52 protein-coding genes and 1 tRNA gene (2 of these 53 only partly in view) are annotated in these 55,429 nt (G+C 69.3%); 30 read left to right on the plus strand and 23 right to left on the minus strand.

Annotated elements, in window-relative coordinates:
• From tkt to ACFFJC_RS11620, 6 genes are all read left to right on the plus strand, one after another.
• Window positions 1–580, plus strand: partial view of a transketolase gene (gene tkt / locus ACFFJC_RS11595; protein ID WP_379487666.1) — the end only. It extends 1,409 nt beyond the left edge of the window; only the last 580 of its 1,989 coding nucleotides appear in the window; its start codon lies off the left edge, out of view; its stop codon occupies window positions 578–580.
• A 13-nt stretch (window positions 581–593) separates the two neighbouring features.
• On the plus strand, window positions 594–1,601 hold the full coding sequence (gene gap / locus ACFFJC_RS11600) for a type I glyceraldehyde-3-phosphate dehydrogenase (RefSeq protein WP_379487667.1): 1,008 nt from the start codon (window positions 594–596) through the stop codon (window positions 1,599–1,601).
• A 63-nt stretch (window positions 1,602–1,664) separates the two neighbouring features.
• Window positions 1,665–2,090, plus strand: a complete 426-nt coding sequence (locus ACFFJC_RS11605; RefSeq protein WP_379487668.1) for an MOSC domain-containing protein — start codon at window positions 1,665–1,667, stop codon at window positions 2,088–2,090.
• Window positions 2,087–3,286, plus strand: coding sequence for a phosphoglycerate kinase (locus ACFFJC_RS11610; protein WP_379487669.1), 1,200 nt, complete (start codon window positions 2,087–2,089; stop codon window positions 3,284–3,286). The genes ACFFJC_RS11605 and ACFFJC_RS11610 overlap by 4 nt, the downstream gene beginning before the upstream one ends.
• 118 nt (window positions 3,287–3,404) lie before the next feature.
• Window positions 3,405–4,484 (plus strand): acyltransferase family protein, encoded by a 1,080-nt coding sequence (locus tag ACFFJC_RS11615; RefSeq protein WP_379487670.1) that lies wholly within the window; start codon window positions 3,405–3,407, stop codon window positions 4,482–4,484.
• 80 nt (window positions 4,485–4,564) lie between these two features.
• Window positions 4,565–5,476 carry a fructose bisphosphate aldolase gene (locus ACFFJC_RS11620; RefSeq protein WP_379487671.1) on the plus strand — a complete coding sequence of 304 codons (912 nt, stop codon included), beginning with the start codon at window positions 4,565–4,567 and terminating at the stop codon, window positions 5,474–5,476.
• A gap of 61 nt (window positions 5,477–5,537) precedes the next feature.
• On the opposite strand, the gene ACFFJC_RS11625 is transcribed toward ACFFJC_RS11620, so the two are convergent.
• Window positions 5,538–5,981 carry a hypothetical protein gene (locus ACFFJC_RS11625; RefSeq protein WP_379487672.1) on the minus strand — a complete coding sequence of 148 codons (444 nt, stop codon included), beginning with the start codon at window positions 5,979–5,981 and terminating at the stop codon, window positions 5,538–5,540.
• Between the two features lie 114 nt (window positions 5,982–6,095).
• On the opposite strand from ACFFJC_RS11625, the gene thiE reads away from it, so the two are divergent.
• Window positions 6,096–6,743: a thiamine phosphate synthase gene (gene thiE, locus ACFFJC_RS11630; RefSeq protein WP_379487673.1), complete on the plus strand. Its 648-nt coding sequence runs from the start codon at window positions 6,096–6,098 to the stop codon at window positions 6,741–6,743.
• A 15-nt stretch (window positions 6,744–6,758) separates the two neighbouring features.
• On the opposite strand, the gene ACFFJC_RS11635 is transcribed toward thiE, so the two are convergent.
• The 5 genes from ACFFJC_RS11635 to npdG are packed head-to-tail and all read right to left on the minus strand — an operon-like array spanning window position 6,759 to window position 11,123.
• Entirely contained in the window at window positions 6,759–8,003 is a 1,245-nt protein-coding gene (locus ACFFJC_RS11635; RefSeq protein ID WP_379487674.1) for an MFS transporter, read from the minus strand.
• A 4-nt stretch (window positions 8,004–8,007) separates the two neighbouring features.
• Window positions 8,008–8,928, minus strand: coding sequence for a TIGR03619 family F420-dependent LLM class oxidoreductase (locus ACFFJC_RS11640; protein ID WP_379487675.1), 921 nt, complete (start codon window positions 8,926–8,928; stop codon window positions 8,008–8,010).
• A gap of 42 nt (window positions 8,929–8,970) precedes the next feature.
• Window positions 8,971–9,828, minus strand: coding sequence for an SDR family NAD(P)-dependent oxidoreductase (locus tag ACFFJC_RS11645; RefSeq protein WP_379487676.1), 858 nt, complete (start codon window positions 9,826–9,828; stop codon window positions 8,971–8,973).
• Between the two features lie 48 nt (window positions 9,829–9,876).
• Window positions 9,877–10,476, minus strand: a complete 600-nt coding sequence (gene cofC, locus ACFFJC_RS11650; RefSeq protein ID WP_379487677.1) for a 2-phospho-L-lactate guanylyltransferase — start codon at window positions 10,474–10,476, stop codon at window positions 9,877–9,879.
• Complete coding sequence (npdG, locus tag ACFFJC_RS11655; protein WP_379487678.1) at window positions 10,473–11,123, minus strand: NADPH-dependent F420 reductase; 651 nt, start codon at window positions 11,121–11,123, stop codon at window positions 10,473–10,475. The genes cofC and npdG overlap by 4 nt, the downstream gene beginning before the upstream one ends.
• A 75-nt stretch (window positions 11,124–11,198) precedes the next feature.
• Between npdG and cofE the strand changes: the two genes are divergently transcribed.
• From cofE to cofH, 3 genes are read left to right on the plus strand one after another with little or no spacing between them, the layout of a single operon-like run.
• Window positions 11,199–11,996 (plus strand): coenzyme F420-0:L-glutamate ligase, encoded by a 798-nt coding sequence (cofE, locus tag ACFFJC_RS11660; protein ID WP_379487679.1) that lies wholly within the window; start codon window positions 11,199–11,201, stop codon window positions 11,994–11,996.
• Entirely contained in the window at window positions 11,993–12,946 is a 954-nt protein-coding gene (gene cofD, locus ACFFJC_RS11665; protein ID WP_379487680.1) for a 2-phospho-L-lactate transferase, read from the plus strand. Before cofE ends, cofD begins: the two co-directional genes overlap by 4 nt.
• 2 nt (window positions 12,947–12,948) lie before the next feature.
• Entirely contained in the window at window positions 12,949–15,273 is a 2,325-nt protein-coding gene (gene cofH / locus ACFFJC_RS11670) for a 5-amino-6-(D-ribitylamino)uracil--L-tyrosine 4-hydroxyphenyl transferase CofH (protein ID WP_379487681.1), read from the plus strand.
• A 113-nt stretch (window positions 15,274–15,386) separates the two neighbouring features.
• On the opposite strand, the gene ACFFJC_RS11675 is transcribed toward cofH, so the two are convergent.
• From ACFFJC_RS11675 to ACFFJC_RS11690, 4 genes are all read right to left on the minus strand, one after another.
• The gene (locus tag ACFFJC_RS11675) at window positions 15,387–16,076 is read right to left on the minus strand and encodes a hypothetical protein (protein ID WP_379487682.1); all 690 of its coding nucleotides are present in this window, start codon (window positions 16,074–16,076) and stop codon (window positions 15,387–15,389) included.
• A 191-nt stretch (window positions 16,077–16,267) separates the two neighbouring features.
• Window positions 16,268–16,744, minus strand: a complete 477-nt coding sequence (locus ACFFJC_RS11680) for a VOC family protein (RefSeq protein WP_379487683.1) — start codon at window positions 16,742–16,744, stop codon at window positions 16,268–16,270.
• Window positions 16,745–16,764: 20 nt separating this feature from the next.
• Window positions 16,765–17,946, minus strand: a complete 1,182-nt coding sequence (locus tag ACFFJC_RS11685; RefSeq protein ID WP_379487684.1) for a sulfotransferase family protein — start codon at window positions 17,944–17,946, stop codon at window positions 16,765–16,767.
• A gap of 173 nt (window positions 17,947–18,119) precedes the next feature.
• Window positions 18,120–18,992, minus strand: coding sequence for a helix-turn-helix transcriptional regulator (locus tag ACFFJC_RS11690; RefSeq protein ID WP_379487685.1), 873 nt, complete (start codon window positions 18,990–18,992; stop codon window positions 18,120–18,122).
• A gap of 156 nt (window positions 18,993–19,148) precedes the next feature.
• On the opposite strand from ACFFJC_RS11690, the gene ACFFJC_RS11695 reads away from it, so the two are divergent.
• From ACFFJC_RS11695 to ACFFJC_RS11705, 3 genes are read left to right on the plus strand one after another with little or no spacing between them, the layout of a single operon-like run.
• Window positions 19,149–19,952, plus strand: coding sequence for an SDR family NAD(P)-dependent oxidoreductase (locus ACFFJC_RS11695; RefSeq protein ID WP_379487686.1), 804 nt, complete (start codon window positions 19,149–19,151; stop codon window positions 19,950–19,952).
• An 11-nt stretch (window positions 19,953–19,963) separates the two neighbouring features.
• Complete coding sequence (locus tag ACFFJC_RS11700) at window positions 19,964–20,971, plus strand: zinc-dependent alcohol dehydrogenase (protein WP_379487687.1); 1,008 nt, start codon at window positions 19,964–19,966, stop codon at window positions 20,969–20,971.
• Window position 20,972: 1 nt separating this feature from the next.
• Complete coding sequence (locus ACFFJC_RS11705; RefSeq protein ID WP_379487688.1) at window positions 20,973–22,226, plus strand: MBL fold metallo-hydrolase; 1,254 nt, start codon at window positions 20,973–20,975, stop codon at window positions 22,224–22,226.
• 6 nt (window positions 22,227–22,232) lie between these two features.
• Here ACFFJC_RS11705 and ACFFJC_RS11710 read toward each other — a convergent pair whose 3' ends face one another.
• Window positions 22,233–23,018, minus strand: coding sequence for an SDR family NAD(P)-dependent oxidoreductase (locus ACFFJC_RS11710; protein ID WP_379487689.1), 786 nt, complete (start codon window positions 23,016–23,018; stop codon window positions 22,233–22,235).
• Window positions 23,019–23,220: 202 nt separating this feature from the next.
• On the opposite strand from ACFFJC_RS11710, the gene ACFFJC_RS11715 reads away from it, so the two are divergent.
• Window positions 23,221–24,024 (plus strand): SDR family NAD(P)-dependent oxidoreductase, encoded by an 804-nt coding sequence (locus tag ACFFJC_RS11715; protein ID WP_379487690.1) that lies wholly within the window; start codon window positions 23,221–23,223, stop codon window positions 24,022–24,024.
• Window positions 24,025–24,027: 3 nt separating this feature from the next.
• Here the strand turns inward: ACFFJC_RS11715 and ACFFJC_RS11720 are convergent, their stop codons facing one another.
• The 4 genes from ACFFJC_RS11720 to ACFFJC_RS11735 form a co-directional block, all read right to left on the minus strand.
• On the minus strand, window positions 24,028–25,095 hold the full coding sequence (locus ACFFJC_RS11720) for an ABC transporter substrate-binding protein (RefSeq protein WP_379487691.1): 1,068 nt from the start codon (window positions 25,093–25,095) through the stop codon (window positions 24,028–24,030).
• A gap of 106 nt (window positions 25,096–25,201) precedes the next feature.
• Window positions 25,202–25,729 carry a nuclear transport factor 2 family protein gene (locus ACFFJC_RS11725; RefSeq protein ID WP_379487692.1) on the minus strand — a complete coding sequence of 176 codons (528 nt, stop codon included), beginning with the start codon at window positions 25,727–25,729 and terminating at the stop codon, window positions 25,202–25,204.
• Between the two features lie 22 nt (window positions 25,730–25,751).
• Window positions 25,752–26,564, minus strand: coding sequence for an SDR family NAD(P)-dependent oxidoreductase (locus tag ACFFJC_RS11730; protein ID WP_379487693.1), 813 nt, complete (start codon window positions 26,562–26,564; stop codon window positions 25,752–25,754).
• A 77-nt stretch (window positions 26,565–26,641) separates the two neighbouring features.
• Entirely contained in the window at window positions 26,642–27,097 is a 456-nt protein-coding gene (locus ACFFJC_RS11735) for a hypothetical protein (protein ID WP_379487694.1), read from the minus strand.
• A 139-nt stretch (window positions 27,098–27,236) separates the two neighbouring features.
• Between ACFFJC_RS11735 and efp the strand changes: the two genes are divergently transcribed.
• The 3 genes from efp (at window position 27,237) to ACFFJC_RS11750 (ending at window position 28,769) form a co-directional block, all read left to right on the plus strand.
• On the plus strand, window positions 27,237–27,800 hold the full coding sequence (efp, locus tag ACFFJC_RS11740; RefSeq protein WP_103095827.1) for an elongation factor P: 564 nt from the start codon (window positions 27,237–27,239) through the stop codon (window positions 27,798–27,800).
• A gap of 24 nt (window positions 27,801–27,824) precedes the next feature.
• Window positions 27,825–28,646, plus strand: coding sequence for an inositol monophosphatase family protein (locus ACFFJC_RS11745; RefSeq protein ID WP_379487695.1), 822 nt, complete (start codon window positions 27,825–27,827; stop codon window positions 28,644–28,646).
• Window positions 28,647–28,685: 39 nt separating this feature from the next.
• Window positions 28,686–28,769, plus strand: a tRNA-Leu gene (locus ACFFJC_RS11750).
• A gap of 63 nt (window positions 28,770–28,832) precedes the next feature.
• Here ACFFJC_RS11750 and ACFFJC_RS11755 read toward each other — a convergent pair.
• Window positions 28,833–29,531, minus strand: coding sequence for a glutamine amidotransferase (locus tag ACFFJC_RS11755; protein WP_379487696.1), 699 nt, complete (start codon window positions 29,529–29,531; stop codon window positions 28,833–28,835).
• Between the two features lie 79 nt (window positions 29,532–29,610).
• Entirely contained in the window at window positions 29,611–29,778 is a 168-nt protein-coding gene (locus ACFFJC_RS11760; protein ID WP_379487697.1) for a hypothetical protein, read from the minus strand.
• Between the two features lie 260 nt (window positions 29,779–30,038).
• On the opposite strand from ACFFJC_RS11760, the gene ACFFJC_RS11765 reads away from it, so the two are divergent.
• The 4 genes from ACFFJC_RS11765 to prsR all read left to right on the plus strand — a co-directional run bounded on the left by ACFFJC_RS11765 (window position 30,039) and on the right by prsR (window position 36,410).
• Window positions 30,039–31,370, plus strand: a complete 1,332-nt coding sequence (locus tag ACFFJC_RS11765; RefSeq protein ID WP_379487698.1) for an amidohydrolase — start codon at window positions 30,039–30,041, stop codon at window positions 31,368–31,370.
• 158 nt (window positions 31,371–31,528) lie between these two features.
• Window positions 31,529–32,914: a TIGR03013 family XrtA/PEP-CTERM system glycosyltransferase gene (locus ACFFJC_RS11770; RefSeq protein ID WP_379487699.1), complete on the plus strand. Its 1,386-nt coding sequence runs from the start codon at window positions 31,529–31,531 to the stop codon at window positions 32,912–32,914.
• Window positions 32,911–35,031 (plus strand): XrtA/PEP-CTERM system histidine kinase PrsK, encoded by a 2,121-nt coding sequence (prsK, locus tag ACFFJC_RS11775; RefSeq protein ID WP_379487700.1) that lies wholly within the window; start codon window positions 32,911–32,913, stop codon window positions 35,029–35,031. Before ACFFJC_RS11770 ends, prsK begins: the two co-directional genes overlap by 4 nt.
• A complete protein-coding gene (gene prsR, locus ACFFJC_RS11780; protein WP_379487701.1) occupies window positions 35,031–36,410 on the plus strand; it encodes a PEP-CTERM-box response regulator transcription factor in 1,380 nt (459 codons plus the stop codon). Before prsK ends, prsR begins: the two co-directional genes overlap by 1 nt.
• A gap of 38 nt (window positions 36,411–36,448) precedes the next feature.
• On the opposite strand, the gene panB is transcribed toward prsR, so the two are convergent.
• Entirely contained in the window at window positions 36,449–37,324 is an 876-nt protein-coding gene (gene panB / locus ACFFJC_RS11785; protein ID WP_379487702.1) for a 3-methyl-2-oxobutanoate hydroxymethyltransferase, read from the minus strand.
• A gap of 184 nt (window positions 37,325–37,508) precedes the next feature.
• Here panB and ACFFJC_RS11790 point away from each other — a divergent pair, with 184 nt between their 5' ends.
• Window positions 37,509–39,071: an amino acid permease gene (locus ACFFJC_RS11790; RefSeq protein WP_379487703.1), complete on the plus strand. Its 1,563-nt coding sequence runs from the start codon at window positions 37,509–37,511 to the stop codon at window positions 39,069–39,071.
• 111 nt (window positions 39,072–39,182) lie between these two features.
• Here ACFFJC_RS11790 and ACFFJC_RS11795 read toward each other — a convergent pair whose 3' ends face one another.
• The gene (locus ACFFJC_RS11795) at window positions 39,183–40,076 is read right to left on the minus strand and encodes an alpha/beta fold hydrolase (RefSeq protein ID WP_379487704.1); all 894 of its coding nucleotides are present in this window, start codon (window positions 40,074–40,076) and stop codon (window positions 39,183–39,185) included.
• A 150-nt stretch (window positions 40,077–40,226) separates the two neighbouring features.
• On the opposite strand from ACFFJC_RS11795, the gene ACFFJC_RS11800 reads away from it, so the two are divergent.
• Window positions 40,227–40,961 (plus strand): extensin-like domain-containing protein, encoded by a 735-nt coding sequence (locus tag ACFFJC_RS11800; RefSeq protein ID WP_379487705.1) that lies wholly within the window; start codon window positions 40,227–40,229, stop codon window positions 40,959–40,961.
• A 12-nt stretch (window positions 40,962–40,973) separates the two neighbouring features.
• Here the strand turns inward: ACFFJC_RS11800 and ACFFJC_RS11805 are convergent, their stop codons facing one another.
• The gene (locus tag ACFFJC_RS11805) at window positions 40,974–42,194 is read right to left on the minus strand and encodes a glycosyltransferase family 4 protein (RefSeq protein ID WP_379487706.1); all 1,221 of its coding nucleotides are present in this window, start codon (window positions 42,192–42,194) and stop codon (window positions 40,974–40,976) included.
• Between the two features lie 65 nt (window positions 42,195–42,259).
• Between ACFFJC_RS11805 and ACFFJC_RS11810 the strand changes: the two genes are divergently transcribed.
• Window positions 42,260–42,967 (plus strand): fatty acid desaturase CarF family protein, encoded by a 708-nt coding sequence (locus ACFFJC_RS11810; RefSeq protein ID WP_379487707.1) that lies wholly within the window; start codon window positions 42,260–42,262, stop codon window positions 42,965–42,967.
• Window positions 42,968–42,988: 21 nt separating this feature from the next.
• Here ACFFJC_RS11810 and ACFFJC_RS11815 read toward each other — a convergent pair whose 3' ends face one another.
• The 3 genes from ACFFJC_RS11815 to ACFFJC_RS11825 form a co-directional block, all read right to left on the minus strand.
• Window positions 42,989–44,263, minus strand: coding sequence for a capsule polysaccharide biogenesis protein (locus tag ACFFJC_RS11815; protein WP_379487708.1), 1,275 nt, complete (start codon window positions 44,261–44,263; stop codon window positions 42,989–42,991).
• Window positions 44,260–45,942 carry a capsular polysaccharide export protein, LipB/KpsS family gene (locus ACFFJC_RS11820; protein ID WP_379487709.1) on the minus strand — a complete coding sequence of 561 codons (1,683 nt, stop codon included), beginning with the start codon at window positions 45,940–45,942 and terminating at the stop codon, window positions 44,260–44,262. Before ACFFJC_RS11820 ends, ACFFJC_RS11815 begins: the two co-directional genes overlap by 4 nt.
• A gap of 64 nt (window positions 45,943–46,006) precedes the next feature.
• Entirely contained in the window at window positions 46,007–47,269 is a 1,263-nt protein-coding gene (locus tag ACFFJC_RS11825) for a DUF2279 domain-containing protein (protein ID WP_379487710.1), read from the minus strand.
• Window positions 47,270–47,567: 298 nt separating this feature from the next.
• Here ACFFJC_RS11825 and lon point away from each other — a divergent pair, with 298 nt between their 5' ends.
• The 6 genes from lon to ACFFJC_RS11855 form a co-directional block, all read left to right on the plus strand.
• Entirely contained in the window at window positions 47,568–49,964 is a 2,397-nt protein-coding gene (gene lon, locus ACFFJC_RS11830) for an endopeptidase La (protein ID WP_379487711.1), read from the plus strand.
• A gap of 1,026 nt (window positions 49,965–50,990) precedes the next feature.
• Window positions 50,991–52,364 (plus strand): DUF418 domain-containing protein, encoded by a 1,374-nt coding sequence (locus ACFFJC_RS11835; RefSeq protein WP_379487712.1) that lies wholly within the window; start codon window positions 50,991–50,993, stop codon window positions 52,362–52,364.
• 242 nt (window positions 52,365–52,606) lie between these two features.
• Window positions 52,607–53,632, plus strand: a complete 1,026-nt coding sequence (locus ACFFJC_RS11840; protein ID WP_379487713.1) for an aspartate-semialdehyde dehydrogenase — start codon at window positions 52,607–52,609, stop codon at window positions 53,630–53,632.
• Between the two features lie 77 nt (window positions 53,633–53,709).
• Entirely contained in the window at window positions 53,710–54,351 is a 642-nt protein-coding gene (locus tag ACFFJC_RS11845) for a hypothetical protein (protein ID WP_379487714.1), read from the plus strand.
• Window positions 54,352–54,402: 51 nt separating this feature from the next.
• The gene (locus tag ACFFJC_RS11850) at window positions 54,403–54,849 is read left to right on the plus strand and encodes a GFA family protein (RefSeq protein ID WP_379487715.1); all 447 of its coding nucleotides are present in this window, start codon (window positions 54,403–54,405) and stop codon (window positions 54,847–54,849) included.
• A gap of 25 nt (window positions 54,850–54,874) precedes the next feature.
• Window positions 54,875–55,429, plus strand: partial view of an alpha/beta fold hydrolase gene (locus ACFFJC_RS11855; RefSeq protein ID WP_379487758.1) — the 5' portion only. The gene runs 204 nt beyond the window's last position; 555 of the gene's 759 nt are visible here — the first part of the coding sequence; its start codon is at window positions 54,875–54,877; its stop codon lies beyond the right edge, outside the window.

A 55,429-nucleotide genomic window follows, 5' to 3' on the forward strand; every position in this document is an offset into this window, starting at 1 on the left:
GGTGGAACAGGTGATGAGCCTGCGCCTGATCCCCAACCTCAACGTCTTCCGCCCCGCCGACGCGGTGGAGACCGCCGAGTGCTGGCAGCTCGCGCTGTCGACGCCCGAGACGCCATCGGTGCTCGCGCTCACCCGGCAGAACCTGCCGCCGCTGCGCACCTCGGGCGACCTGCTGTGCGCCCGCGGCGCCTACGTGCTGCGCCGCGCCGAGGGCGAGCGCAAGGTGATCCTCATCGCCACCGGCTCGGAAGTGGAGCTTGCCGTCAAGGTGCGCGACGCGCTGCAGGCGCAGGGCGTGGGCGCGGACATCGTCTCGATGCCGTGCATGGAGCTGTTCGAGGGGCAGGACGCGGCCTACAAGCACGAGGTCCTGCCGCACGACCCGTCGATCCTGCGCGTCTCGATCGAGGCCGGCACCACCCACGGCTGGGAGCGCCACACTGCCGCCAGCCGCAACGGCGGCCTCAACATCGGCCTCGACCGCTTCGGCGCGTCGGCCCCCGCCAAGGTCCTGTTCGAGCGCTTCGGCTTCACCGTCGAGGCGATCGTGCCCCATATTATGGACAAGCTCAGCAGCTAAGGAGGAGATTACTATGGCGACGAAGGTTGCGATCAACGGTTTCGGACGTATCGGGCGCAATGTCGCCCGCGCCATTCTCGAGCGCCCCGACTGCGGTCTCGAACTGGTCTCGATCAACGACCTCGCGAGCGCCAAGGCGAACGCCCTCCTCTTCAAGCGCGACAGCGTCCACGGCGCCTTCGAGGGCACCGTGGAGGTCGATGGCGAAGACCTCATCATCAACGGCAAGCGCATCAAGGTGACGGCCGAGCGTGATCCGGCGAACCTGCCCCACGCCGAGAACGGCATCGACATCGCGCTCGAGTGCACCGGCTTCTTCACCGACAAGGCGAGCGCCTCCAAGCACCTCGAAGCCGGCGCCAAGCGCGTGCTGATCTCGGCTCCGGCCAAGAACGTCGACCTCACCGTCGTTTACGGCGTCAACCACGACAAGCTGACCGCCGACCACCTGGTGGTCTCGAACGCGTCGTGCACCACCAACTGCCTGGCGCCCTTCGCCAAGGTCCTGCACGAGAAGATCGGCATCGAGCGCGGCCTGATGACCACGATCCACTCGTACACCAACGACCAGAAGATCCTCGACCAGATCCACTCCGACCCGCGCCGTGCCCGCGCCGCCGCGATGAACATGATCCCGACCAGCACCGGCGCCGCCGTCGCCGTCGGCCTCGTGCTCCCGGACCTCAAGGGCAAGCTCGACGGTTCGTCGATCCGCGTGCCGACCCCGAACGTCTCGGTCGTCGACCTGACCTTCGTGCCCAGCCGCGACACGACCGCCGAGGAAGTCAACGCGCTGCTCAAGGAAGCGGCCGAGGGCGAGCTCAAGGGCGTGCTCGGCTACACCGAGGAGCCACTGGTCTCGATCGACTTCAACCACGATTCGCACTCGTCGACCATCGACAGCCTCGAGACCGCCGTGCTCGAGGGCAAGCTGGTGCGCGTGCTGTCGTGGTACGACAACGAGTGGGGCTTCTCCAACCGCATGGTCGACACGGCCGGCGTGATGGGCGGACTGCTCTAAGACTGGATGGCGACGGGGGGGCGCCTCATCGGTATCGCGCGCAGGCCACGCCCGCGCGCGCCGATGGAGGAACTGCGCTCCGTCGCCGTCACTGCCGCCGCGGGGATCCAGGGGGACTTCCGCGGCGCCGTGCGTCCGGGCCGCAAGCCGCGCCGCCAGGTCTCCCTGATGGAGATCGAGAGCTGGCAGGCGGCGCTGGACGACCTCGGCGCGACGGACCTCTTCGGGGAGCGGCCGCCCTGGCATGCGCGGCGGGCGAACCTGCTGGTGGGAGGGCTGCGCTTCCCGCGGGAAAGCGGCTATGTCGTGGCGGTCGGCCCGCGCCTTCGCCTCGAAGTCACGATGGAATGCGATCCGTGCAGCCGCATGGAGGAAGTGGTGCCAGGCCTCAAGGGCGCGCTCCTGCCGGACTGGCGGGGCGGCGTGCTGGGCACGGTGCTGGTGGACGGCGAAATCGCCCTGGGCGACGAGATAAGGATCGAGAGATGAGCGCTTTCAAGACCCTTGATGATCTGGGTGACGTGAACGGCAAGGTGGCGCTGGTGCGCGTCGACCTCAACCTGCCGATGCAGGACGGCGCCGTCACCGATGACACCCGCATCCGCGCCGCGGCGCCCACGATCCTGGAACTGAGCGAGAAGGGCGCCAAGGTCCTGCTGCTCGCCCACTTCGGGCGTCCCAAGGGGGAGCGCGTCTCCACCCAGTCGCTGTCGATGGTGGTCGGCGCGGTCGAATCGACGCTCGGCAAGGAAGTGATGTTCGTGCCCGAGATCGCCGGCGACGTCGTGAAGCAGGCGGTGGGCATCCTGCGCCCGGGCGACATCGCGATCCTGGAGAACACGCGCTTCTGGAAGGGCGAGGAGAAGAACGACCTCGAACTGGCGCAGGCGATCGCCGCCAACGCCGACTTCTACGTCAACGACGCCTTTTCCGCCGCCCACCGCGCCCATGCCACCACTGAGGGCCTGGCCCGCGTGCTGCCCGCCTATGCCGGCCGCTCGATGCAGGCCGAGCTGGAAGCGCTCGACAAGGCGCTGGGCAGCCCCGAGAAGCCGGTCGCGGCGGTCGTCGGCGGCGCCAAGGTCTCGTCCAAGCTCGACGTGCTCAAGCACCTCGTCACCCAGGTCGACCACCTCATCATCGGCGGCGGCATGGCCAACACCTTCCTCGCCGCCAAGGGCGTGGACGTGGGCAAGTCGCTTTGCGAGCACGACCTGACCGGCACCGCCAGCGAGATCCTCGCCACGGCCGAGGGCGCGGGCTGCACCGTGCACCTGCCCTACGACGTGGTCGTGTCCAAGGAGTTCGCGGCGAACCCGCCGTCCCTGCGCACCTGCAACGTCCACGAAGTCGCCGCCGACGAGATGATCCTCGACGCCGGCCCGGCCGCTGCCGAGACGCTCGGCGACGTGCTCAAGACGTGCCGCACGCTGGTGTGGAACGGACCGCTCGGGGCGTTCGAGATGGCCCCGTTCGACGCCGCTACCGTGGCGCTGGCGAAGACCGCGGCGGCGCTGACCGCCGAAGGCTCGCTGGTCTCGGTCGCGGGCGGTGGCGACACTGTCGCCGCGCTGAATCATGCGGGCGTCGCGCAGGACTTCACCTATATCTCGACCGCAGGCGGGGCCTTCCTCGAATGGATGGAAGGCAAGGAACTGCCGGGCGTCGCCGCGCTTTCCCGGTAGTTCCCCGCGACGATTCCGGCGCCGGCCGGGAGCCCTGCCGAAGAACGGGCCCCCGGCGGCCCGCGGTCCCGACCCGCGCCGGGACGACGAGGATGTTTTTGGAAAGATGCCGCCGCGCATGAACGCCAGCGACCGGACCGCGCCCCCCTGGCAGGGGCGCTACGTGACGCTCGACGGCATGCGCGGCATCGCCGCGCTGGCGGTGGCGCTGTTCCACTACAACATCTCGCAGGCCCCGCACGGCTACGTGGCGGTGGACTTCTTCTTCGCGCTGTCCGGCTTCGTGCTCTGCCGCACCTACCTACCGAGATGGCGGGCGGGGCTGGGCACGTGGCAGTTCATGAAGCAGCGCGTGGTGCGCCTCTATCCGCTGTTCCTGGCCGGGATCGTCATCACCACGATCTCGTCGCTCTCGAACCACTGGACGGGGAAGGGCGAGGCGATAAGTTTCGATCGCATCGCCGCCTCGTTGCCGTTCAACGCGCTGATGCTGCCCTCGCCGGTCACGCGCACGCTGTTCCCGACCAACGTGCCGGCCTGGTCGCTGTTCTTCGAACTGGTCGCCAACCTCGGGCTGGTGCTGGTGCTGTTCCGCCTGCCGCGACTGGGCCTGCTGGCCATCGTGCTGGCGGCGGCCTGGTTCTTCGCCCCGGCGGTTTTCGCGCATGACGACGGGAACCTGGGCGCCGTATGGAACCAGGTCGGCATCTCGATGGTGCGCACCACGATGTCGTTCACGGCCGGCGTGCTGCTGGCCCGGCTGCCGGTCAAGGAGGTGCGCCATGCCGGCTGGCTGGGCGTGCTGTGCCTGGCCGCCATTGCCGCGATGCTGCTGGCCGACCCGGCCTTCGTGCCTGCAACATGGTATGACCTCGCCTGCAGCATGATCCTGGCCCCGGCGCTCGTCTGGCTGGGCGCGCGGGTGGAGCCTTCCCGCGCCCTGGCGCCGTTCGCCTGGTTCCTCGGCGAGGTCTCCTACGCGGTCTACGCGGTGCACTGGGGGCTGATGGAGCCGATGCGCTGGTTCAAGGACGACCTCGGCTTCGACCCGGTGCTGATGGGCGCGGTCTATCTGGCGGCCTGCGTCGGGCTGGGGTGGCTCTGCGTGCGGCTCGTGGACATTCCGATGCGCCGGCGGCTCAACGTCCTGCTGCACGCCCGCGCCAAGCCGGTGCCGCCGCGCGCGCTTCCAAATTGATCCTTGCCGCAGTTGCGAAAGAAGGGGGTGCGGCGTAGGCTCGAAGACAGGTTGTTCTGTACAACTCAGGAGGAGAAACCATGGACTATTCACAGATGACCGCGAAGATGGCCGACGGTGACGGCTTCATCGCCGCGCTGGACCAGAGCGGCGGCTCGACGCCCAAGGCGCTCAAGGGCTACGGGATCGAGGAAGGCGCTTGGTCGAGCGAGGAGGAGATGTTCGGCCTGATCCACGAGATGCGCGCGCGCATCATCTCTTCGCCCGCCTTCACCGGCGACAAGGTCATCGGCGCCATCTTGTTCGAGCGCACCATGGACGGGCAGGTCGATGGCGTGTCCACCCCGCAGGCGCTGATCGCCAAGGGCGTGGTTCCGTTCATCAAGATCGACAAGGGCCTCGAGGACGAGGCCAACGGCGTGCAGATGATGAAGCCGATGCCCACCCTCGACGCGCTGCTGGCGCGTTCCAAGGCGCTCGGCGTGTTCGGCACCAAGGAGCGCTCGGTCATCAACTCGGCCAACGCCGAGGGGATCGCCGCGGTCGTCAAGCAGCAGTTCGAGATCGGCGCGCAGGTGCTCTCGCACGGCATGATGCCGATCATCGAGCCCGAGGTGAACATCAAGAGCGAGACTCGCGCGGACTGCGACACCATCCTGCGCGACGAGATCCTCAAGAACCTCGACGCCCTGCCCGAGGGCCAGCAGGTCATGCTCAAGCTGTCGCTGCCGGTGGTGCCGGGCACCTTCGACGCGCTGGTGGACCACCCCAAGGTGCTGCGCGTGGTCGCGCTCTCGGGCGGCTTCTCGCGCTCCGAAGCCTGCGTCGAATTGGCCAAGAACAAGGGCATCATCGCCAGCTTCAGCCGCGCGCTGCTCTCGGACCTGCGCTCGCAGATGAGCGACGCCGAGTTCAACGCCGCGCTGGCCGAGGCGATCGACGAGATCTACCAGGGCTCGACGCAGAAGGTGGAAGCCGAAGCGGCGGCCTGATCCTTTCGGCTGATTTCGCAAGAAGGGCGGCGTCCGGGAGGGCGCCGCCCTTTTTCGTGGCTCAGTAGCCGCCGCTGAAGCGCAGGCCGAAGCGATAGGCCGACGGATCGACCGCGTTCCCGCTGCCCGCCATCTTGTCCGGGCGCACATCGACCAGTTCGAGCGTCCCGTCCGCCACGGTGGCGGGCTTGCCCGAGGTGAGCTCCAGCACGCCGCCGCGCCCGCTCTCGATGCGCACGCGCAGGCGCACCTGGCCGGCCCAGACGCAGCGCGCGTTCATCGGGCAGCGACTGTCTTCCAGGACTTCGAGCGGCGTGACCAGCGGGCCCTCGACGCGGACGGTCTGGCCGAGCGCGGCGTAGGCGAGCGGCGCCTGCTTCGGGGCAGCAGGCGGCGGCGGGTAGAACGGAGGCGGCGCCGAGGGTTGCGGGGGTGTATCGGGCCTTTCGGCGGGCGGCATCCGCGAGGGATCGGCCGGAGGGATCACCGTACAGCCGCCAAGCATGGCGCCGAGAACGAGGGGAACGACGAGCAACCTCATGCGGCCCAAGCAACACGGCGGTGCCTGAACGGTTCCGGAACGCTTGGCGTCGGGCCGGCGGGAAGCTAGAGCGCGCCAATGACCGACGAAACCGAAATCCCGCGCGAACCGACGCAGCTCTACCTGATCTCGCCGCTCGACGTCGGCGGAGCCTTCCCCGAACGGCTGGAGCGCGCGCTCGACGCGGGCGAGGTGGCCGCGTTCCAGTTCCGGGTGAAGGACCGGGACCAGCACGAGGCGGCCCGGCTGGCCGAGCCGCTCCAGCGCATCTGCGCGGACCGCCAGGTCGCCTTCATCGTCAACGATTCGATCAGCCTCGCCAAGCGCCTCGGCGCCGACGGCGTCCACATCGGGCAGGAGGACGGCACCGTCGAGGAGGCCCGCCAGGCGCTCGGCCGCGAGGCGCAGATCGGCGTCACCTGCCACGACAGCCGCCACCTCGCGATGGAAGCGGGCGAGGCCGGGGCGGACTACGTCGCCTTCGGGGCCTTCTTTCCCACCGCCACCAAGGTCACGAAGCACGTGGCGGGGCTGGACCTGCTGGAATGGTGGCAGGCCATCTTCGAGATCCCCTGCGTCGCCATCGGCGGGGTGACGCCCGCGAACTGCGGCGATCTCGTGCGCGCCGGCGCGGACTTCCTCGCAGTGTCCGGCGCGGTGTGGCAGGGGGACGAGGTCGCGGCGGTCCAGGCGTTCCACCGGGCGCTGGCCGAGGCGCAGGGCTGAGGCGCTGCGGCCCGGCTAGCCCTCGTCGGCCGGCGCCGCTTCGGCGAACTCGGGATAGGGGCCGAGGCGCAGGAACAGCAGCGCGCAGCCGAGCATGATCGGCACCGCCGTCCACAGCAGCGCGTCGTAGCTCCCGGTCGCGTCGTGGACGGCGCCGGCGATGAGCGGCCCGGCGGCGGTCCCGGCCATCATCATCGAGCTGATCGTCCCGAACACCGCGCCGAAGTGGCGCAGGCCCGCGTAGCGCGAGATCAGGTAGGTCGAGATCTGGAGCCCGGCCCCCGCCGCGAAGCCCAGGCACATGGTCCCCGCGGTCAGTGCGGGGATGCCGAGTTCCAGCGGGTCGAGCAGCAGCAGGTATCCGAGCGCGCCGACGGCGAAGCCGCCCACCGGCACCAGGCTGCCCTGGATGCGATCGAGGAGCCATCCGACCAGGAGCTTGCCGGCGATGCCCGCGATCCCCGCCGTGGCGGCGACGCCGACCGCCTCGTTCATGGTCGTGCCGGTCTCGACGATCACGCGCACCAGGTGGACGGTGACGCCCGCGCCGACCAGCGACATCAGCAGGTTGGCCGCGGCGATGCGGATCACGCGCGTGTCGCGCAAGGCCTCGCGGAATGTCAGCCCGGGCAGGAGCGGGGTGGGGCCCGGCTCGGCCGCGCGGCGCGCCCGGGCATCGCGGTAGAAGAAGAGGAGCAGCACCAGCGCCAGCCCGCCCCAGCCGGTCCCCAGCCAGACGTAGGCGGCGCGCCAGCCGTGGTGGGCGATCAGCCAGTTCGCCGCGATCGGCGCGAGCGTCTGCGCCAGCGCCGAGCCGGAGAGCATGAGCGCGAGCGCGAGACTGCGCGAGCGGGTGAACACGCTGGAGACGCCCGCGCTCCACACCGTCGACTTGATGCCCAGCGCGAAGACGCCGTAGGCGACGTAGAGCGCGAACCAGGTGCCCAGCGCCGCCGTGGCTGTGCCGAAGGCGGCGAAGGTTCCGGCCGAGAGCAGCATCGAGCCGATCGCCAGCCGCCGGGTACCGACCCTGTCGAGCAGCATGCCGACGAACGGCCCCCCGAGAGTCGATATCCCGGCGAAGATCGTCAGCCCGCCGGAAATGCTGGCGCGGCTCCAGCCGAACTCCCGCTCGATCGGTCCGATGAACGTGCCCAGCGAGTAGGTGATGACGCTGTAGAACGACATCCCCACCATGGCGGCGAGCACGGTCGGCCAGCCGCGGCGCCACTCGTCGGCGGAGGAGGCGGAGGTGCTCACCGGGTCAGAAGTCGATCTTCGCGATCACGTCCTCGCCGAACTTCTGCGCCTGCTCCAGGTACTCGGCTCGGGTCTCGGTGTAGATCGTCGCGCCCGAGCCATCGACGCCCAGCGACTTGAGGTTCGCGAAATGGTCGAGCGCTTCCTGCGCGTTCCAGCCTGCCTTCACCGAGTAGGTGGAGGAGGCGATGACCTTGGGCGGCACCGCGCGTCCGATCTTCTCGCAATGCTCCGCCATGTAGGCGATGGCGGCCAGGATGTCCTCGTCGCCCTCCAGGTTGGCGGTGCGGGCGGTGTCGGTGATGGCCTTGGGCACGAAGAAGGGATGCCAGGCGTCGCCCAGTTCCACGGCCCGGCGCAGCGCGCGCTTGGAATTGCCGCCCACCAGCAGCGGCGGATGCGGCGTCTGCGCGGGCGTGGGCAGCACGCGGTTGCCGAGCGCGGTGTAGCCGTTGCCCTCGAAGGTGAAGTCCTCGCCGGTCCAGGCGAGCTTCATGGCCTTCATGTATTCGTCCATGATGTCGTTGCGGCTGTCGAAATCTACGCCGAGCGCCTTGTACTCGGCCTTCATGTAGCCCGCGCCCAGACCCAGGATGACGCGCCCGCCGGTGAAGTGGTCGAGGCTGGAGACCGCGCGCGCGGTGATGAAGGGATTGCGGTAGGGCAGCACGAGGATGTTGGTCTGCAGCCGCAGCGTCGTCGTCGTCGCGCCCAGCATCGAAAGCATGACGAAGGGGTCCTGCGCATAGTGCCCGCCGTTGTCGAGCCAGCGCGAGGAGGGCACAGGGTGGTCGGTGACGGTGCCGGCGTAGAAGCCCGCCGCCTCCACCGCGCGCGCGATCTCGTGCAGCGCCTGCATGGTGCCCCATTCTTGCGGCTTGTCGATGTGGTCGAAGGGCAGGCTGGTGCTGAGCGTGAAGGTCATCGGTCGTCCATCTTCATGATTGCGCGCCATGGTGCGCCGGGTTCAGCCGGCGACTTCGGGCGGGAGGATCCAGGTATCGGTACGGTCGCGCACCCAGCCGCCGGAGGCCCAGGAGCCACCGTCGACCGGGATGATCGTCCCCGTCACGTAGCTGGCCATGGGCGAGGCCAGGAACACCGCGACGCGGCCGCACTCCTCGTCGATCCCGGCGCGGCCGGCGGGGATGCGCTGGCGGATGCCTTCGACCTGCGCGGCGCTGGGCTGATGCCACGTGCTCTCGTCCACGGGACCGGTGAACTGGCCCCGCGTGCCGGGCGTCACCGTGTAATCGGGCGCGATCGTGTTCACGCGGATGCCGTGCTCGGCGAACTCGAGCGCCAACGTCCGCGTCAGGTTGTTGATGCCGGCCTTGCAGGCCGCGTAGACGGCGTAGCCCGGCGCGGCGCGGCTCGCCTCGATGCTGGTGACGTTGACGATGGCGCCGCCGCGTCCGCCGGCGATCATCACCGGCACCGCCGCCTGCGTCGCCGCGAGATTGCTGACCAGGTTGAGGTCGATGTGCCGCCGCCAGTTCTTCTCCGCCAGGTCGAGGAAGTTGCGGCGGGTGACGCCGCCCGCGTTGTTGACGAGGATGTCGAGCCGCCCGAACCGGTCGGCAGCGCGCACGACGGCGGCCTGGAGCGCGTCCACATCCATCACGTTGCCCGGGATGCAGAGCGCGCGGCGGCCGCGTTCCTCCACCATGCGGGTGACCTGCTCGCACCGTTCGGGCACGGCTTCGATGATGGCGACGTCGGCGCCCATGTCGGCCATGCACAGCGCGATCGCCCGGCCAATGCCGCCGCCGCCGCCGGTCACGAAGACCACTTGGCCGGTCAGGTCGATGTCGCTTGCCTGCACTTGCCTCTCCACCCAGGGTGCCGTTCTCGGCATCCGCAGCCCGCCCGATCAGGTCACGAGGCTGAACATATGTTGAGCATCAGCCAAGTCCGCAGGCTCGTCTATATCTTTCTCCAGCCCGGGGCCGGTGATCGTCACCGCGTTCAGGCCGAGGCTTTCCGCCACCTCGCGGTGCCGCGCGGCGCTGTGGACGCCGTAGTGGAAGCGAAACCCTGCCGCCTCAGGCAAAGGCAGCGACAGCGCGTTGGTACCAGTGCCGTGCCGGTCAGGCGCGATCCCCAGCGTCCCCGCCGGCAGCCGCGCGAGCCGGGCGATGTCCTGGACCGAGACCTGCGGAAGGTCTGCCGCGAGCACCACCAGCCGGGCCGGAGCGTCGCTTCGACCGCAGAGCGCCGCAAAGGCCGCGTCGAGCGCGGCGTTGAGCCCGCCTCCGGCGTCCTCCACCCGTTCCAGCGCACAGGCTCCGCGCTCAGGGCCCAGGAGCAGGGTGCGCGAAACCGCGCCCTCTGCCGCCAAGACCACATGCGCCAGCATGGCATCGACCAGCCGGGCGCGCTCCTCCGGATCGAGCGCGGCGGCCAGCCGGCTCTTGCCGGCACCGCGCGCCTTGACCGGGATCAGCGCCCAGGTGGCCGGTCGCTGCGTCACGGGATCGCGGGAGCCTCGGTCAGGTTGGTGAAGCGGATCCCGGCGCCGTCGGCCTTGTAGGTCTTGTTCATGTAGATGAGGATCGAGGTCAGCGCCTCGGCCGCGGCCGAATTGGCGAGCGCGCCGCCAGAAAGGCCGCGCAGGCCCATGCCCGGGCACAGTTCCACGACGGTCTTGCGCGCCTCCACGTCGTCGGAGAAGACCAGCACGTCGCACTCGATCGCGTGGTCGGAATCGAGATGGTGGGCCGAGACGTTGTGGAACGCCGTCACCAGCCGCACGTCGGGGCCGAGGTGCTCGCGCGCCTGGAGCGCGGCGCTGCCTTCGGCGGGAAGCTGGACGCGCATGACCTTGGGCGGCACCAGGGGCACGGTGGTGTCGACGACCACGGCCTGGCCCACGCGGTCGCGGATCTGGCCGAGCGTCTCGGCCTGCGACGCGTGGGGCACCGACACGATGACGACGTCCTGGTCTTGCGCGGCCTCGGCGTTGGCGGCGAACCCGGCGGCCCCCAGCTCCTCCGCGGTCGCCTGCGCCTTGTCGGCCGCGCGCGAGCCGATGGTGACCTCGTGCCCGGCTGCGACGAGCCGGCGCGCGATGCCCTTGCCCAGCGCGCCGGTGCCCCCGATGACCGCGATCCTTGCCATGATAGCTTATCTCTCCCACGAAATGTCGCGCTTGGCGATTGTGATTGTCGGCCCGCCGGACCTAAGGTGTCGGCAATGAGTGCCGAACGAGAAAACCCCGTTCCGGACATCAGCGTGCGTGCGCTGGCCGGATTGCCCATGTTCGCCCCCGGCCGGTCGATTGCGCAAGCGATTTGCACCGCGCTCGCGGCCGACGGCGATGCCTTACGCGACGGCGATATATGCGTGATCGCGCAGAAGATCGTCTCCAAGGTGGAGGGGCGGACGGTCGATCTGGCCGGTCTCGACCCCGATGCCGAGGCGCTGGAACTCGCGGCGCGCACCGGGCGGGGAGCGGCAATGGCGCAGGCGATCCTGGACGAGAGCGCCGAGATCATGCGCCCGCACCCGGCGGCGATCATCGCCCGGCACCGCACCGGGCACGTTCTCGCCAACGCCGGTATCGACGCCAGCAACGTCGAGGGCGGCGATGCCGGCACCGTGCTGCTCTGGCCGCGCGATCCCGACGCCTCGGCCCGCCGGCTGCGTGCCGAGCTGCGCGAGGCGGGCGCCCCGCGCGTAGGGGTGGTGATCGCGGATTCGATGGGCCGGGCCTGGCGCATCGGCACGGTGGGCACGGCGATCGGCTGCGCCGGCCTGCACGTGCTGGAGGATCGCCGCGGCCGCGCGGTCGACCTTTACGGCCGCACCCTGCAGGCGACGGTGATCGCGGTGGCGGACTCGATTGCGGCGGTCGGTGCGCTGGCGATGGGCGAGGGGGATGAGGGCACTCCCGTGGCCCTGGTGCGGGGGGCCGGGCGGTGGACATGCGAGGAGGACGGACCGGGCGCCGCCAGCGGACTGCGCCCGGTCGAGCAGGACATGTTCCGATGAGCGGCCGGCACGTGCTCGCGCTTTCGGGCGGAGTGGGCGGGGCCAAGCTCGCGGCGGGCCTGGCGGCCGTGCTCGATCCCGCGGACCTCACGATCGTGGTCAACACCGGGGACGACTTCGAGCACCTGGGCCTGACCATCTGCCCTGACATCGACTCGGTCACCTATGCCCTTGCGGACCTCAACGACACCGTGCGCGGCTGGGGCGTGAAGGACGAGACCTGGCAGGCCATGGCCATGCTCCGCGCGCTGGGGGAGGCGGACTGGTTCAACCTCGGCGACCGCGACATGGGCATGCACCTGGCCCGCTCCTGGCGGCTGCGCGCGGGCGAGACGCTGTCCGGCGTCACCGCGCGGCTGACGCGTTCGCTCGGTATCGCGCACGCGATCGTTCCGATGAGCGACGCCCCCGTGCGCACGCAGGTCGGCACGGCCGAAGGCTGGCTCGACTTCCAGCGCTACTTCGTCGCCGAGCAGTGCCGGCCGGTGGCGACGGGAGTCCGCTTCGCAGGCGTGCCGGGCGCCGCGCCGTCGCCCGCCTTTGCCGCGGCGCTGGCGCGTGAGGACCTGGCCGCGATCGTCGTCTGCCCCTCGAATCCGTATCTCAGCGTCGATCCGATCCTCAGCGTCGACGGAGTGCGCGCGGCGCTGGAGGCACGCCGGGTGCCGCTGATCGCGGTCTCGCCGCTGGTGGGCGGCACGTCGCTCAAGGGGCCGCTCGCCAAGCTGCTGGGAGAGCTGGGGCGGCCGGTCAGCAATGCCTCCATCGCCGATCACTACGGCGATCTCCTCGACCATATCGTCATCGACGGGGCCGACGCGGCAGACGCCGGGGACTTGCAGGCGCGCGGCCTTTGCGTCACCGTCGCGCCAACAGTCATGTGCGATGCCGGAGATCGGGAGCGGCTTGCGCGCGTAGCACTGTCCGCAGCCCGTATCAAAGCAGGATGACCATGGCGCGCGAAGACGATGCATTGACGACCCGACTCCTCACCACCCCGCTGGCGGCCCTGACGGCCGAGGCGCGGGGGCGGCGCGATGCGCGGCAGGGGCACCACACGCCGGCGCGGATGACCTATTCGCCCAAGGTGTTCATCCCGCTCACGCGCCTGTGCGCCGACGTGTGCCACTACTGCACCTTCGCCACCACGCCCTCGCGGCTTGAGGCGCCCTACCTCTCCGAGGACGAGGTGCTGGAGATCGCGCGCGCCGGCGCCGCCGCCGGTTGCAAGGAGGCGCTGTTCACGCTCGGCGACGCGCCGGAGCGCCGCTACGCCGCCGCGCGCGACTGGCTGGCGGAGCGCGGCTTCGCGCGCACCATCGACTACGTGCGCCACTGCGCGGCGCGGGTGCTGCAGGAAACCGGGCTGCTCCCGCACGTCAACGCCGGCGTGCTCGACGAGGATGACTGGCGAATGCTGCGCCCCGTCGCCGCCTCGGTCGGGCTGATGCTGGAGAGCACCTCGCGCCGCCTGCTGGACAAGGGCATGTGCCACCACGGCTCGCCCGACAAGGACCCGGCCGTGCGTCTCGCCTCGCTGACCGCCGCGGGGCGCGCGCGCGTGGCGACCACCAGCGGCGTGCTCATCGGCATCGGCGAGACACCGGAGGAGCGCATCGAGGCGCTGCTCGCGCTGCGCGACCTGCACGCGGCGCACGGGCACCTGCAGGAGGTGATCGTCCAGAACTTCTGCCCGAAGCCGGGCACCAAGATGTCCGGCGCGATCGAGGCCAGCGAGGCGGACTTCCTGCGCACCATCGCCGCCGCGCGCATCGTGCTGCCCGACGACGTCTCGGTGCAGGCGCCGCCCAACCTCAATGATGAGCGGCTGGCGGAATTGATCGACGCCGGGATCGACGACTGGGGCGGGATCTCGCCGGTCACGCTCGACCACGTCAATCCGGAGGCGCCCTGGCCCGAGATCGAGCGGCTGGAGGCGGTCTGCGCCCGCGCCGGGATGCCGCTGGTGGAGCGCCTGACCGTCTACCCGCGCTTCCTCGCGGAGCCGGGCTGGCTCGATCCGGCGATCCGCCCCGCGGTGCTGCGTCTCGCCGACGCCGAGGGGCTGGGGCGCGACAGCCGCTGGAGCCCGGGGGTGGCAGACCACGCACCCGGCACGGTGCAGACCCCTCTCGCCCGTCGCCACGAAGGCCCGGTCGCGGCGCGACTCCACCGCATCCTCGACCGCGCCGCCGGCGGCACCGCGCTCGACGCGGACGAGATCGCCGCGCTCTTCGCGACGCGCGGCGCCGCGGCCCAGGCGGTGGTGGAGGCAGCGGACGCGCTGCGCGCACAGGTGCGCGGCGACACCGTGACCTACGTCGTCAACCGCAATATCAACTACACGAACATCTGCACCCACGCCTGTTCGTTCTGCGCCTTCTCCAAGACCAGCAGCAAGGGGGGGCTGCGGGACAAGCCCTACAACCTCGACCTGGAGGAGATCGCCGGCCGTGCGCGCGAGGCGGTGGCGCGCGGGGCCACCGAAGTGTGCCTGCAGGGCGGCATCCACCCAAGCTACACTGGCGAGACCTACCTCGCGATCCTGCGGGCGGTGAAGGACGCCTGCCCGGATCTCCATGTCCACGCCTTCTCGCCGCTGGAAGTGAGCCAAGGCGCGCGCACGCTGGGAATGCCGGTGGCCGACTACCTCGCGATGCTGCGCGATGCCGGGCTCGGCTCGCTGCCGGGCACCGCCGCCGAGATCCTGTGCGACGAAGTCCGTGCGCAGATCTGCCCGGACAAGCTGACGACCGGCGAATGGCTCGAGGTCGTCGGCACGGCGCACCGGGCCGGGCTGCCGACCACCTCGACGATCATGTTCGGCCACCTGGAGAGCCCGCGGCATTGGGCCCGGCACCTGCTGGCGCTGCGCGACCTGCAGCTCGACACCGGCGGCATCACCGAATTCGTGCCGCTGCCGCTGGTCCACATGGAGGCGCCGTTCTACCGCAAGGGCCAGTGCCGCAAGGGTCCGACCTGGCGGGAGGCGGTGATGATGCACGCAGTCGCGCGGCTGGCGCTGCATGGCGCCATCGACTCGATCCAGGTCTCGTGGGTGAAGCTGGGCATGGACGGCGCCGCGGCGGTCCTTGCCGCCGGGGCCAACGACCTGGGCGGCGTGCTCATGGACGAAAGCATCAGCCGCGCCGCGGGCGCCGCGCATGGGCAGCTGGCCGACGTCGCCGCCATGCGCGCGGCGGCGGAAAGCGTGGGCCGCAAGCTGCGCCAGCGCACCACGCTCTACCGCGACGTGGCGGCCGACGTGATGGCGTGAGCACCTGCTCCTTCCTCTAGCCTGCGGCTTGGTCCTTTGAGCGATTGAGTTCCAACACGAAAGTCACAGCACGGGATAGAATGCCGCCCTCGCCATGAAGACGGACCTTGGCATCAGCATCTGATGTCAACGATCACCGCGGCCTCGACGGGGCTCTTGCTCGCATCTTGACCTCTAAAGAGATGCTGAAAGTTGAATCTGTCCTCCCCTCTGGCGGAGACTGCGTTGCAAGCTTCAGTGACCGCGATGTTGTCGCGATGAACATAGGGGGATCCCGGTTGGACAGTAAATGAGCCGCCGAGGATCCGTCCCTTCAATGTGGGCGGGAACAACAACTCGCCGTTCGTCTGTCTGAACTCCGAGTCTACTGTCGCGAAGGTCACGCTGCTTCCCTCAGCATCAATCTCGTACGATACAGGTGCGAACCTGCCATCATACCCCTCGAACTCCGTCGCGGCTACCGTGTCGGGATGTGGAACGATCCGTATGCTGGTTGCCGCGGACCGCGACGCCTCCGGGGCATCTGGGCCGTGAGTTGTTACGGGCATGTCCGGCTCGGCGGTTTGAGATGCAATTACAAGATCACGTTCATCGTTCGGCTGTTTGCTAGAGTTCTCGGAACGGATCCCGGTCGACCCCGTGGGCGGAAAACCGATGACCATCAGGGCTAAACCAAGAACACCAAGCGCAATTTGACGGTGTGGCGATCCGATTGGGGGAATAACTATCCCAGCGGCCGTTAAGCCGCCCCCCACGATTGAGGCAATGAGGCAAATCAGCCCGATGTAAAAGATGGCGCTCATGACCGATTCCCCCCGGAGTCGGACGATACTTAGCTATGAAACAACAATGAACGCCATATATTTCATGAATGAAGGCCTGGTGTAACAGGCTGTGCCCCGGGTGGACGTGAGACGGCTCATAAAGTTGGTGGAAGATATCGTCGAAAACATTCTTTTATAGGGGCTTATGCCTAGTATTTCAGTGATTGCACTCACATCGCCCTTATGTGCTGCCACATCGGCTCGGGCATCCAGGTGTACTCGATGTAGTGCCCGAAGACCCCGCGCGCATCGAGGTAGAGGAACTTGAGCGCGCCGTCCGGCTCCCCGGCCAGGTCGCGCTCCATGGCGATGGGGAAGGCCTGCGCATCCACCCGCGTGCGGAAGTCCTCCCAGTCCGGCACGCGGAAGCAGATGTGGTGGAACCGCAGGGGGCCGCCGTTGAAAAGGCAGTTGGCGTAGAGGCCGACCTCGTCGATCTCGTTCTCGATCAACTCGTACTGCAGCTCGCCGATCCAGATGAAGCAGATCCGGCCCTTCTGGCGCCGGGGGCCGGAGGGCGTCAGCACCGTCTGGTCGACCGGGATGATGACCGGCTCCCTGCTGAGCCCGCGGCCGCGGAACAGGTCGATGCCCGCCTCGAGATCGTCGCAGACGTAGGCGTTCTGGTAGTGCATGCCTTCGAGCATGGATCTCTCCCCCGTTCGCGTCAGCCCTCGCGTGCGACGTCGTAGCGCGACAGGTAGCGCTCGAAGAGCGGCTCCAGCTCCGACTTGGTGAGGCCGTACTGCGCCAGCTTGTATTCGTGGCGGCCGAACTTGTCCTGCGGATTGTCGTCCACCCAGGCCTGCACGCCGGCTTCGGCCTCGGCGGTCCACTCGTCGCCAAGCTGCGCGTAGACCTTCTTCGTGGCCGCCACCGGATCGTCGACGAGGTCGGCGTAGTGGACGTCGATGATCTTGTCCTCGCCGAAGCGGTCACGGAAGTCCATGATGCGGTTGGCGTGCTCGGCAGCCTGCCAGGGGTAGTCCTCCTTGAGCCACTCGGTGTCGATCCGCCCCATGTGCGCCATGTGGCTGAGCGAGATGATCGAGCAGAGAGAGCCGGTGGCGGTGAACGGATCGCGGTGGGTCCAGATAACACGCGCATCGGGATAGACCTGGAAGATCGTCTCGAGCCAGAGCGCGTGGCTGGGCTTCTTGACGTTCCAGACGCCGCCCGCGTGATGCTGCAGCACCTGCAGGAACTTCTTGTGGTACTCGTAGGCGCTGGTCATGTCGCAGGAGAAGATGAAGTCCTTGTAGGCCGGCAGCTTGCCCTTGGATTCGATCATCAGCGTCTTGAAGTCGTGCGCCATGAAGAACACGCACTCGTTGGGATAGACCGCCGAGCCGCGGTAGTACTTGCCCATGGCGGGGTTCGCCTCGAGCATCGCCTTCTCCTGCGCCAGGCGTTCCACCGCGCGCGGGTCGGTGGTGAGCAGCGACGGCGCGGCGACCGGCGGCACCGGGTCGTCGATCTCCCAGGTGAGCGGCGAGCGGCGCGCGGGGTCGGCGGCGAGCAGGTTCGACATCAGCGTGGTGCCGGTGCGCGGCACGCCCATGACGAAGACCGGCCGCTCCACCGGGCGATCCAGCAACTCGGGGTTGTCGCGCAGGTATTGCGACACCTTGAGCCGGCCGCGCAGGTAGTGGAGCGTGTCGTTCCGAGCGCGGGCGATCCCCCCTTCGCTCATCCAGCCCTTGGCAATGCCTTCGTTGAAGGAACCGGTGAAGGCGTCGAGCCCCTCGCGCCATGTGTCGTTGTCGAAGGCGTCGATGCCCGTTTCCCGCATCGCCTGCTCAACGAGCGCATCGGCAACGAGTCCTTCGGCGACGGTCTCGGTGGTCATGCTTCGATCCTCTTCCCTTCGCGCCGCTTGAGCGGCCGTCCATGGGCACAGATAATCGGCCGGGTGAGGGGATTGGCAATGCAGGCGGCGCGCCAGATCGGGCCCTTACGTGGAGTTCGGGCCAAGACCCGACCGGGCGGCCCCGGGCGGCCCGACGTCGTGGCGGGGCGGCCTCAGGCGAGGACGCGCCCCTGCCGCTGGCGGAACGTGCTGGGGCTCGCCCCCACGGCGCGCCGGAACGCGAAGGTGAAGCTTGAGGGCGACGCGAAGCCCATGGCGAAGGCGATCGCCTTGACGCTCTGCCCCTCCATCAGCAGCCGCTTGGCCGCTTCCATGCGCCGCTGCTCGATATAGTCGCCAATGGAGCAGGCGCGGCTGACGCGAAAGCCTCGGGTGAGCTGGCGGACGGAAAGCGCGCAGAGCTTGGCCAGGTCCTCAAGGCTCGGGGCGGTCAGGTCGTCCGCGAGCCGTTCGTCGATCAGCCGCAGGCGCCACCCGGAAAGGCCGCCGGTGACCGGCCGCTCCGCCACCTCCAGGCAGTGCCGGCCGAGCTCGATCGCCAGCTCGCCGCCCAGGAAGCCGAGCATCCGCTGTGCGGCAAGTCCCGGGTGCCGCACCTCGGCGGTGATGCGGAACAGCAGCGCCCGCATCTGCGCGCTGGACACGTCGAGCGCGGCGGCGAGGTGCGGGTCGTCCCACTCCAGCGGGCGGCCCACCACCTCGTCGATCAGCGCGGCGTCGATCGTGCAGATCAGCGAGGCCTGCCGTCCGCTGCCGCCCTTGATGTAGAGCTCCTCGCCCGGCGGGATCACGAAGACGTCGCCCAGCCGCTCCAGCCGGTGCGGGCCCCAGCGCTGCCGATATCCGCCGCGGGATTGCAGGGGGCGCGGCGTCAGGCACATGTTGACGTGATAGCCGGCCCCGATGGCGTGGCGCGTATCGGTCGGCTCGGGAATGTCGAAGCGGACGATCTGTGCGAGCACGCCGTCGGCTTCCAGCTCCGCGTCGAGGCGCATGCTGGGGCGATGGTCGTCAACCTGGGGCATCCTTCTCTCCGAACGACGAGGCGCTATCTGTCCCGGACGCCATCTTAAGGCCCGAACTCTATGCGCCGCGCGCTTGCGGGACAAGGACCCGGTGCGGAACATCGCGGCCACGTAAAGCGCCGGGCGAAGGCGCTGCTGGGATCGAGGGAGACTGGAATGGCCGTGAATGTGTCCGGGGGCCTGTTCGACTGCACGGGCAAGGTGACGGTCGTCACCGGTGGCAACGGCGGGATCGGCTTCGGCTTCGCGATGGGTGTCGCGAAGATGGGCGGCGACCTCGCGATCTGGGCCCGCAATGCCGAGAAGAGCGCCAAGGCGAAGGCCGAACTGGAAGCAGCGGGCGCCGGCCGGGTGCTCGCCTACCAGGTCGACGTATCGGAGGAAGCGAACATCGTCGCCGGGTACGAGGCGGTGATGGCCGATTTCGGGCGGGTCGACTGCGTCTTCGCCAACTCGGGCGCCTCACCGCGCTACAACTCCGTGTTCGAGATGCCGACCGAGCACTGGTACGATTTCCAGAAGACCGCGCTCCACGGCGCCTTCTTCACCCTGCGCGAAGGGGCGCGGCTGATGAAGGCGCGGGTGGACGGCGGCGACGCGACCGGTGGCAGCCTGGTCGCCTGCGGCTCGCTGTCGCTGTTCCAGGGCCTGCCGGGCAAGATGGAGTACGCCGCGTCCAAGGCGGCGGTGGCAGCGGCGATCCGCTGCCTCGCCATCGAGCTGGCGCCGCTGGGCATCCGGGCCAACGTGGTCGCGCCCGGACTGGTCATCACCCCGATGATGGGCGAGGGCGCCCGCGCCGATGCGGTGGCGGCGCACTTCGCACCGACGATCCCGATGAAGCGAACCGGCTTCCCCGCGGACTTCGAAGGCATCGGTGCGTACCTGTGCTCGGACGCCAGCAGCTTCATGACCGGCGAGACGATCACGATCGACGGCGGCTACATGGTCCGGCCCTGAGGAGAGAAGCGATGGAACTGCTCAAGATTCATGGCGCCGGCGATGTCCGGGTCGACCCTTACGAGCGACCGCAGACCGGGCCGGGCGATGTCGTCGTGCGGATGAAGGCGGTGGGCATCTGCGGCTCGGACCTGTCGTACATCAAGATGGGCGGCATTCCGCCGGGGGTGGAGACCGCGCTCGGCCACGAGGGCGCCGGCGAGGTCATGGAAGTGGGACCGCAGGTGACCGGGATCGCCGTGGGCGACGCGGTGATCGTCAATCCGATGATGACGCCCGGCAACATCGGCTCCGGCGGGCCGGAGGGGGCCTTCACCCAGGAGCTGCTGGTGCGCGAGGCGCGGCTGGGCGAATCGATCCTGCCGATCCCGGAAGGTATTTCGTGGGACGTCGCCGCCATGTGCGAGCCGCTCGCCGTCGCCATGCACGGCGTGAACCGGGCGGAGGTGAAGCCGGGCGACAAGGTCGTTGTCTTCGGCTGCGGTCCCATCGGCCTTGGCATGCTGCTCTGGCTGATCGACCGCGGGATCACGGATGTGGTCGCGCTCGACCTTTCGGAGGAACGGCTGCAGCGGGCGCGTGCGCTCGGCGTGCAGGCCGCGCTCAACCCGGCGGAGGTGGACTTGCGTGCGGAGCTGGCGCGGCTCCACGGCGAGGTGCCGAGCTACGGCCGCGTCGGCGTGGGCACCGACGCCTACATCGACGCCGCGGGCGCGCCGAACATCCTCACCGACGTCATCATGATGGCCAAGCTGCACGCGCGGCTGGTCATCACCGCGGCCTACATGAAGCCGCTGGAGTTCCCGGTCGGCCGCATGCTGACGAGCGAGATGACCATCACCACGGCGGTCGGCTATCCCACCGAGATGCCCGAGGTGATCGCCGCGATGCCGCGCCTCAAGGACAAGATCGCGGCGATGATCAGCCACAAGCTGCGCTTTCGCGACGTCATAAAGGGGCTGGAGATCGCTGCAACGCCGCAGTCGTCCAAGGTAATGATCGACTTCGAGGAGGCCTGACATGAGCGAAACCCAAGACGCCGGACCGAAGCTGGCCGGGCTGGTGCGCGCCGGCGACGAGCAGACCGAGGCGGTCCGGATCACCGACTTAGTGTTCCAGGCGAACGACATCTCGAACGCCTACCTGGTCACCACGTCCGCGGGCGACGTGATGATCAACACCGGGTTCATGGACCACGCCGAGCGCACGCGCCGCCTGCTGGCGCCGCACCGCAGCGGCCCGCTTGCCTTCATCATCCTCACGCAGAGTCATGCGGACCACTATGGCGGCGTGCCCGAGTTCCTGGAGGACGGCACCCAGGTCGTCGGCGGGCCCGGCTTCAACGAGGCGCTGGCCGACATGACGCGGCTGCAGCCGTTCTTCGGACCGCGCAGCGGCAAGCTCTGGGGCTCGACCTTGCGGCGCGGCTCCACGCCCAAGGCGCCGCCGCATGTGGTGCCCGACATCCTCGTCGACCGCCGCCTGACGATCGAACTGGGGGACCGTACCTTCGAGCTCATCTCTACCCCGGAGGGGGAGACGGTGGACAATCTCACCGTCTGGATGCCGCGCGAGAAGATCGCCTTCACCGGCAACGTCTTCGGCCCGGTGTGGCTCTCGATGCCGTTCCTCAACACGCTGCGCGGCGACAAGCCGCGGCTGGTGCGCAACTACCTGCGCTCGCTGGAGACGGTGCGCGACCTGGGGGCGGAGATCGTCGTCACCGGCCATGGCGACGCGATCTTTGGCAAGGAGCGCATCCGCGCCGATCTCGACAAGCTCCACGCCGCCGTCTCGCACGTTCGCGACTACACGCTGGAGGGGATGAACGCCGGGCGCGACGTCCACACCCTGATGCGCGAGTTCGCCTGGCCCGAGGGGCTGGAGATCGGCGAGTTCCACGGCAAGGCGAGCTGGGCGGTGAAGTCGATCTGGCGCGAATATGCCGGCTGGCTCCACTACGAGGACGGCACCACGGCGCTCTACGGCGTGCCGCGCACGAGCGTGGATGCCGATCTTGTCGAGCTCGCAGGCGGGGCGGCGGTGCTGGCCGACCGGGCGCGAACGAAGCTGGACGCCGGTGCGCCGCTGGAAGCGGTCCACCTCACCGACATCGCTCTCCATGCCGAGCCCGACTCCAGGGCGGCGATCGAGGTCCGCAAGGCGGCGCACGAAGCACTGCTGGCGTCGAGCGGGGGCAAGAACCTGTCCGAGACGATGTGGCTGCGCGCCGAGATCGCCGCCATGGACGCGAAGCTGGACGGCGCGGGGTAGTGCGACTCAGTCGTCCACCTTCACCATGCCGCCCAGGACCGGCCCTCCTGCGACCGCGATGGCCTCGCCGGTGACGTAGCTTGCTGCGTCGCTGACCAGGAAGGCGACCACTTGCGCGACCTCTTCGGGCAAGCCGTAGCGGCCGAGCGGGAACACGTGCGCGGCGCTGTCGGCGTCGAAGCCGGTCTTCTCCCAGCCGGCGCGCGCCTTCTCGGTCGCGGTCATGCCGGGCGCCACGGCGTTGACCCGCACGCCTGCCGGGCCCCATTCCGCCGCGGCGACGCGGGTGAGCATCTGCAGCCCGGCCTTGGCGGCCGAATAGGCGGCGACACCCTGGGTCCCGTGCATGCCGGCGACCGAGGAGACGTTGACGATGCTGCCGCGGTGCCGGCGCAGGTGCGGGAAGGCGGCCTGCGAGGCGTACATCGCCGCGCTGAGGTTCAGCTGCAGGTCGCGGTCCCATTTGGCCGGATCCATCTTCGCGAGGCCCACGTGGCCATGGGCGCCGCCGGCGTTGTTGACCAGGATGTCCAGCCTGCCGAAATGCGTCGCGGCCGATTCCACCATGGCCTGCGCCCGCGCGAGTTCGCGCACGTCCGCCTCGAGCGCCAGCCCGCGTCGGCCGAGCGCTTCGACTTCTGCCACGACACCGTCGAGCGGAGCGCGTTTGCGGCCTGCCAAGGCCACGTTAGCGCCGCGTTTGGCCAGCAACAGCGCGATGGCGCGACCGATGCCGGTGCCGCCCCCCGTGACCAGGGCCACGCGGCCCGAAAGGTCGAATTCCTGCAGCATGCGTCCTCCCTCCGAGGCGGTTCGCGCCAGCGTCGGCACGATATCGCCGGGTCCGCCTTTCAACCGCGTCCGGCCATCCTCATGGTGGTCGGGCGGGTGCATCGCGCCGGTGATCCCGGGTGATGACCGTGCAGTCGGACTCGAGTCTCTAGGTAGTATATACTATCTAATCAGGCAATCGAACTTTGTGGGAGCGGATGGAATGGGCACGCACGATCTTCTCGACCTGGGCGGTCAGGTGGCGGTGGTCACCGGTGGCGGGCAGAACGCCGGCCGCGGCATCGCGCTCGAACTCGCGCGGCACAACCCCGGCGGGATCGCCGTGAACGACTTCGTCCCCGAGCGGGCGGAGGCGGTGGCCGAGGAGGTCCGTAAGCTGGGCGTACCCGCGCTCGCCGTCCCGTTCGACGTGGGGGATCTCGATGCGATCCGGGCGGCGGAGGAGGCCATCCGCGAGACGCTGGGTGCCGCGACGATCCTGGTGAACAACGCCGGCATGGCCGGCCCGGGCGGGTCGCTGCGGCCGATGCAGAACTTCTGGGAGGAGGACCCGGCAAACTGGGACCGCTACCTGCGCACCAACCTCTACGGCGTCTACAATGCCTGCTTCGCCTTCATCCCCAACATGGTCGCGGCGAAGCAGGGGCGCATCGTCACCATCGTGTCGGATTCCGGCCGCGTCGGGGAGCCGAAGCTGGCGGTCTACGCCTCCGCCAAGGCGGGGGCGCAGGGCTTCGTGCGCTCGATCGCCAAGGAGCTCGGCCGCTTCAACGTCACCTGCAACGCGGTCTCGCTGTCCTCGCTGATGCCGGACATGGCCGAGGAGCAGCTGGCCGAGGTCATGCAGAGCGACCATGCCAAGGCGCAGATGGCGCGCTACACCATCCGGCGCTACGGGAAGTCGGCCGATGTCGCGGCGCTGGTCACCTTCCTGTGCTCGGGCGCGGCGGAGTGGATCACGGGGCAGACCTACCCGCTCAACGGCGGCTACGCGCCGTCGATGTAAGGCTCAGGCGGCGACTTCGCGCGATTCGCCGCCCAGCCACTGGCGGACCACCAGGTAGCGGCCGTGGAGCGCGCCGCGATCCTGGATGCCGAAGCCCAGCATCGTGCCTTCGTGGCCCTCGGCCGCAGCGAGCCACTTCACCTGTTCCAGGCCGAGGCGCACGCCTTCGCGGCTGAAGTCCCCCGCCCGGGCGAGCCCCTCGGCGACGAGCCTGCCGAGGTCGTGCCCCTTGGCGATCGCCGCGGCTTGCTGGCGGGGTGCTTCCATCTCCTCCAGCAGGGCGCGCAAGGTGGCGTTGTCGTCAGAATGCACGTCGATGTAGAACCAGCCCTCGCAGATGCGGGCGAAGTCGCCATGGTATCCGCGCAGGCCTGCCGTGTTCATGATGCTGGGCCCGTACCAGCCCGCGTCCGCAAGCCCGCGTGCCACCGCAGGCGCCGAGACGCCCAGGCCGAGGTAGGCGATGCCGTCCGGCTCAGCCTCCAGCAGCGCGGTCGCGGCCTCGCCCGCCTCGTCGGCCACCGGCAGGAGGCCTTCGCGTGCGATCACCGCGAGCCCCAGGATGCGAGCTTCGTCTTCGAGGTACTTGAGATGGCGCGTGCCGATGGGCGAGGTGTCGTATGCCACCGCGACGCGGCGGCAGCCCAGGGCGGCGAGATGGCGCGCCATGACCAGCGATTCGTCCTCGTGGCTGCCCACCTGGTGTTGGAACATGTAGCGCCCGCGTGCACGCTCCGCGCCGGCCCAGTTGATGGTGGGGATGCGCATCTGTTCCGCCAGCGGAGTCGCCACCAGCGCGTTGTCGCCGATGGCCGGCCCGACGATCAGGCAGACTCCCTCGCCGGCCAGCTGGCGGTAAGCGTTCTCCACCGCCTCGGCGGTTCCGGAAGGGAGGCCCAGTCCGTAGGCGTGGACGATCTCGATCTCCGCGGAAAGGCGGCCCGCGTCGCGCAGGCGGCCGATCTCCCGCTCGATCCACCCCGTGATGTCGCCTGGCACCGCTCCTGTGACGTCCGGCTCGGAAAAGTCGGCCATATCGTTCAGCACGCCGACTTTCACGCTTGCAGGCATCGTGTCCTCCCGGGAGCCCGGCCGGCAAGATCGCCGCCGTGCAGTCCTTCGGGCGTAGCAATGAGCCAGCCGCAAAAAGGCTGCGCCGGGCGCCGCCTAAATCGGGTCAGCCGCGCGGACCTCTCTGGAACAGCGGTTGCGGGCAGAGGGCATAGCTGGGGTCGCGCGGGCCCTGGCCGAGAAGGCCGCCCCCGTCGAATGGCCTCCGCAGCTTGAAATCGTAGGTCACGACCCTCTTGGCAAAGCGCCAGCGTCCGTCCTCACAGCGGCGATAGTTGTCGATGTAGCGCACCGCCATGAAGTCCTCCTCCCGGCCGCCGTCGGGCGCGGGGATGAGGTGGTAGGCCAGCGCATAGACCTCGCCGCTCGCCTCGTCCCCGTCCACCGCGACCAGGTGGTTGCAGACGTGGTGGCCGGAGTAGGGCATGTGCGGGAACGCGCGCGCGATGAAGTCGCAGTAGTCCGCCGCAGGGCCGTCGAAGCTGTCCCCGTGCGTGTCGGTGGCGTCGGGGGTGTAGAGGTCGCGCAGCAGTTCGATGTCCTGCCGGTCGATCGCGCGCGAGTAGAGCAGGACGAGTTCGCGGATCGCCTCCTTGTCGAGCAGCGTGGCGAGGGCGGTCTGGTCGATGGTCATGCGTTTCTCCCGGTGTCCCGCGCTACAGCAGCGTCCCGCCATCGACGGGGTAGACCTGCCCGGTGATGAAGCTGGCACGCGCGGAGGCGAGGAAGGTGACCATGCCGGCGATCTCTTCGGGCGAGGCGAAGGGCTTGCCCACGAAAGTGCGGCGCTGGCGCAGCGCGCGATCTTCTTCGCTGACGCTCGCCCCGCCCTTGGAGAACAGGCCGGTCTCCGGATGGAAGCGGCTGCCCGAGCTGAGGCTTGCCGGATCGGTGGGTATCGTCGCGTAAGGCGCGACGGCGTTGACGCGGATGCCGTGGCTGCCGACTTCCTTCGCCAGCACCACGGTGAAGCTGTGCACCGCGCCCTTCGCGGCGGAGTAGACCGGCAGCATGTAGTCGCCCACCAGCGCGGCCGTGGAGCCGACGTTGACGATCGCGCCGGCTTTCCGCTCGATCATGCCGGGCAGCACCTTGTGCGTCATGCGCAGCACGGTACCGAAGTTCAGGTCGATGTCGGCCATCCACCGGGCCGGGTCGGAATCGACGAACAGCCCCTGGTCGACGTTGCCGCCGACGTTGTTGACCAGCACGTCCACGGGGCCGAGCGGGCCGGCGGCCGCGAGGATGCGTCCGGGCGAAGCCGGGTCGATCAGATCGGCGGCAACGAACAGGGCCTCTGCCGCACCGCGCTCCCGGCACTCGGCCGCCAGCCGCACGCCGGCGGCCTCGTCGCGCCCGACGAGGACCAGCGCGGCGCCTTCCGCCGCGAGGTCGAGCGCCACGGCGCGGCCGATGTTGGCGGCCGCCCCGGTCACGATCGCGACCTTGCCCTTGAGCTGGAGATCCATGCGTGCTCCCCCGTTCCTTTCCGGGGGCTAGGACGGCCGCCCCGCGGGGGCAAGCCGCCGGGGCGATCAGCGCAAGCTCAACGCCGGCCGGTGCGCACGCAGCGCATCTCTCCGTCGGTGCCATCGGGCCTGAGTTCGCGCAGGAAGCCTTCGGAGACGCGGTGCAGGGCAAGGCCCTTCAGCTTGCCGCCGGTCATCGTCACCCGGTCTCCGACGAACAGATAGCTGCCTCGCACGCTGCCCACCTTGTAGCTGGAGGCGTTGACGACGCGGAACTCGTGATCGGGCACCGGCTTGCCCGCGGGACCGGAGGCGTCGCCGGGCATCTCGCACGTATAGGTACCGAGCGGGAGCGTGGAGATCGCCCCTCCCGGGACCGGCGCTGCCTCGGCCGCGATCGCCGGCGATGCGGCGAGCAGCACGCCCAGGACGAGGGGCATCGAAGCCAGGCGCGGCGAGGGGCAGGGCGCGAGCGGGGGGCGGGGCGCGAGCGGGGGACGGGGCGCGAGCGGGGGGAGGACGGCGCGGGTCATGCCCCTTGCGCTAGCATCCGCGCGAAGCAATTGCCATGCCCCGCCGCCTCGTCTAAGGGCGCATGCTCTCGGAGCGTCGCCCGGCCACAAGGCGGGAGTGGCCCCGTACCAGCTCTTTCCCATCCTGAAGGCCAAAACCATGAAGATCAGCGGCGTCGATATCCGTCCCGGCAACATCCTTGAATACGAGAAGGGCATCTGGAAGGTCGCCAAGACGCAGCACACCCAGCCCGGCAAGGGCGGCGCCTTCATGCAGGTCGAGATGAAGAACCTGATCGACGGCCGCAAGACCAACGTGCGCTTCCGCAGCGCCGACACCGTCGAGCGCGTGCGGCTGGACACCAAGGACTTCCAGTTCCTCTACGCCGAGGGCGACGACCTGGTGTTCATGGACATCGAGACCTACGAGCAGATCACGCTGCCGGCCGACCTCCTGGGCGATGCCGCCGCCTTCCTGCAGGACGGCATGCAGGTCCTCCTCGAGATGTGGGAAGAGCGCCCGATCTCGGTGCAGCTGCCCGAGCAGGTCGAAGCCACCATCGTCGAGGCCGATGCGGTGGTGAAGGGGCAGACCGCCTCGTCCAGCTACAAGCCCGCCGTGCTCGACAACGGCGTGCGCGTGATGGTGCCGCCGCACATCGAGAGCGGGACGCGCATCATCGTCGACGTCTACGAGAAGACGTACGTGAAGAAGGCCGATTGACGGCAACGGGAGCAGAGTAAGGTCATGGCCGCCATTTCCGGTCTCATCCGCGTCATCGAGAAGGCCGCGCGCAAGGCAGGTAACCGCCTGCGCCGCGACTTCGGCGAAATCGAACACCTCCAGGTCAGCCGCAAGGGTCCGGCGGACTTCGTCTCGAAGGCAGACCAGGCTTCCGAGCGTACCATCTGGGACGAGCTGCGCGCTGCGCGGCCGGACTGGGGCTACCTGTTCGAGGAAGCCGGCGAGATCGAGGGCGACCCGACGAAGCCGCGCTTCATCGTCGATCCGCTCGACGGCACCACCAACTTCCTCCACGGCATCCCGCACTTCGCGATCTCGATCGCGGTGCAGGAGCCGCGCCTCGACGGTCGCGGCTGGGGCGAGGTCACCGCCGGGCTGATCTACAACCCGATCACGGACGAGAGCTACTGGGCCGAGAAGGCGCGGGGCGCCTGGCTGCACGACCGCCGCCTGCGCGTGTCCTCGCGCCGCCATCTCGACGAGAGCCTGATCGCCACCGGCATCCCCTTCGCGGGCCATGGCGATCCCGGTAAGTGGACGCGGATCTATCACGCGCTCGCGCCGCAGGTCGCCGGTATCCGCCGCTTCGGTTCCGCCGCCCTCGATCTCGCCTGGGTCGCTTCGGGGCGCTACGAGGGCTTTTGGGAAGCCGACCTCAAGCCCTGGGACACTGCCGCGGGTTGCCTGCTCGTGCGCGAGGCCGGCGGCTTCGTGACCGATTGGAAGGGCCGCTCGCAGCCTTACTGCGACACCGAAGTGCTCGCCGGCAACGACGTGCTGCACTCGCGTCTCCACAAGATCATCGCGGGCGCTCTCAAGGACTGACTTGAGCGGGAAGGGCGGCCCCGCTAAGCCGTCCGCCGTGCCCCTGTGGCGGAATGGTAGACGCGAACGACTCAAAATCGTTTGTCGCAAGGCGTGCCCGTTCGAGTCGGGCCAGGGGCACCATTCCTTCCTATTGCCGATGCCGAGCCGAGTCTTCGCGGTTGAGCGACCGGTGCGAGGTCGAGGCTAGGCGAGGCCCTCCAGCCATTCGGCGATCATCGCCCGGCCGGCGGCGACGGCGGCGGGGCCCAGCGTCTCGTGCGCGCGTCGCAGCGCCTGGGGGCAGCGGCCCGCCTCGACCACGGCCTCGGGCCACTGCTCCATCCACTCCTCGAAGCGCGGATCCTCGCCCATCTCGGCGTGGAACTGGAGCGCCAGCAGGTTGCGGCCGCGCCGGAACGCCTGGTGTGCGTACAGCGCCGTGGAAGCCAGCAGCTCCACCCCTTCGGGCCGCGTGAAGGTGTCGCCGTGCCAGTGCAGCACCGGGACGCCGGCAACGTGCCGCAGGGGGCCTGCGGCGGCCTGCGCATGGATCTCCACCGGATGGAACCCGACTTCCTTGGCCGGCCCGGGGTACACCCTCGCGCCGAGCGCCGAGGCCATCATCTGCGCCCCGAAGCAGACGCCCAGCGTCGGCCGGTCCGCCTCCAGCCGCAGCGCCAGGCGGCGCAGCTGGCAGGCGATCCAGGGATGCCGATCCTGCTCGTAGACGCCCATCGGGCCGCCCATCATGATGAGCAGGTCCGGCTCGCGCAAGTCGAGCGAGGCGAACTGCGGATCGGCGACGTCGATCCGGCTGACGGCGTAGCCGGCGTCCTCGATGGGCTGGCGATAGCCGGCGACACCTTCGTGCGGGACGTGGCGGATGATGAGGGCGGTCTTCACGGGAGCAGTCTGGCACGATCACTATTAACGGGCGGCATCGCACCATCGTGCGATGCCGCCCTCGGGGATAAGCGGTGAATCAGAGACCCAGGCGGGACCAGAAGTCCCCTGCACTGTCGATCGTGGCGGCTCCGTCCGCCGCCGGCGGCGCGATGCTCTCCCGCCACGAGGGGTGCGGCAGGCGGGGCCGGAGATCGGGCCGGGCACGCAGGACACGGGAGGTGAGGGAAGGGATAGGATTGGACATTTCGCATCTCCATCAGGAGGCACGAAGCCGGCGTGGTCGCTTGGGTTTCGTGCGCTTTAGCGGTTGTTGACGCGGAGCAAGCTGACAGCCATCAAATGCCGCGGAGCCCGGGCGATGTCCCGGTCTCGGGCGTCAATCTAGCCGACGGCGCGGATAGGTCCAGCGGCACGATTCTTTCCGGCCTGCGAGAAAATCTTGAGGCACCCGGCGGAAGTCCTTGCCCGATTGCCGCCGGCGGCAGGCTGGCGTAGCCTTGCGCGATGCGCCGCTTTCTCTCCGCTCTCGCCTGCGCCACCCTGGCGTTCCCGCTGCCGGCCCTGGCTGAACCGATCGCAGAGACCGTCGCGCGCGACATGCCGGGGCTCATGCAGATCTACCGCGACCTCCACGCCAATCCGGAGCTCAGCTTCCAGGAGACCCGCAGCGCCGCGATCATGGCCGCCGCGGCGCGCAAGGCCGGCTTCACGGTGACGGAGCAGGTCGGCCGCACCGGGATCGTCGCGGTGCTGCGCAACGGGCCGGGGCCGACGGTGCTGGTCCGCGCCGACATGGACGGGCTGCCGGTGGTCGAGCAGACCGGGCTCGCCTTTGCCTCCACCCGGCGCGGCACCTCCACCGCAGGAGTGGAGAGCGGCATCATGCACGCCTGCGGGCACGACACGCACATGACCGCCTGGATCGAGACGGCACGGCTGATGGCCGCGCGCAAGGCGCAGTGGTCGGGAACGCTGGTCATGATCGGGCAGCCGGCCGAGGAGATGGGGCTGGGCGCCCTGGAGATGCTGAAGGACGGGCTCTACACCCGCTTCCCCAAGCCCGACTACGCCCTTGCCTTCCACGATACGCCCGAGCTTGCGGCCGGGGTCGTCGGCGCGGCCAAGGGCTGGGCGCTGGCCAACGTCGACAGCGTCGACATCCTCGTGCGCGGGGTGGGTGGGCACGGAGCCTACCCGCACACGACGCGCGATCCCATCGTCCTCGCCAGCGCGATCGTGATGAAGCTGCAGACCCTCGTCAGCCGCGAGAACGACCCGCTCGATCCGGCGGTCGTGACGGTCGGGTCGTTCCACGCCGGCGCCAAGCACAACGTCATCCCGGACCAGGCCAAGCTCGAACTCACGGTGCGCAGCTATTCGGACGAGACCCGGGCGCGGCTTCTCGACGGCATCCGCCGGATCGTGCGCGGGGAGGCGATCGCCTCGGGGATCGCGGAGGACAAGCTGCCGCAGGTCACCGTCAAGGAACCGCACACCCGCGCGACCTGGAACACGCCCGAACTGGCGGAGCAGACGGTGGCGGCGCTGGGGCAGGATCTGGGCGCCGATCGCGTCGTCATGACGCCCTCGGTGATGGGCGGGGAGGATTTCGGCGAGTTCCGGCGGGCGGACGAGGCGCATATCCAGTCGCTCATCCTGTGGGTCGGCGGTGCGGATCCCCAGAAACTTGCGGCCGCCAAGGCGGGCGGAGCGCCGGTCCCGTCGCTGCACAGCCCGTTCTGGGCGCCGGAGGCCGACAAGGTGATCGCGTCTGCCGCACAGGCGCTCACTCTGACGGCGATGCGTTTGATGCCGCGCGGGCAGGGCGGGCTGTAAGCCGTACCGACAGCCCCCGCGGTGGCCTGGCGGCCGGGAGGGCCGCGCCCGCAGCGCCCGCAGGCCGGTGGGTGTCAAGGTAACCGACTCTTTAGGCATTCGCTTCTAAGCGGGATTCCGCGGCCAGGTTGCGGCTGCGGAGGATGGCGCGTGCGACGATGATTCGTCTGTTCAAACACTACATCCCGCATGCCGTGGTGCTGCTGTGGATCGTCGACGTGCTGCTGCTGGCGCTCGCCAACGAGACCTCGTGGCGCCTGCGGGCCGGGCAGATCGGCATCGAGCTCGGCGCCCTGCCGGATCGCCTGGCCGGTCACGGCGCCTTCGCGACGGTGATCTCGCTCTCGATGATCTCGGTGGGCGTCTACGGGGCCGATGCGCTGCGTTCGATGCGCTTCGCGGCGGCGCGCCTGCTCGTCGCCATCTCGCTGGGCGTGATCGCGCTCTCGTTCGTCGACTTCGTGGCGGGCGCGCAGAACTTCTGGCGTTCGACCCTCGCATACTCGATGGCCTTCGCGATCGTGCTGCTGATCCTCAACCGCCTGCTGCTCGGCGGCTTCCTGGGCAACACCGCCTTCCGCCGCCGCGTGCTGGTGCTCGGCGCCGGGGAGCGCGCGCAGCGGCTGCGCGCGCTCGGCGAGCGGCAGGAGAGCGGCTTCGTGATCGTCGGCTACGTCGCGATGAGCGAGAGCCGCCCTGTGGTGGAGGAAGCCATCTCCCGCTCGGCCATCCATAACCTCACCCGCTACGTCGAGAACCTGGGCGTCAGCGAAGTGGTGCTCGCGCTGGAGGAGCGGCGCAACGCGCTGCCGCTCAAGGATCTGCTGCGGATCAAGACCGCCGGCGTCCACGTCAACGAGTTCTCCAGCTTCCTGGAGCGCGAAACCGGCCGGGTGGACCTCGACACCGTCAATCCCAGCTGGCTGATCTTCTCGGACGGGTTCTCCTCGGGCCGCGCGATCTCGAGCGCGGCCAAGCGCCTGTTCGACATCCTCGCCAGCGCGCTGCTCCTCGTGCTGACGGCGCCCGTCATCCTCCTGTTCGCGCTCCTGGTGAAGCTCGACAGCCGCGGGCCGGCCTTCTACCGGCAGCCGCGGGTCGGGCTGTTCGGCCAGACCTTCGACGTCATCAAGCTGCGTTCCATGCGCACCGACGCCGAGGCGGCCGGCGCGCAGTGGGCCGCCAAGGACGATCCCCGCGTCACCCGCGTCGGCAGGTTCATCCGCAAGGTGCGCATCGACGAGCTGCCCCAGGCCTGGACCGTGCTCAAGGGCGAGATGAGCTTCGTCGGCCCGCGGCCCGAGCGGCCGGAATTCGTCGCCGACCTGGAAGAGCAGCTGCGCTACTATGCCGAGCGGCACATGGTGAAGCCGGGGATCACCGGCTGGGCGCAGATCAACTATCCCTACGGCGCCTCGATCGAGGACGCGCGCCACAAGCTGGAATACGACTTGTACTACGCCAAGAACTATACGCCCTTCCTGGACCTGCTGATCATCCTGCAGACCCTGCGAGTGGTGTTGTGGAGCGAGGGCGCGCGATGACGGGCGCAGTGGCGGCCTGGACGACCCTCGCGGTCGGCCTGGGCGTGACCGGCGCGATCGCGCTGGCGAGCGTGGCGATATGGCTGGCGCCGCGCCGTGCCCGCTTCGGAGGCGCCGGAACGGCGGTGATCGTGGCACTGGCGCTGACCGCCCTCGGGAGCCTCGCGGGCGCCGTGGCCGCGGCATCCCCGGTGGCGAGCTTCGCGCCCTCGCTGGCGGAGAGCGCGCGCAACCTGGCGTGGCTGTTCGTGATCCATCGCTTGTTCTCCAGCGACGGGCGACGTGCGGCGCTGGCTCCGATCCGGCCGGTGATCGTCTCGCTGGCATTCGTCGAAGCGCTGCACCTGATCGCCGAGTACGGACTGTCGCGATTGTCGGCAGACCACGAGATCCTGCGCATCGCCTTCGACCTCAACGTCATGCTCCGCCTGCTGGTCACCGTCGGCGGACTGGTGCTGGTCCACAACCTCTATGTCGGAGCGCCGCGCGAATCGCGCCTGCGCCTGCGCTTCCCCGCCAGCGGGCTGGCGATCCTCTGGGCCTTCGACCTCAATCTCTACACGGTCGCGTACCTCGGCGGGACATGGCCGGTCGAGATCGCAGCATTGCGCGGGCTGGCCACCGCGGCCCTGGCGGCGGGCATCGGCATCGGAGCGGCCAAGAACCGCGACGACCTGCGCCTGCGTCCCTCGCGCGCGGTGACGTTCCAGACATTCTCGTTGCTGGTCATCGGCACGTACCTGGTCGCGATGGTCGCGGTGGCGCAGTGGCTCTCCTACGCGGGCGGCAACTTCGCGCGGCTGATCGAGCTGGCGTTCCTCACTCTGGCCAGCGCAGTGGCCGTGGTCGTCCTGCCTTCGCGCCAGGTGCGCGGCTGGCTGCGGGTCACGTTGACCAAGCACTTGTTCCAGCACCGCTACGATTACCGCGAGGAGTGGCTGCGCTTCACCCGCACCATCGGCAGCGGGGGCGAACAGTCGCTGCCGCTCGGCGAGCGGGTGGTGCGCTCCATCGCCGACGTGTTCGAGAGCCCGGCCGCGCTGTTGCTGACACCGGGGGATGCCGGTGACCTGACGCTTGCGGCCCGCTGGAACTGGCCTGAGATCGCCGTTCCCGCAACCGCCATGCCGCTGCGCCAGCTCGCCCCGTTCGAGCGGACCGGTTACATCGCCGACCTCGACGACTTGCGCACGGGCAGCGGCCGGCCCGGGATCGAAGCGCCGGGCTGGCTGCTCGACGATGGCCGCGCCTGGGCGCTGATCCCGCTCGTCCACTACGAGCGCCTGGTCGGCATGGTGGTGCTGGCCCGGCCGTTCGGGGCGCGCAAGTTCGACTGGGAGGATTTCGACCTGCTGCGCGTCATCGGCCAGCAGGTCGCGAGCTACCTGGCCGAGAACGCCAGCCAACTCGCGCTCGCCGAATCGGCGCGCTTCGACGATTTCCACCGGCGCATCGCCTTCGTCATGCACGACATCAAGAACCTGGCGAGCCAGTTCAGCCTGCTGGCGCGAAACGCGGAGCTGCATGCGGAGAAGCCGGCGTTCCGCGCCGACATGCTGGTCACCTTGCGCAACTCCTCGGACAAGCTGAACGCCCTGCTCGCCCGCCTGTCCCGCTATGGCCCGGGAGGTGCCGACAAGCTGGAGGAGGTGCCCGCAGGCCAGGTCCTCGCGGCCGTGATGGAGCGCTTCCGCAGTCACCCGCAGGTGGTGCTCGCCGAAGCGCGCGAGGTGACGATCATGGCCAGCCGCCATTCGCTGGAGCAAGTGCTGGTCCATCTCGTCCAGAATGCGCTCGACGCCAGCGCGCCCGAAAGCCCGGTGTTCCTGTCCCTCGCCGTCGAAGGACCGAGCGCGCGCTTCGAAGTGCTGGATTCCGGTTGCGGGATGAGCGCCGACTTCGTGCGCAACCGCCTGTTCAAGCCCTTCGTCTCGACCAAGAGCGGCGGCTTCGGCATCGGCGCCTTCGAGGCGCGCGAGCTGCTGCACGCGATGCGGGGACGGCTCGACGTCGAATCGCGCGAGGGGCTGGGGTCGCGCTTCGTCGTGCGCCTTCCGCTGGCCGTCGCGACCGACCTGTACCCGGCGATAGCCTTTAACGACCAGAAGGTAGCGTGATGACCCAGAGTGCCCCGCCCGCGAGCCTGCCCAAGCTCCTGGTCGTGGAGGACGACGCCGGACTCCAGGCGCAGCTCAAGTGGGCCTACGAGGACTTCGAGGTCTTCGTCGCCGGCGACCGCGCCAGCGCCCTCGCGCTGCTCCGCTCCGAGGCGCCGGACGTGGTGACGCTGGACCTCGGCCTCCCGCCTGATCCGGACGGCACCAGCGAGGGATTCGCCGTGCTCGACGAGATCATGGCGCTCAAGCCCGACACCAAGGTCGTGGTGGCGTCCGGCCACGGTGCCCGCGACAGCGCGCTGCAGGCCATCGCGCGCGGCGCCTACGACTTCTACCAGAAGCCGGTGGACATCGACACGCTCGGCCTGATCGTGCGCCGTGCGCTGCACCTGCACCGGCTGGAGGAGGAGAACCGCCGGCTGGCGGGGAAGGTCGAGAAGGACGAGAAAGTGCTCGGCCGCCTGATCACCGCCGCCCCCGAAATGGTCCGGGTCGCGCGCACGATCGAGCGGGTGGCCAACACCAGCGTGTCTGTCATGCTGCTGGGCGCCAGCGGCACCGGCAAGGAACTGCTGGCGCGCGGCCTGCACGAGTCCAGCGGCCGGGCGAGAGGCGCGTTCGTCGCCATCAATTGCGCCGCGATCCCGGAGAACCTGCTGGAGAGCGAGCTGTTCGGGCACGAAAAGGGCGCGTTCACCGGGGCGATCAAGACCACGCCGGGCAAGATCGAGCAGGCCGCCGGTGGCACGCTGTTCCTCGACGAGGTGGGCGACATTCCGCTGCAGCTCCAGGTCAAGCTGCTGCGCTTCCTGCAGGAGCGGGTGATCGAGCGCGTCGGTTCGCGGCAGTCCATCCCGGTGGACACCCGCATCGTCTGCGCCACGCACCAGGACCTGGAGGCGATGATCGCCGACGGCCGCTTCCGCGAGGACCTCTACTACCGTCTTGCGGAGATCGTGGTGCGCATCCCGAGCCTGGCGGAGCGGTCTGGCGATCCCACGCTGCTCGCCAAGGCCTTCCTCACGCGGTACGCGCAGGAGATGAACCCGCGCGTGCGCGGCTTCTCCGCCGACGCGCTCGCCGCCATAGATGCCTGGCACTGGCCGGGCAATGTCCGGGAGCTGGAGAACCGGGTCAAGCGGGCCGCGATCATGGCCGACGAGAAGCTCGTCAGCGCCGCGGACCTCGACCTTGCCGATCCCGACGCCCACGTGACGGGCGCTCTCAACTTGAAGGCGGCGCGCGAGCAGGCGGATCGCAAGGTCATCCGCCACGCGCTCGCGCGCAGCGAGGGCAACATCTCGAGCACGGCCAAGATGCTGGGGATCAGCCGGCCGACGCTCTACGACCTCCTCAAGCAGTACGACCTGCAGTCCTGATCTCAGGCCTGACCTCCGGCCTGACCCCCGGCCTGACCTCAGTCCTGCCGCGGCTGGTAGGTCTGCTCGAGGCCGGGGAAGCTGCGCGCCCGCACTTCCGCCGCGTACGTAGCCGCGGCTTCGGACACCAGCGCCGCCATGTCGGCATAGCGCTTCACGAACCGGGGCACGCGTTCGAACATGCCGAGCATGTCCTCGGTCACCAGCACCTGCCCATCGCACTGGGCCGATCCGCCGATGCCGATCGTGGGACAGGCGATGGCCCGGGTGGCGGCGATGGCGATCGGCTCCACCACGCCCTCGATCACGACGGCGAAGGCGCCGGCCTCATCCAGCGCGCACGCGTCGGCGACGATCTTCTCCGCTTCCGCCTCGCTGCGGCCGCGCGCATTGTAGCCGCCGAGCAGGTTGACCGCCTGCGGGGTCAGGCCCACGTGCCCCATCACCGGGATGCCGCGCTCGGTGAGGAAGCGGACGGTCTCCGCCATGGCGGCTCCGCCCTCTAGCTTGACCCCGGCGCACCCGGTCTCCTTGAGGATGCGGGCGGCATTCGCGAACGCCTGCTGCGGCGACTGCTCGTAGGCGCCGAACGGCATGTCGACGATCACCGCCGCATGATAGCTGCCCCGCACCACCGCGGCGCCGTGCGCGATCATCATGTCGAGCGTGACCGGCACGCTGGAGGGTAGGCCGTAGATCACCTGGCCCAGGCTGTCGCCCACCAGGAGCAAGTCGCAATGCGCGTCGAGCAGCTGCGCCTGCCGTGCGGTGTAGGCGGTGAGCATGACGATGGGATCGGCCGTCACCCCGTCCTTCTTGCGGCGGCGGATCGCGGGAACGGTCAGCCGCTTCATCGGCGCCGGAGTGGGGTTGGCGCGGCTGGTGGCGGTGTCGATCTGGAAGGTCGTGGACATGGCGGGGGCTTGTAGCGGCAGCCCCGGCCGGCGGCAAACGGCAAGACGGACATGTACGTGCGGTCGATCGCCTCTTGCGATCAGCGGCAAGAAAATTACGAATCCGGGGAATCTCCGGCCTTGGGCTCTTGCCAAGCGCCCGCTTGTCGTTAGCCTCCCGCCATCAAAAAATGAGGGGTCCACAATGTTCGGACGCGTAAAGCCGCTGGACGCCATCCTGGCTACCGCGGAAAAGAAATCACTGCATCGCTCGCTGGGGCCCGTGCAACTGACTCTCCTGGGCGTCGGCGCCATCATCGGCACCGGCATCTTCGTGCTGACCGCGGCAGCGGCGCAGAAGGCCGGCCCGGGCATGATGTGGAGCTTCGTGATCGCCGGCTTCGTCTGCGCGGTGGCGGCGCTGTGCTACTCGGAACTGGCGTCGATGGTGCCGGTCTCGGGCTCGGCCTATACCTATTCCTACGCCGTCGTCGGCGAACTGCTGGCCTGGATGGTGGGCTGGGCTCTGATCCTCGAATACGCCGTCGCCGCCTCCGCCGTGTCGGTGGGCTGGTCCGGGTACTTCATGGGGCTGCTGAAAAGCCTGACAGGGTTCGAATTGCCACAGGTTCTGGCGGCGGGGCCCACCTGGTCGCTCACCGGCGTCGACTTCTCGAGCGGCATCATCAACGTGCCGGCCGTGGTCGTGGCGCTGGCGGTCACCTTCCTGCTGATGCTGGGAACCAAGGAAAGCGCCACCTTCAACGCGATCCTGGTGGCCATCAAGGTCGCCGCGTTGACCATGTTCATCGCGCTTGCCCTGCCGGCAGTGGAAGGGGAGCACTTCGCGCCTTTCGCACCCAACGGCTGGTTCGGCCCCGCCGGTACGAGCGGCATGGGCGTCGTCGGCGCCGCATCCTCGATCTTCTTCGCCTACGTCGGCTTCGACGCGGTCTCCACGGCGGCGGAGGAAACCCGCAACCCGCAGCGCAACGTGCCGATCGGCCTGATCGGCAGCCTTGCCCTGTGCACCGTGTTCTATCTCCTCGTCGCCGGCGGCGCGATCGGCGCCATCGGCGCACAGCCCACGGCGCTGGGCGTCCAGCCCGGCTCGGCCGAGTTCACCGCGCAGTGCGCTGCCCTGGCCGCTCGGGGCGAGACCCCGCTGGTCTGCTCGAACGAGGCGCTGGCCCATGTTCTGCGGTCGATCAACTACACCCGCGCGGGCGACCTCATCGGCCTTGCGGCGAACCTGGCGCTGCCCTCGGTCATCCTGATGATGCTCTATGGCCAGACCCGCATCTTCTTCGTGATGGCGCGCGACGGCCTGCTGCCGGAGAAGCTGGCGACCATCCACCCCAAGTGGAAGACGCCGCACGTGGTGACGCTCCTGACGGGCATCTTCGTCGCCATCGCTGCCGCGCTCCTGCCGGTGGGCCAGCTGGCGGACATTTCCAACTCGGGGACGCTGTTCGCCTTCTTCATGGTCTCGGTCGCGGTCATGATCCTGCGCCTGCGTGATCCGCAGCGCGTCCGTCCGTTCCGCACGCCGCTCGTCTGGGTGGTGGCGCCGATCGCCGCGATCGGCTGCGTGGTGCTGTTCTTCAACCTGCCGATGGAAGCCATGCTGGTGCTGCCGATCTGGGGTGCGATCGGCCTCGTGTTCTACTTCGCCTACGGCTATCGCAAGAGCCACGTCGGTCGCGGCATCATCGAAGTCCACGAGGACGACAGCGACGCGCCGCCGCAGCCCGTGCCGCCGATCTGACGGGATCTGCCAGGGCAATGGAACAAGGAAGGGGAGCGCTCGGAAGAGCGCTCCCCTTTTCTTATGCCCTGCTGGTGCCGGGGTTATCCACAGGGTTGCCGACAGGCGGCGCTACAGGGGTCCGACCGCTAGAGCGTCGGCGGTCAGCGCGTCCAGCATCCCCTGCCGCGCCTCGATCGTCTCGCCGCGCAGGAACGCGACGATGTCGCGGGTCAGTCGCTGCGCCTGGGTGGCGAACAGCCCGTGCGGCTCGCCCTCGTACTCGACCAGGTCCGCCGACGGCACTTGCGCGGCGACGGCCCGGCCGGTCGCCTCGATGGGAACCGTCGCGTCGGCGGTGCCGTGGATCACCAGCGTAGGCACTGTCAGGTGGGGCAGGTCGGGGCGAAAGTCGGTATAGGCGAAGGCGGCCGCGGCTTGCAGCGTGGCATATTGCCCGGCCTGCATGGTCGTGTTCCAGGCCCATTGCAGTTCCTCGTCGCTGACCGGGTGCTTCAGGATGCCGACGCCGTAGAACTGCCTGAAGAAACCCGTGAAGAAAGCCCGGAAGTCGGTCTTCATCCCTTCGGTCATTTCCTCGAAGACCGATGCGGGCACGCCGTGGGGATTGTCGTCGGTCCGCAGGACGTAGGGCACCACCGAGGAGACCAGGACGGCGTGGCTGACCCCGCGGCCGCCGTGGCGTGACATGTAGCGCGCGATCTCCCCGCCGCCCATCGAGAACCCCACCAGCGCGGCGTCCTGCGTGGCCTGCGTCGCGGCCATGACTTCCGCCAGGTCGTCCGCGAAGGTGTCATAGTCGTAGCCGCCGGGAGGCTGGTCGGACCGGCCGAAGCCGCGCCGGTCGTAGGCGATCGCGCGAAAGCCGCTTTCGGCCAGCCCGATCATCACGGCGTCCCAGGAATCGGCGGATAGCGGCCAGCCGTGGATCAGCACCACCGGGCGACCGGTCCCGAGTGTCTTGACGCGAAGGTGGGTGCCGTCCCGCATCCGGATCATGGTCATGAGCAATCTCCTTTGCAGCGCCAATCCTTGGATAAAGGCCGCCGTTCCAGCCGGGGGCGGCAGGCGGGACGCGGTGTGTGCCGCGGTCGCCGAAGCGTGCGGCCGGGCTGCTGGGCTGAAACGAAGACGGGCGGCGGGGCTTTAGCTCCCATGGCCTTTCCCCTGCTCGACCGCGTGCTCCTGTTCCTGCTGCTTTTGGGATGCCTGCTGGTGGGTGCACGGGCATGGCTTGGCGATCATCCGCAGCATGACCCGTGGAAGCCACTGGAGCTGTCCGATCCGGACGGCTGGGCGACCGCGCGCAAGGTCGCGGCGCTGCGTGCCGACCGGCAGGCTTGCCGCGGTTTCCTGGAGCGCAGCGCAATCCCGTTCGCGGCGCTGCTGCCGGCGGGGGAGGGCGCTTGCCGCCGCGACGACCGCAAGCGCCTTTCTGCTCCGGCGCACCTCGACGTCGCGCTCCGACCTGGGGGCGCGCAAGCCACCTGCGCCATCGATGCGGGGCTCGCCCGCTGGCTGCGCCATGGCGTCCAGCCCGCCGCAGAGGCGACGCTGGGATCGCGGGTGGTGCGGATCGAGCATCTCGGCACGGCGAACTGCCGGCGCATCGGAGGCGGCGAGGAGGGGAACTGGAGCGAGCACGCGAGAGGCAACGCCATCGACATCGCGGGCTTCGTGCTGGCCGACGGGCGCCGGATCAGCGTGCTGCGGGACTGGACCGCGTCCGGGGCTTCGGATGTCTCCGCCTCGGCGTTCCTCCATACGGTCCGCGACGCGGCCTGCGCGAACTTCGCGACGGTGCTGTCGCCGGACTACAATGCGGCGCACGCCAACCACCTGCATCTCGACCAGGCGCGGCGCAGCGCCGGCTGGAGCGCCTGCCGGTGAAATAGCGCGCGGTTAGGGCAGGGTTAGCAGCCAGTCTGCGACGCGCGCCATGTGTCCCTCCCAGGTCGGCGGCGCATAGCCGCGCAGGGCTTCGCGCTGGCGCCGGCCGTCCGCGCCGGTGGAGAGAGCCTCCTGAACGGCGGAGGCCCAGGCTGCCTCGTCGTCCGGGTCGAGCAGGAGGGGGATGTCGCCCGCGATCTCGCGGTAGACCTCCAGGTCGCTGGCGATCACCGGCGTGCCGCGCGACAGCGCCTCCAGGACCGGAAGCCCGTAGCCCTCCACCCGGCTCGGCATGAGCATGGCGCAGGCATGGTCGATCCAGCAGGCAAGCTGCGCATCGTCGCAGCGGCCGAGCTCGACGATCCGGCCCGGCTGCCCGGCGGGCTGCGCATCGAGCGCCGCGAAGGTCTCCTGCGCCTCCCAGCCCCGCTGGCCGACGAGCACGAGGTCCGGCGTGCGGCTGCCCATGCCGGCGCGCAGGCGCTGCCAGGCGCGCAGCAGCAGCATGTGGTTCTTGCGCGCCTCGATCGTGCCGATGCTCAGGAAGTAGGGGCGCGGATGCGGGCTCCCGGACGGCGCCGGCGGCAGGCGCTCGATGCCGAGCGGCGCCACCAGCATCGGCGGGACGGGCAGCCCCTGCGCTTCGGCGAAGCGGCGCAATTCGCGTCCGGTGTCCGCCGAGTTCAGGATGACGCCGGCGGCGCTGCGCAGCACGTTGCGCATGCGCGCGGCGTGCTTGTCCGCCTCGCCGGCGCGGCAGAAGTGCGGATGGGTGATCGGGATCAGGTCGTGGACGAGATAGACCGGGCGCAGGCCGACGCGGCGCAGCCACGACGCCAGCGAATCGACCTGGAGCCCGGTGTGGCCGACGTTCAGGTAGGTTCGCCCTGCCAGCGCCGGCCGGCGAAGCGCGGCCGCGGGAAGGGCTCGCGCCAGCAGCGCCACCAGCCGGCGGCGGGAGAGCCCCCCCGCAGCGCCGCCGAGCAGCAGCGCGAACAGGGCATCGCTGTCGCGCGGGCCGAGCACCATGCGGCGATCGCGCCATTGCAGCAGCGCGAGCGAGCGGTCGGAGAAGGCCTCCAGGTAGGCCAGGCAGACACGGTCGATCCCGGTCGGCAGGCGCCGGCGCCACAGCCGCCAGACCAGCCGGCTGGCGTCGAACACATAAGGGCGCTCGGCATGGGGGCGAGAGGTCGGCAGGGCCGATGGGGCTTGCCGTGGCTGTTCGGGCATGGAGCGCCGCCTAGCAATCGACCCCTGCGATTGGCAAGCCGCGCGCCGAAGTGTACCAGCCGTGCATGGCCCTGCAGAAGCTTCTCCTGACACTGTTCCTGGCATCGCTGGGAATGAACCTGGCGTTCGCGGTGGCCGATCCGCACTGGGCGGCGATCCCCGCCATGCTCGCGGCCTGGTATCTGGCGGACCTGCTCTCGGGCCTCATCCACATGTACATGGACTATCGCGCCTGCCGCCCCGGCATGGGGCTGGATGCGATCTTCTTCTACGAGGGCTCGCGCGAGTCCGAGGAGTACCAGCGCATGTTCCGCGAACGGATGGCGCGGCTCAACCCGTTCGAGCGGATCTCCTACGACTTCAAGAACCACCACCCGCGGCCCGATGCGCTGGGCCGCCGGCAGCTCTGGCGCCTGATCGGATCGACGGTGATCGCCGGGGCCCTGCCGCTGTCGCTGCTGGCGAACGCCGCGGCGGTTCTCTGGCAGGTCCCGGGCTGGGCGATGGCCGGGATCTTCGCCTTCCTCGTGGGCGGCGCCTTCGCGCAGTATTTCCACGGGACGCTGCATCGCCGCGAGAATCCGTGGTTCATCGTCGCCCTGCGTCGCGCCGGCTTGCTGATGAGCCCGGAGGCGCACCAGATCCACCACGATACCCTGAAGCGCGACTTCGCGACCAACTCGGGCTGGTCCAACCCGCTGGTAAACCGGCTGTTCGACCACCTGAGGGCGCGCGGGCGCCTGCCCGACGCGCACCTCGAACCGCACTCCTGAGACTGGGGCGGAGCGGCCGCCTCAGCCGGCGAGCGCGCGCACGCGGCGGCGGAACGCCGGACCGTCAGGCAGTTCGACGGGGACCAGCAGCCGCTCGACGCTGTTGTCGATGAGAGTGCGCATGGCCGATTCGCTGGCGAGGCCCCCGCGGACCAGGCACTTGGCGTGGAGCACCTTCCGGAACGCCTCGTAAAGCGCCATGTCCGGCATCTCGGGCTTGGTCCAGAACCGGTCGAGCGAAGCCTGGTGGGTGATGCCCGGAACGTCGTAGACCGCGTCTCCAAGCACGATCACCGGCATGCCGGCGGACAGCGCCAGCGTGCCCGAGGTGCTGTTCACGCAGACGACGCCCTGCGATTCCTCGCAGAGCCGCTGCAGGTCGCCGCCGTCGATGTGCAGGACGCGTCCCTCGACCCCGTGATGGCGGCTGCGGCGGCGAATGGTGGTGCGCCAGTTGCGATAGCCGACGTCGAGCGGATGCTCCTTCACCACCAGCACCGCGTCCTCGGGCGCGTAGCGGGCGAAGCTGGCGAGGACATAGTCGAGCGCCATCGCCATCGACAGGAACGGCGAGTGGGCGCGGATCTGGTAGTCGCCGGAGAGCTGCAGCGGGAACAGGAAGTACGTGCGCCCGGCGATGGCGGAAAGCGTCTCCTGCGCCTGCAACGCGCGGCGCTGGCGCAGGCGGAAGCGCCGGATCCAGCCGATGCCCTCGGCGATGATCGAGCCCGGCCGGTGGGTCCGGTAGAACGGGAAGCGCATCAGCAGGCGCCCGGTCACGACGCTGTGGTAGTGCCAGTAGCTGTCGCGTGCGCGGCGGTTGAACGAGGCGGTGATGGGCGGCAGGCTGGGGATGTCCGGAAGCTGCGCCGCGGCGGCGAGCAGCGCCGAGGGGCACCGCTCGAAGCTGGAGTGGCCGTTCACGCCGTCGCGCTCCAGCGTCATCCAGTCCGGGCGGATGTAGCCTTCCTCGAACACGTGGATGTGGATGCCGCGCAGCCGTGCCAGGCGCAGCGCGCGCAAGTGGACCGGGCGACAGTCGCCGTAGAGCACGACGTCGGTAATGCCGTGCTGCTGCACGTAGCGATCGAAGAACAGCGGCCAGTCCCGCATCAGCCCGCGGAAGGCGGTCGCCCCGTCCGGCCAGTCGCGCGCGTCGCCGCCCGACAGGTTGATGCGATGGACCGCCGCGCCGTGCGCTTCCAGCGCGCGGCCGAGGCTGTGGAAGAACGGGCCGGGCGGTCCTTGCAGGAACAGGAAGCGCCGGGCCTGCGGCGGCAGCATCATCGGCTTCATGGTCGGCTCCTTCGGCCGAGCAGGCGGTTGAGCTTGCCCTGGGCTTCGCGCAGGCGGATCAGCGGGGTGCTGACCCGGGCCTCGCCCGAGGCCATCCGCTCCACGAGCAGTTCCGCTTCGCACGGCAGGCGCGTGACGGGGTCCAGGTAGCGGGGGTAGAGGATCAGCGTAGCGGCCACCAGTTCGTCCAGGCTGCGCCGGCGCGTGCGCCGGGCGGGTACAGGTCCGATGTCGCGCGTCAGTCCCCAGCCTGCATAGAAGGGGACGCCGTGGGTGACAACCTCGCGGCCGCGCATCAGGGCCTCGAAGCCCGCCAGCGAGGTCAGCACGTGGACGGCGTCGACCCGGTCGAGCAGCGCCGCGATCGAGGCGGTGCGGTCGACCGCGTCGGCCAGCTCCAGCGCCTGCGCGTCGGGAATGTGGCCCTTGCGGTGGCCCGCCTCGACGTCGGGGTGCGGCTTGAACACGATCCAGGCGTCCGGCTCCAGCGCGCGGGCGCGGCGCAGCAGTTCGAGGTTGGCAAGCCCGGCCCCGCCGCGCAGGACCGAGCGATCGTCTTCCACCTGCCCGGTGACGAGCACCCGGCGCCTGGCGTCCGCCGGCGCGCCCCCCGCCTGCTGCGGCGCCGCGGCATGGGCGCCGTCGCGGCCGTACTTGCTGATGCCCTGCCGCACCAGCGTCTCGCGCAGGGCGGCGGCGCGCCGGACCAGCCCCGCGTCGATGTCCGCGGTCTGCAGGATGGTCTCCAGCCCGCTCGGCTGCGCGGGATCGAAGTGGGGCCCGGCCGCGTCGACCACGATCGACAGCGGCGGGACGCAATTGGCGCCCAGCCCGGTCGAGCGGATCATGCCGTCCTCGATCTCGCCCACCCGCACGCCGCGCGCCTCCATGCGGGCAAGGCTCGGCGCATCGCTGCGCGCCACCCAGGCCAGCACTTGCGCGCCCGCATCCGGCGTCTCCGCTCGCCGGCCCGCGTACGGGACCGGGCCCGTGCCGTTCCACAGCAGGGCATCGGCGGTGACCTGCTTCCAGCGGGCGACGCCATGCACCTGCACCACCGGCCGGTTCGCTTCGACCAGCGCGCGCCAGTGCCCGAGCAGGGCGATTGCCTCGGTGGGCGCCAGCACGCCCCCGCGGAACGGGTCGCGGTAGCGCCAGTTGGCGGTCAGGTCGCGTTCGATCACCGCGGCGAGGGCGGAGGCGTCGTTGAGCGCGGCGAACCGCCCGGCGCCGATCACCCGCAGCGGCACGCCCAGCAGCGCGGCCACCAGCGCCACCTCGCTCTCGGCGTCGGCCAGCACCAGCGATGCTCCGGCGCAGGCATGCCAGGGATCCGCTTGCACCGGGATCGACGCGAGATCCTCCAGTCCGCGGATCCGCCCCAGGGTGACGGCGCGGGCGAGGATCTCGGGCGAGCGCGCCGCCGCGGCGAGGGCCTTGCCCCGGTCCCGGTGGGGCGAGGCGCAGACCAGCACGTCGTGTCCGCGCGGCAGCGCGACCGCGCTGCCCCAGAAGGTGCCGCCGACGCGGTGGCTCCGAAGCGCTTCGGCGATCGCTGCGCCGTCGTCCCGGCCGGCTCCGTTCCCGCCTTCGCCGGAAAGCCCCTCAACCGGGACCGCGAGCGGGGCAGCGCGGTGCCGCGGAAAGGGCGGTATGCGCAGGAAGGGCACCGGTGTCATGCCGCGGCAGCCCCGGATCGCGCCTGCATTGGTCTTCCATCGCGCCACATCGAAAGGTCCGCGCTCAGTTGCCGAAGCGACCCGTCGTGTCGTAGCGCAGCGACGTGTACGGAACCTGAAAATAGTCGAGCACCGAGTACGCGGCGCGGCCCAGCTTCGAGGTCGACTTGCCGAACAGCAGTTCGCCCAGGTTCAGGCCGACGCCGACGAACAGGTGCCGCTTGGGCTCGATGCCAGCCTCGCGGTCCTGGTTGGTGAAGTCGGAGGCGTAGTAGCCGACCTGGAGGTCGAGATAGCGCAGCGGCGAATTGTCGAGCTGGTGGAAGCCCGCGCCCCGGAGCGAGAGCATGAAGCGCTGCTGCTCGTAGTGCTTCTTGCCGGTGTGGCTGTAGATCTGGCCGTTGGGGATGACCTCGATCTTGAACGCCAGCTTTTCCTTCAGCCCCGGCACGGTGTTGCGCAGCACCGAGAAGCCCGCCCCGGCGAAGTTCATCGCCACGTCCTGGATGGACCAGCCGGAATCGACCTCGATGCCGTCGGAGAACTCGTTGTAGAGCATCAGTCCCGAGGCGATCAGCCCCGCGGTCAGCGCGTCTCCCGCCGAAGCCTCGGTGCGGCGGTGGATGCGGTCGTGGAGGAATTCGGCGAGGAGGTAGGTGTTGAAGGCGTGGGTCAGCTTGTCGATGCCGATGTTGTCGGTGTCCTTGCCGAACCAGCCCTCGTCCTTGAAGTGGAACGCCTTGGTGTCCTTGGTCAGCTTGATGACCGTCATCGAGCTGAAATAGCCGAGGAACAGAAGGCTTTCGGTCTTCACGGCGCCGGCCTGCTTCCAGAAGCCGCGGGTGCGCGACTGGTCGGCGGGGACATGGTCGGCCCAGTCGTCCGGAATGCCCGAGCCCGGGGGGTAGCAGGCAAGGCCGCAGCCTTGGTCGGCCAGCCGGTAACGCGCCGTCCCGTCCGCCCCGAGGTCGGGCTCGAGCGCCAGGGCGGCAGGGTTGCCATCGGGGGAGGGGCCTGCGGCGGCAAGGCGGGCGAGGTCCCAGCCGGGAACGCCCTCGGCCAGGCCGGGAACCGCGCCTTCGCCCTGGTCCAGCCCGCCGACGCGGCAGGTGTCCTGCGCGGAGAGGTCGCAGTAGGGGGCTGGCGCCGAATCGCGAATCGCCGCGGCGGGTGCGGTCAGGCTGGCGGACACAGGGGCGTCGCCGGTGTTCGTGAGCATGCTGCCGACGCTGCGGTCCGCGGCGGGAACGTCGGCCGTATCGGCGAGCGCCGGAACCGCGCCCACGACGGCGGCGAGACCCAGCAGCGGGCCACAGATTCGCTTCATCATCACTCCTCGAGGCTGCTTGCGCCCTCACGTCTCAGCCGCGTCGCGTTCGCGCGTCCTAGACGAACATCGCCGCCAGCGTCGAGCCTTCTGCGCGCCGGACGCGAACGCCGCCGGGGATTGCGCCTGATTGCGGCCGCTCCCGGCATGACCCGGCGCGCAGCCCCGCCTGTCCGCGTCCACAGTCTTTAGGCCGTACCGGATTGCAAGGCGGTGGAAAGACCCCATATCCTCCGCAATGGGCCGGGTGGGGCGCGGACAGGCATCCTCCCGGGCGTGATGAATTGGAATTTGCCTCGTGAACCTGCTTCCGCTTCTACCGCTGCGTGACATCGTCGTCTTCCCGGGCATGGTCGTGCCCCTCTTCGTCGGGCGTGAGAAATCGGTCGCCGCGCTCGAAGCCGCGATGGCCGGCGACAAGGACATCTTCCTGCTGGCGCAGCTGGACCCCGGCTGCGACGATCCCGACCGTGACGACCTCTACGACACCGGCGTGGTCGCCAGCGTGCTGCAGCTGCTCAAGCTGCCCGACGGCACCGTGCGCGTCCTCGTCGAAGGGCAGGACCGCGCGCGGCTGGAGACGCTGCGCACCGAGCAGGTCGAGGATGGCGAGATGCTCGTCGCGGGCGTCGAGCCGATCGATCCCGTCACGGTGGAGGGCGCCGAAGTCGCCGCCATGATGCGCTCGGTGGTCGATCAGTTCGGCGAGTACGCCAAGCTCAACAAGAAGCTGAGCCAGGACGCCGGCGAGCAGCTGGGCGACATCGAGGACGCGGCCAAGCTGGCCGACACCGTCGCCGCGCAGCTGTCTGCCAAGGTGGCCGACAAGCAGGCCGTGCTCTCCGAGCCCGATCCGCTCAAGCGGCTGGAGATGGTGTTCTCCTTCATGGAGGGCGAACTCGGCGTCCTGCAGGTCGAGCGCAAGATCCGCGGCCGCGTGAAGCGGCAGATGGAGAAGACCCAGCGCGAATACTACCTCAACGAGCAGCTCAAGGCGATCCAGTCCGAGCTGGGCGGCGGCGAGGGCGACGAGGGCAACGAGCTGCAGGAGCTGGCCGAGCGGATCGAGAAGACCCGCCTGTCCAAGGAAGCGCGCGAGAAGGCCACCACGGAGCTGAAGAAGCTGCGCTCGATGCAGCCGATGAGCGCCGAGGCGACGGTCATCCGCAACTACCTCGACGTGCTGCTGGGGCTGCCCTGGGGCAAGAAGAGCAAGCTCAAGCGCGACATCTCCTCGGCGCAGGAGATCCTCGATGCCGATCACTACGCGCTCGACAAGGTCAAGGACCGCATCGTCGAGTACCTGGCGGTCCAGGCGCGCACCAACAAGCTGAAGGGGCCGATCCTGTGCCTCGTCGGCCCGCCGGGCGTGGGCAAGACCTCGCTGGGCAAGTCGATCGCCAAGGCCACCGGCCGCGAGTTCATCCGCCAGTCGCTGGGCGGCGTGCGCGACGAGGCAGAGATCCGCGGCCACCGGCGCACCTACATCGGCTCGCTGCCGGGCAAGATCGTCACCAACCTGCGCAAGGCGGGCAGGTCGAACCCGCTGTTCCTGCTCGACGAGATCGACAAGCTGGGCCAGGACTTCCGCGGCGACCCGGCCTCGGCGCTGCTCGAAGTGCTGGATCCGGAGCAGAACGCCAAGTTCCAGGACCACTACCTCGAACTCGACATCGACCTGTCGGACGTGATGTTCGTGTGCACCGCGAACAGCCTCAACCTGCCGCAGCCGTTGCTCGACCGCATGGAGATCATCCGGCTCGAAGGCTACACCGAGGACGAGAAGGTCGAGATCGCCGAGCGCCACCTGATCCGCAAGCAGGTGGAGGCGCACGGGCTCAAGAAGGGCGAGTTCACCCTGACCGAGGCGGGCCTGCGCGACCTGATCCGCTACTACACCCGCGAGGCGGGCGTGCGCACGCTGGAGCGCGAGATCGCCCGGCTGGCGCGCAAGTCGCTGCGCCAGATCCTGGAGGGCAAGGCGAGCGAAGTGACGATCACTTCGGAAAACCTCTCCGAGTTCGCGGGCGTGCGCAAGTTCCGCCACGGCGTGGGCGAGGAGGAGCACCAGGTCGGCGCCGTCACCGGACTGGCCTGGACCGAGGTGGGCGGCGAGCTGCTCACCATCGAAAGCGTCACCGTGCCGGGCAAGGGCCAGATCAAGGCCACCGGCAAGCTGGGCGACGTCATGAACGAGTCGATCCAGACCGCCTACAGCTTCGTGCGTGCCCGCTCGCCCGCCTACGGCATCAAGCCGAGCGTGTTCCACAAGAAGGACATCCACATCCACCTGCCCGAAGGTGCGGTGCCCAAGGACGGTCCCTCGGCGGGCATCGGCATGGTCACCTCGATCGTGTCCACGCTCACCGGCACCCCCGTCCGCAAGGACGTGGCGATGACCGGCGAGGTCACGCTGCGCGGCCGGGTCCTGCCGATCGGGGGCCTGAAGGAGAAGCTGCTCGCGGCGCTGCGCGGCGGCATCACCACGGTGCTGATCCCGGAGGAGAACCGCAAGGACCTGGCCGAGATCCCCGAGAACGTGAAGCAGGGGCTGGAGATCATCCCGGTCAGCCACGTCGACGAGGTGCTGGCCAAGGCGCTCACCGAGCCGCTCACGGCGATCGAGTGGACCGAGGCGGACGAGCTCGCCGCCGCCCCCGCGCACACCCCGGCGACGGCCGCCACCGCGCACTGAGGCGCGGCCCGCGCGATGGGTCGCGGGATCAGACAGGCCGAGACAGGGGCCGCGCTCCGGAGATTGCGATCCGGAGCGCGGCCTTTTCGCGTTGGAGATGCGCCATATCGGGCGCCTCTTCGATCCACGGCAAAGATGTGAAAGCGATTGAGTTGATTTCGCTAGGCCGCGTGGACAAACCTTGTCGACCGGAATGACCTAAATGGGGTGGGGAGCGGACATTGATTGCTGATCTAGGTTCATGCAATCTGCGGCGCTATGGACAAGCCTAAGTCATACACCGATCTGATGGCCACGATATTGATCGTGCATGCAATCGGATTATCCGGACTGGCATGGCTGGGACGGTAGGCACTACCTCCGGGTTTAGTTTCGCCGGAGGCGGGCTTGGACTGTGGCTTGGCGGAATGCTTTCCATTCCATGGGTGATAGCAATCGCGATTTTATGTTGGTTCGACGGCGGTTGGATTGAGTGAAACCCGGTTATATTTGCTTTGACTGGACCAGTTGTCGTTTGTGGAACCTACGCTGTTACGTTCGGAGGATTTTGGCAGTCAGTTGCCATTTCGTCTATCGTTTCAAGCCTTTGCTATGTGCCGCTAGCATTTTGGCGGCGACGATGCCGCGTGCCCGCTGATTAATCAGGGGCCGCAAGGGGGCGGAAGCCGTCGTAGCCATCCTTCCCGGAACGGGGAGGGGGACCACCCGCAGGGTGGTGGAGGGGCACCCTCGGTTTGCGTGCCATCGCGTTGGCCCGCAGCAGAACCTCCTGCCGGTCAAGGTCACGCAAACCGCTCGTGCCCCTCCACCATGCTTCGCATGGTTCCCCTCCCTCAAGGGGGAGGATTGGGGCGAGACCGGAAGTCCCAATTTGTCCACGCCGCATAGTTATTTACTCGGCCGAAGTCGAAGCATCCTCATCGACTCCTTTGCCAACAGAAATTGTCATGGTTGCTTGGGAACTACCTGATTGACCACTTGATGGCGCCCCCGTACTCTTGGGCGACAACACTTGTGGGGAACGTCATGACGGGGACGGCGGCAGAGTTGGGCCCGGTTCGCGGCAAGGCGCGGATCGACGTGCTGGACGTCATGCGCGGGATCGCGATCCTGGGCATCCTCTACATGAACATCCCCTTCATGGCCACCAACGTGGCCTCCTGGATGGACGACATCCGGCGGTTGTCGTGGTCCCCGGCCGACCAGGTCACCTGGGCGGCGATCGCGGTGTTCTGGGACGGCACGCAGCGCGGGCTGTTCCAAATGCTGTTCGGCGCCGGCGTTATGGTGTTCACGGCCAGGGCGATGCGTCCCGACGATCCGGTCGCGGTGGCGGACCTCTACTACCGGCGCAACCTCTGGCTGATCGCCTTCGGGCTGATCGACATCTTCCTGATCGCCTGGGTCGGCGACATCCTGCTGATCTACGGCCTGTCGGCGCTGCTGCTGTTCCCCTTCCGCAAGGCGCCGCCCAAGGCGCTCGTCGCGATGGGCCTGTCCTTCGCGGCGCTCATGGCGGTGGGCTGGCCCGGCGGCGGCGGCGTCATCGGCTACCAGGACCGCGTCGCGCGCATCGAGCAGGCGCAGGCGCTGGAGAAGAAGGAACAGGCCGGCGCCACGCTGGGCGAAGAGGACAAGAAGATGGTCGAGAAGCTGCGCGAAGGGCGCGCCGCCCGCGACCTCAGCCAGCCGCCCTCGAAGGAGACGCGCGAGGCGATCGAGGAGGAGCGCCAGGCCCGCGCGGGCAGCCCCTGGCACTACCTGATGTTCGCCTGGGGCACCTGGAACAAGGTCTTCGGCGACGGCAACGGCACCTTCTTCTCGGTGCTCGAAGCGGTCTGCGCGATGTTCATCGGCATGGCGCTGTTCAAGTGGGGGGTGATCCAGGGGGAGAGGTCGGCGCGCTTCTACGCCGGCCTGGCGGTGGCATCCTACGCGGTCGGCTGCGGCCTGCGCGCCTGGCACGTGGCCGATCTCTACCGCTTCGCGCTGGCGCCGCCGCTCAGTTCGGCCGCCAGCGAGTTCGCCCGCCTTGCCGTCACCCTCGGCCACGTCGGGCTGCTCAACCTGATGATGAAGACCGAGGCAGGGCGCAACCTCCTCGCGCCGTTCAAGGCAGCCGGGCGCATGGCCTTCACGATCTACATCTTCACCAGCCTGGTGACGCTCTGGTTCGTGTTCGCGCCCTGGGGCCTGGGCCTGTGGGGGCGGTTCGGGTGGACCGAACTGGCGCTCGCCGCCACCGTGATCGACGTGGTCATGCTGGTGTTCGCGAACCTGTGGCTGCGCCACTTCGTCAGCGGTCCGCTCGAATGGCTCTGGCGCTCGCTCGCCTATGGCAAGCGCCAACCCTTCGCGCGCGCTCCCGCGCCCCCGATCGGCCTCGCCGCACCCGCCTGAGCTGCGCGCGTCGAAGCCCCGGCGCGACCAGACCCGGTTCTCAGACCCGGCCCCCCGCCGCCGCACCCTCAGTGCCGCACTCTCAGTGCCGCACCCTCAGTGCCGCACCCTCGGCGCCGCACCCGCATGCCGCAGGCTGCCGCCCCGGCGCTTGCCCTTCGCGCGGGCAGCCTGTAACCCGCCGGCTCACTCCGCGCACGGGCTGGGCCGGCCCGCACGGGCGCTGCTGGAAGGATCTTGCGATGGGTTATCGGGTTGTCGTCGTCGGCGCGACGGGGAATGTCGGCCGGGAAATGCTCAACATCCTCGCCGAGCGCGAATTTCCCTGCGACGAGATCGCCGCCGTCGCCTCCTCCCGCTCGGTCGGCACCGAGATCGAGTTCGGCGAGACCGGGCGCATGCTCAAGGTCAAGAACCTCGAGCACTTCGACTTCACCGGCTGGGACATCGCGCTCTTCGCCGCCGGCTCGGCCGCGACCAAGGTCTATGCGCCGCAGGCCGCCGCGCAGGGCTGCGTGGTGATCGACAACTCGTCGCTCTACCGCATGGATCCCGACGTTCCGCTGGTGGTGCCCGAGGTCAACCCCGAGGCGGTGGACGGCTACACCGCGCGCAACATCATCGCCAACCCGAACTGCTCGACCGCTCAGATGGTCGTCGCGCTCAAGCCGCTGCACGACAAGGCCCGCATCAAGCGCGTGGTCGTCTCCACCTACCAGTCGGTGTCCGGCGCCGGCAAGGACGGCATGGACGAGCTGTTCGAGCAGAGCCGCGCGATCTTCGTCGGGGACTCGGTGGAGCCGCGCAAGTTCACCAAGCAGATCGCCTTCAACGTGATCCCGCACATCGACGTCTTCCTCGACGACGGCTCCACCAAGGAAGAGTGGAAGATGGTGGTCGAGACCAAGAAGATCCTCGATCCCAAGATCAAGGTCCAGGCGACCTGCGTGCGCGTGCCGGTCTTCGTCGGCCACTCGGAATCGATCAACGTCGAGTTCGAGGACGAGATCAGCGCCGCCGAGGCGCAGGACATCCTGCGCGAGGCGCCGGGCGTGATGCTCGTCGACAAGCGCGAGGACGGCGGATACGTCACCCCGGTCGAGAGCGTGGGCGACGGTGCCACCTACGTCAGCCGGGTGCGCGAGGACTCGACGGTGGAGAACGGCCTGGCGCTCTGGTGCGTGTCCGACAACCTGCGCAAGGGCGCGGCGCTCAACGCGGTCCAGATCGCGGAACTGCTCGGCCGCCGGCACCTCCAGAAGGGCTGATCCCCGGCTGAAAGCGTTGGCGCCAGCGACACTACGGGTTTATCCTGCTCCCATCGCAAAGTCGTGGGAGCAGGGGCATGAAGTATTTCAACGGCCTGAACATGGGCGAAGGCATCGTCGGCGGGTCCGACGTCGGCATGCGCACCACGCAGATCTACACCTGCATGGGGATTGCCTTCGCCAATACGCGGACGCAGCGCGGCGGCCTCTATCATTATCCCGCCGATTGCCTCGGCAACGCGAATGTGGTCGGAACGATCCGGCAGATGCTCAATGACGTCGCGCCCGACGTGGTGGTCGTCACCCCGGCGATGGCGCAAGGCTACGGGCAGCTCACCGGCAGCAGCCGCGACGACATCGACGGCGTCGAGGCGCTGCTGAAGCAGCTCGGCGCGCCTTCGGTGACGGTGGCGGAGCCGCGCACCTCCGCAGTCCTCGTCTGGAACGCGACGGGGCCGGTGTTCAACGAGGTCCCCGACGAGACCGGTCGCGCGGTGGCGAGCGAGATCCGCGGCACGATGAGCACGGGGCGCCGCGAGCTGGAAGCCGGGGTGTGGTACTACGGCGGCGACGGCGAGCAGGGCGACCTGCTCGACCAGGGGCTTCCCGCCAGTCCCCCGTCCAGCAGCACTTCGGCCTCCACCGGCGCTTCGGCGTCGGGCGGTGGCCGGCGGCGGTCGACGAAGGAATCGGCCAAGGGCTGCTGCATCATCATGTAGCGGCCGGGGCCCCGATTTGCGTCCGGGCGGCCGCGGGTCTATCCTTTGCCCATGACCACCAGGACCCTGACCGGCGGCTGCCAGTGCGGCCGCATCCGCTACACGGCGCAAGTGGATCCCGCAGAGGCGTACTTGTGCCACTGCAAGATGTGTCGGCGGGCGACGGGGGGCGTCTCCGTCGCCTACGTCAACACGCCGCACGATACGGTCACCTGGGAGCGGGAGCCGGACTGGTACCAGTCCTCGGCCATCGCGCACCGGCCGTTCTGCGCCCACTGCGGGACTCCGCTGGGCTTCGCCTTCCTGGAAGGCGGCAACCTCGACATCACCGTAGGCAGCTTCGACGATCCGACCCCGTTCCGTCCCTCGAAGAACTACGCGGTCGAAAGCATGTTGACGGCGTGGACCGACGTGCGGCACTTGCCCGGCACCACCAGCGGCGAGAACGACGCGGTGGTCAAGCGGTGGCAGGCCGCGGGCATGGAGCCGCCCGAGTGACAATCCAGGCGTGAGCGAGTTGGCAGTGGACGATGTGAAGACCGTGTTCGTCGAAGGGATCGGCGGAGCGAAGCTGGCGGTGCATGCCATGGGAGACACCGGCGCCCGGCCGCTGGTGCTGCTGCACGGCCTGTTCTCCAGCGCCGAGGTGAACTGGATCAAGTTCGGGAACGCGCGCATCCTCGCCGATGCCGGCTTCGCGGTGTTCATGCCGGACCTGCGCGCGCACGGGCGCAGCGATGCGCCGCACGATCCCGCCGCCTATCCGGCGGACGTGCTGGTGCAGGACCTGGCGGCGGTGGTGGGGGCCCTCGGCCTCACCCGCTACGACCTCGGCGGCTTCTCGCTCGGCGCGCGCACGGCGGTGCGCGGCGTGCTGGCGGGGCTGGTGCCGGACCGGCTGGTGCTGGGCGGCATGGGCCTCTCGGGTCTCGCCGGCTGGGCGCGGCGCAGCGCCCACTTCGTGGATGCGATCGACCGCTTCGGTACCATCGAGCGCGGCGACAAGGCCTTCGTGGCACAGGCCTTCATGAAGTCGATGAAGATCGACCGCGTCGCCGCGCGCCTGCTGCTGAGCTCG

The sequence above is a fragment of the Novosphingobium soli genome, assembly GCF_042432915.1.
GTDB classification, from domain to species: domain Bacteria; phylum Pseudomonadota; class Alphaproteobacteria; order Sphingomonadales; family Sphingomonadaceae; genus Novosphingobium; species Novosphingobium soli.

Excerpts from the sequence above, each read along its gene's own strand:
- gap (WP_379487667.1), top strand. The coding sequence starts at position 594 with ATGGCGACGAAGGTTGCGATCAACGGTTTCGGACGTATCGGGCGCAAT.
- ACFFJC_RS11605 (WP_379487668.1), top strand. The coding sequence starts at position 1,665 with ATGGAGGAACTGCGCTCCGTCGCCGTCACTGCCGCCGCGGGGATCCAG.
- ACFFJC_RS11610 (WP_379487669.1), top strand. The coding sequence starts at position 2,087 with ATGAGCGCTTTCAAGACCCTTGATGATCTGGGTGACGTGAACGGCAAG.
- ACFFJC_RS11615 (WP_379487670.1), top strand. The coding sequence starts at position 3,405 with ATGAACGCCAGCGACCGGACCGCGCCCCCCTGGCAGGGGCGCTACGTG.
- ACFFJC_RS11620 (WP_379487671.1), top strand. The coding sequence starts at position 4,565 with ATGGACTATTCACAGATGACCGCGAAGATGGCCGACGGTGACGGCTTC.
- ACFFJC_RS11625 (WP_379487672.1), bottom strand. The coding sequence starts at position 5,981 with ATGCTTGGCGGCTGTACGGTGATCCCTCCGGCCGATCCCTCGCGGATG.
- thiE (WP_379487673.1), top strand. The coding sequence starts at position 6,096 with ATGACCGACGAAACCGAAATCCCGCGCGAACCGACGCAGCTCTACCTG.
- ACFFJC_RS11640 (WP_379487675.1), bottom strand. The coding sequence starts at position 8,928 with ATGACCTTCACGCTCAGCACCAGCCTGCCCTTCGACCACATCGACAAG.
- npdG (WP_379487678.1), bottom strand. The coding sequence starts at position 11,123 with ATGGCAAGGATCGCGGTCATCGGGGGCACCGGCGCGCTGGGCAAGGGC.
- cofE (WP_379487679.1), top strand. The coding sequence starts at position 11,199 with ATGAGTGCCGAACGAGAAAACCCCGTTCCGGACATCAGCGTGCGTGCG.
- cofD (WP_379487680.1), top strand. The coding sequence starts at position 11,993 with ATGAGCGGCCGGCACGTGCTCGCGCTTTCGGGCGGAGTGGGCGGGGCC.
- cofH (WP_379487681.1), top strand. The coding sequence starts at position 12,949 with ATGGCGCGCGAAGACGATGCATTGACGACCCGACTCCTCACCACCCCG.
- ACFFJC_RS11675 (WP_379487682.1), bottom strand. The coding sequence starts at position 16,076 with ATGAGCGCCATCTTTTACATCGGGCTGATTTGCCTCATTGCCTCAATC.
- ACFFJC_RS11680 (WP_379487683.1), bottom strand. The coding sequence starts at position 16,744 with ATGCTCGAAGGCATGCACTACCAGAACGCCTACGTCTGCGACGATCTC.
- ACFFJC_RS11685 (WP_379487684.1), bottom strand. The coding sequence starts at position 17,946 with ATGACCACCGAGACCGTCGCCGAAGGACTCGTTGCCGATGCGCTCGTT.
- ACFFJC_RS11690 (WP_379487685.1), bottom strand. The coding sequence starts at position 18,992 with ATGCCCCAGGTTGACGACCATCGCCCCAGCATGCGCCTCGACGCGGAG.
- ACFFJC_RS11695 (WP_379487686.1), top strand. The coding sequence starts at position 19,149 with ATGGCCGTGAATGTGTCCGGGGGCCTGTTCGACTGCACGGGCAAGGTG.
- ACFFJC_RS11700 (WP_379487687.1), top strand. The coding sequence starts at position 19,964 with ATGGAACTGCTCAAGATTCATGGCGCCGGCGATGTCCGGGTCGACCCT.
- ACFFJC_RS11705 (WP_379487688.1), top strand. The coding sequence starts at position 20,973 with ATGAGCGAAACCCAAGACGCCGGACCGAAGCTGGCCGGGCTGGTGCGC.
- ACFFJC_RS11710 (WP_379487689.1), bottom strand. The coding sequence starts at position 23,018 with ATGCTGCAGGAATTCGACCTTTCGGGCCGCGTGGCCCTGGTCACGGGG.
- ACFFJC_RS11715 (WP_379487690.1), top strand. The coding sequence starts at position 23,221 with ATGGGCACGCACGATCTTCTCGACCTGGGCGGTCAGGTGGCGGTGGTC.
- ACFFJC_RS11720 (WP_379487691.1), bottom strand. The coding sequence starts at position 25,095 with ATGCCTGCAAGCGTGAAAGTCGGCGTGCTGAACGATATGGCCGACTTT.
- ACFFJC_RS11725 (WP_379487692.1), bottom strand. The coding sequence starts at position 25,729 with ATGACCATCGACCAGACCGCCCTCGCCACGCTGCTCGACAAGGAGGCG.
- ACFFJC_RS11730 (WP_379487693.1), bottom strand. The coding sequence starts at position 26,564 with ATGGATCTCCAGCTCAAGGGCAAGGTCGCGATCGTGACCGGGGCGGCC.
- ACFFJC_RS11735 (WP_379487694.1), bottom strand. The coding sequence starts at position 27,097 with ATGACCCGCGCCGTCCTCCCCCCGCTCGCGCCCCGTCCCCCGCTCGCG.
- efp (WP_103095827.1), top strand. The coding sequence starts at position 27,237 with ATGAAGATCAGCGGCGTCGATATCCGTCCCGGCAACATCCTTGAATAC.
- ACFFJC_RS11745 (WP_379487695.1), top strand. The coding sequence starts at position 27,825 with ATGGCCGCCATTTCCGGTCTCATCCGCGTCATCGAGAAGGCCGCGCGC.
- ACFFJC_RS11760 (WP_379487697.1), bottom strand. The coding sequence starts at position 29,778 with ATGTCCAATCCTATCCCTTCCCTCACCTCCCGTGTCCTGCGTGCCCGG.
- ACFFJC_RS11765 (WP_379487698.1), top strand. The coding sequence starts at position 30,039 with ATGCGCCGCTTTCTCTCCGCTCTCGCCTGCGCCACCCTGGCGTTCCCG.
- ACFFJC_RS11770 (WP_379487699.1), top strand. The coding sequence starts at position 31,529 with ATGATTCGTCTGTTCAAACACTACATCCCGCATGCCGTGGTGCTGCTG.
- prsK (WP_379487700.1), top strand. The coding sequence starts at position 32,911 with ATGACGGGCGCAGTGGCGGCCTGGACGACCCTCGCGGTCGGCCTGGGC.
- prsR (WP_379487701.1), top strand. The coding sequence starts at position 35,031 with ATGACCCAGAGTGCCCCGCCCGCGAGCCTGCCCAAGCTCCTGGTCGTG.
- panB (WP_379487702.1), bottom strand. The coding sequence starts at position 37,324 with ATGTCCACGACCTTCCAGATCGACACCGCCACCAGCCGCGCCAACCCC.
- ACFFJC_RS11790 (WP_379487703.1), top strand. The coding sequence starts at position 37,509 with ATGTTCGGACGCGTAAAGCCGCTGGACGCCATCCTGGCTACCGCGGAA.
- ACFFJC_RS11795 (WP_379487704.1), bottom strand. The coding sequence starts at position 40,076 with ATGACCATGATCCGGATGCGGGACGGCACCCACCTTCGCGTCAAGACA.
- ACFFJC_RS11800 (WP_379487705.1), top strand. The coding sequence starts at position 40,227 with ATGGCCTTTCCCCTGCTCGACCGCGTGCTCCTGTTCCTGCTGCTTTTG.
- ACFFJC_RS11805 (WP_379487706.1), bottom strand. The coding sequence starts at position 42,194 with ATGCCCGAACAGCCACGGCAAGCCCCATCGGCCCTGCCGACCTCTCGC.
- ACFFJC_RS11810 (WP_379487707.1), top strand. The coding sequence starts at position 42,260 with ATGGCCCTGCAGAAGCTTCTCCTGACACTGTTCCTGGCATCGCTGGGA.
- ACFFJC_RS11815 (WP_379487708.1), bottom strand. The coding sequence starts at position 44,263 with ATGAAGCCGATGATGCTGCCGCCGCAGGCCCGGCGCTTCCTGTTCCTG.
- ACFFJC_RS11820 (WP_379487709.1), bottom strand. The coding sequence starts at position 45,942 with ATGACACCGGTGCCCTTCCTGCGCATACCGCCCTTTCCGCGGCACCGC.
- ACFFJC_RS11825 (WP_379487710.1), bottom strand. The coding sequence starts at position 47,269 with ATGAAGCGAATCTGTGGCCCGCTGCTGGGTCTCGCCGCCGTCGTGGGC.
- ACFFJC_RS11835 (WP_379487712.1), top strand. The coding sequence starts at position 50,991 with ATGACGGGGACGGCGGCAGAGTTGGGCCCGGTTCGCGGCAAGGCGCGG.
- ACFFJC_RS11840 (WP_379487713.1), top strand. The coding sequence starts at position 52,607 with ATGGGTTATCGGGTTGTCGTCGTCGGCGCGACGGGGAATGTCGGCCGG.
- ACFFJC_RS11845 (WP_379487714.1), top strand. The coding sequence starts at position 53,710 with ATGAAGTATTTCAACGGCCTGAACATGGGCGAAGGCATCGTCGGCGGG.
- ACFFJC_RS11850 (WP_379487715.1), top strand. The coding sequence starts at position 54,403 with ATGACCACCAGGACCCTGACCGGCGGCTGCCAGTGCGGCCGCATCCGC.